At 47.2% G+C, this 57,671-nt stretch carries 48 protein-coding genes and 2 pseudogenes (2 of these 50 cut by a window edge); 41 read left to right on the top strand and 9 right to left on the bottom strand.

What is annotated here, in order from left to right:
* From HP567_RS28660 to HP567_RS28600, 13 genes are all read left to right on the top strand, one after another.
* Positions 1-5,489, top strand: the 3' portion of a protein-coding gene (locus tag HP567_RS28660; protein WP_173611099.1) for a non-ribosomal peptide synthetase. The gene continues 3,274 nt to the left of window position 1, outside the view; only the last 5,489 of its 8,763 coding nucleotides appear in the window; the start codon falls outside the window, past its left edge; it ends in the stop codon at positions 5,487-5,489.
* Between the two features lie 39 nt (positions 5,490-5,528).
* Positions 5,529-6,428: a GHMP family kinase ATP-binding protein gene (locus HP567_RS28655; RefSeq protein ID WP_173611100.1), complete on the top strand. Its 900-nt coding sequence runs from the start codon at positions 5,529-5,531 to the stop codon at positions 6,426-6,428.
* Positions 6,429-6,519: 91 nt separating this feature from the next.
* Entirely contained in the window at positions 6,520-7,791 is a 1,272-nt protein-coding gene (locus HP567_RS28650; protein ID WP_173611101.1) for an MFS transporter, read from the top strand.
* Positions 7,792-7,842: 51 nt separating this feature from the next.
* Positions 7,843-9,369, top strand: a complete 1,527-nt coding sequence (locus HP567_RS28645) for an argininosuccinate lyase (protein ID WP_173611102.1) — start codon at positions 7,843-7,845, stop codon at positions 9,367-9,369.
* Positions 9,359-10,411: a PLP-dependent cysteine synthase family protein gene (locus HP567_RS28640; RefSeq protein ID WP_173611103.1), complete on the top strand. Its 1,053-nt coding sequence runs from the start codon at positions 9,359-9,361 to the stop codon at positions 10,409-10,411. Before HP567_RS28645 ends, HP567_RS28640 begins: the two co-directional genes overlap by 11 nt.
* Positions 10,386-11,642, top strand: a complete 1,257-nt coding sequence (locus HP567_RS28635; RefSeq protein ID WP_173611104.1) for an ATP-grasp domain-containing protein — start codon at positions 10,386-10,388, stop codon at positions 11,640-11,642. Before HP567_RS28640 ends, HP567_RS28635 begins: the two co-directional genes overlap by 26 nt.
* Positions 11,639-12,694, top strand: coding sequence for a low-specificity L-threonine aldolase (ltaE, locus tag HP567_RS28630; RefSeq protein WP_173611105.1), 1,056 nt, complete (start codon positions 11,639-11,641; stop codon positions 12,692-12,694). The genes HP567_RS28635 and ltaE overlap by 4 nt, the downstream gene beginning before the upstream one ends.
* Positions 12,695-12,898: 204 nt before the next feature.
* Complete coding sequence (locus HP567_RS28625; RefSeq protein WP_173611106.1) at positions 12,899-14,644, top strand: peptide-binding protein; 1,746 nt, start codon at positions 12,899-12,901, stop codon at positions 14,642-14,644.
* An 86-nt stretch (positions 14,645-14,730) separates the two neighbouring features.
* Positions 14,731-15,702 (top strand): ABC transporter permease, encoded by a 972-nt coding sequence (locus HP567_RS28620; RefSeq protein ID WP_173611107.1) that lies wholly within the window; start codon positions 14,731-14,733, stop codon positions 15,700-15,702.
* A complete protein-coding gene (locus HP567_RS28615) occupies positions 15,699-16,679 on the top strand; it encodes an ABC transporter permease (RefSeq protein WP_173611108.1) in 981 nt (326 codons plus the stop codon). Before HP567_RS28620 ends, HP567_RS28615 begins: the two co-directional genes overlap by 4 nt.
* A complete protein-coding gene (locus tag HP567_RS28610; RefSeq protein ID WP_173611109.1) occupies positions 16,655-17,701 on the top strand; it encodes an ABC transporter ATP-binding protein in 1,047 nt (348 codons plus the stop codon). Before HP567_RS28615 ends, HP567_RS28610 begins: the two co-directional genes overlap by 25 nt.
* Positions 17,698-18,672 carry an ABC transporter ATP-binding protein gene (locus tag HP567_RS28605; RefSeq protein WP_173611110.1) on the top strand — a complete coding sequence of 325 codons (975 nt, stop codon included), beginning with the start codon at positions 17,698-17,700 and terminating at the stop codon, positions 18,670-18,672. The genes HP567_RS28610 and HP567_RS28605 overlap by 4 nt, the downstream gene beginning before the upstream one ends.
* Before the next feature lie 140 nt (positions 18,673-18,812).
* Positions 18,813-19,391, top strand: coding sequence for a DUF5050 domain-containing protein (locus HP567_RS28600; protein WP_229088176.1), 579 nt, complete (start codon positions 18,813-18,815; stop codon positions 19,389-19,391).
* A 69-nt stretch (positions 19,392-19,460) separates the two neighbouring features.
* Here HP567_RS28600 and HP567_RS28595 read toward each other — a convergent pair.
* Positions 19,461-19,757, bottom strand: a pseudogene (locus tag HP567_RS28595) (hypothetical protein); the annotation flags it as partial.
* A gap of 563 nt (positions 19,758-20,320) precedes the next feature.
* On the opposite strand from HP567_RS28595, the gene HP567_RS28590 reads away from it, so the two are divergent.
* Positions 20,321-21,151, top strand: a complete 831-nt coding sequence (locus HP567_RS28590) for a hypothetical protein (RefSeq protein WP_173611111.1) — start codon at positions 20,321-20,323, stop codon at positions 21,149-21,151.
* 12 nt (positions 21,152-21,163) lie between these two features.
* Entirely contained in the window at positions 21,164-21,346 is a 183-nt protein-coding gene (locus tag HP567_RS28585) for a hypothetical protein (protein ID WP_007723975.1), read from the top strand.
* 75 nt (positions 21,347-21,421) lie between these two features.
* Here the strand turns inward: HP567_RS28585 and HP567_RS28580 are convergent, their stop codons facing one another.
* The gene (locus HP567_RS28580; protein ID WP_173611112.1) at positions 21,422-22,717 is read right to left on the bottom strand and encodes an MFS transporter; all 1,296 of its coding nucleotides are present in this window, start codon (positions 22,715-22,717) and stop codon (positions 21,422-21,424) included.
* 190 nt (positions 22,718-22,907) lie between these two features.
* Positions 22,908-24,022, bottom strand: a pseudogene (hisC, locus tag HP567_RS28575) (histidinol-phosphate transaminase).
* Between the two features lie 229 nt (positions 24,023-24,251).
* Between hisC and HP567_RS28570 the strand changes: the two are divergent.
* The 8 genes from HP567_RS28570 to HP567_RS28535 all read left to right on the top strand — a co-directional run bounded on the left by HP567_RS28570 (position 24,252) and on the right by HP567_RS28535 (position 31,814).
* Positions 24,252-25,709, top strand: a complete 1,458-nt coding sequence (locus HP567_RS28570) for an aminotransferase class I/II-fold pyridoxal phosphate-dependent enzyme (protein ID WP_173611210.1) — start codon at positions 24,252-24,254, stop codon at positions 25,707-25,709.
* Positions 25,710-25,909: 200 nt separating this feature from the next.
* Positions 25,910-26,815, top strand: a complete 906-nt coding sequence (cyoA, locus tag HP567_RS28565) for a ubiquinol oxidase subunit II (protein WP_173611113.1) — start codon at positions 25,910-25,912, stop codon at positions 26,813-26,815.
* A gap of 35 nt (positions 26,816-26,850) precedes the next feature.
* Positions 26,851-28,824, top strand: a complete 1,974-nt coding sequence (locus HP567_RS28560; RefSeq protein WP_173611114.1) for a cbb3-type cytochrome c oxidase subunit I — start codon at positions 26,851-26,853, stop codon at positions 28,822-28,824.
* Complete coding sequence (gene cyoC / locus HP567_RS28555; RefSeq protein ID WP_173611115.1) at positions 28,824-29,420, top strand: cytochrome o ubiquinol oxidase subunit III; 597 nt, start codon at positions 28,824-28,826, stop codon at positions 29,418-29,420. The genes HP567_RS28560 and cyoC overlap by 1 nt, the downstream gene beginning before the upstream one ends.
* A complete protein-coding gene (gene cyoD, locus HP567_RS28550) occupies positions 29,421-29,753 on the top strand; it encodes a cytochrome o ubiquinol oxidase subunit IV (RefSeq protein ID WP_142498141.1) in 333 nt (110 codons plus the stop codon).
* A gap of 122 nt (positions 29,754-29,875) precedes the next feature.
* Positions 29,876-30,202, top strand: coding sequence for a c-type cytochrome (locus HP567_RS28545; RefSeq protein WP_173611116.1), 327 nt, complete (start codon positions 29,876-29,878; stop codon positions 30,200-30,202).
* A 15-nt stretch (positions 30,203-30,217) separates the two neighbouring features.
* Positions 30,218-30,790 carry an SCO family protein gene (locus HP567_RS28540; RefSeq protein ID WP_173611117.1) on the top strand — a complete coding sequence of 191 codons (573 nt, stop codon included), beginning with the start codon at positions 30,218-30,220 and terminating at the stop codon, positions 30,788-30,790.
* Between the two features lie 67 nt (positions 30,791-30,857).
* Entirely contained in the window at positions 30,858-31,814 is a 957-nt protein-coding gene (locus HP567_RS28535) for a carbon-nitrogen hydrolase family protein (RefSeq protein WP_173611118.1), read from the top strand.
* Between the two features lie 208 nt (positions 31,815-32,022).
* On the opposite strand, the gene pdxR is transcribed toward HP567_RS28535, so the two are convergent.
* Positions 32,023-33,486 carry a MocR-like pyridoxine biosynthesis transcription factor PdxR gene (pdxR, locus tag HP567_RS28530; RefSeq protein WP_173611119.1) on the bottom strand — a complete coding sequence of 488 codons (1,464 nt, stop codon included), beginning with the start codon at positions 33,484-33,486 and terminating at the stop codon, positions 32,023-32,025.
* A 265-nt stretch (positions 33,487-33,751) separates the two neighbouring features.
* On the opposite strand from pdxR, the gene HP567_RS28525 reads away from it, so the two are divergent.
* Positions 33,752-34,261 (top strand): DUF2165 family protein, encoded by a 510-nt coding sequence (locus HP567_RS28525; RefSeq protein WP_173611120.1) that lies wholly within the window; start codon positions 33,752-33,754, stop codon positions 34,259-34,261.
* Positions 34,262-34,298: 37 nt separating this feature from the next.
* Here the strand turns inward: HP567_RS28525 and HP567_RS28520 are convergent, their stop codons facing one another.
* Entirely contained in the window at positions 34,299-35,156 is an 858-nt protein-coding gene (locus tag HP567_RS28520) for an SDR family NAD(P)-dependent oxidoreductase (RefSeq protein ID WP_173611121.1), read from the bottom strand.
* Between the two features lie 176 nt (positions 35,157-35,332).
* Between HP567_RS28520 and HP567_RS28515 the strand changes: the two genes are divergently transcribed.
* Entirely contained in the window at positions 35,333-36,100 is a 768-nt protein-coding gene (locus HP567_RS28515; protein ID WP_229088175.1) for a hypothetical protein, read from the top strand.
* 55 nt (positions 36,101-36,155) lie between these two features.
* Here HP567_RS28515 and HP567_RS28510 read toward each other — a convergent pair whose 3' ends face one another.
* Positions 36,156-36,806, bottom strand: a complete 651-nt coding sequence (locus tag HP567_RS28510; RefSeq protein ID WP_173611123.1) for a hypothetical protein — start codon at positions 36,804-36,806, stop codon at positions 36,156-36,158.
* Between the two features lie 200 nt (positions 36,807-37,006).
* Complete coding sequence (locus HP567_RS28505) at positions 37,007-38,323, bottom strand: MBL fold metallo-hydrolase (RefSeq protein WP_173611124.1); 1,317 nt, start codon at positions 38,321-38,323, stop codon at positions 37,007-37,009.
* A gap of 175 nt (positions 38,324-38,498) precedes the next feature.
* Here HP567_RS28505 and HP567_RS28500 point away from each other — a divergent pair, with 175 nt between their 5' ends.
* Positions 38,499-39,698, top strand: coding sequence for a hypothetical protein (locus HP567_RS28500; RefSeq protein WP_173611125.1), 1,200 nt, complete (start codon positions 38,499-38,501; stop codon positions 39,696-39,698).
* Positions 39,699-39,815: 117 nt separating this feature from the next.
* On the opposite strand, the gene HP567_RS28495 is transcribed toward HP567_RS28500, so the two are convergent.
* Entirely contained in the window at positions 39,816-40,478 is a 663-nt protein-coding gene (locus HP567_RS28495; protein WP_173611126.1) for an NAD(P)H-dependent oxidoreductase, read from the bottom strand.
* 174 nt (positions 40,479-40,652) lie between these two features.
* Between HP567_RS28495 and HP567_RS28490 the strand changes: the two genes are divergently transcribed.
* The 3 genes from HP567_RS28490 to HP567_RS28480 all read left to right on the top strand — a co-directional run bounded on the left by HP567_RS28490 (position 40,653) and on the right by HP567_RS28480 (position 44,422).
* Positions 40,653-41,033, top strand: a complete 381-nt coding sequence (locus HP567_RS28490; protein WP_173611127.1) for a winged helix-turn-helix transcriptional regulator — start codon at positions 40,653-40,655, stop codon at positions 41,031-41,033.
* Between the two features lie 108 nt (positions 41,034-41,141).
* On the top strand, positions 41,142-41,786 hold the full coding sequence (locus HP567_RS28485; protein ID WP_173611128.1) for a YcdB/YcdC domain-containing protein: 645 nt from the start codon (positions 41,142-41,144) through the stop codon (positions 41,784-41,786).
* Between the two features lie 668 nt (positions 41,787-42,454).
* Complete coding sequence (locus HP567_RS28480; protein ID WP_173611129.1) at positions 42,455-44,422, top strand: M6 family metalloprotease domain-containing protein; 1,968 nt, start codon at positions 42,455-42,457, stop codon at positions 44,420-44,422.
* A gap of 172 nt (positions 44,423-44,594) precedes the next feature.
* Here the strand turns inward: HP567_RS28480 and HP567_RS28475 are convergent, their stop codons facing one another.
* Positions 44,595-45,698 carry a suppressor of fused domain protein gene (locus HP567_RS28475; protein WP_229088173.1) on the bottom strand — a complete coding sequence of 368 codons (1,104 nt, stop codon included), beginning with the start codon at positions 45,696-45,698 and terminating at the stop codon, positions 44,595-44,597.
* Positions 45,699-45,834: 136 nt separating this feature from the next.
* Between HP567_RS28475 and HP567_RS28470 the strand changes: the two genes are divergently transcribed.
* The 12 genes from HP567_RS28470 to HP567_RS28415 all read left to right on the top strand — a co-directional run.
* The gene (locus HP567_RS28470) at positions 45,835-47,013 is read left to right on the top strand and encodes a DUF4272 domain-containing protein (RefSeq protein ID WP_173611131.1); all 1,179 of its coding nucleotides are present in this window, start codon (positions 45,835-45,837) and stop codon (positions 47,011-47,013) included.
* Positions 46,994-47,716, top strand: coding sequence for an alpha/beta fold hydrolase (locus HP567_RS28465; protein ID WP_173611132.1), 723 nt, complete (start codon positions 46,994-46,996; stop codon positions 47,714-47,716). The genes HP567_RS28470 and HP567_RS28465 overlap by 20 nt, the downstream gene beginning before the upstream one ends.
* Entirely contained in the window at positions 47,713-48,558 is an 846-nt protein-coding gene (locus tag HP567_RS28460) for a DUF2785 domain-containing protein (RefSeq protein WP_173611133.1), read from the top strand. Before HP567_RS28465 ends, HP567_RS28460 begins: the two co-directional genes overlap by 4 nt.
* Before the next feature lie 308 nt (positions 48,559-48,866).
* A complete protein-coding gene (locus tag HP567_RS28455) occupies positions 48,867-49,439 on the top strand; it encodes a TetR/AcrR family transcriptional regulator (protein WP_088909545.1) in 573 nt (190 codons plus the stop codon).
* Positions 49,440-49,498: 59 nt separating this feature from the next.
* Positions 49,499-51,385 carry an alpha/beta fold hydrolase gene (locus HP567_RS28450; protein ID WP_173611134.1) on the top strand — a complete coding sequence of 629 codons (1,887 nt, stop codon included), beginning with the start codon at positions 49,499-49,501 and terminating at the stop codon, positions 51,383-51,385.
* 232 nt (positions 51,386-51,617) lie between these two features.
* Positions 51,618-52,553: a nickel ABC transporter permease gene (nikB, locus tag HP567_RS28445; RefSeq protein ID WP_173611135.1), complete on the top strand. Its 936-nt coding sequence runs from the start codon at positions 51,618-51,620 to the stop codon at positions 52,551-52,553.
* Between the two features lies 1 nt (position 52,554).
* Positions 52,555-53,409 carry an ABC transporter permease gene (locus HP567_RS28440; protein WP_173611136.1) on the top strand — a complete coding sequence of 285 codons (855 nt, stop codon included), beginning with the start codon at positions 52,555-52,557 and terminating at the stop codon, positions 53,407-53,409.
* 37 nt (positions 53,410-53,446) lie between these two features.
* The gene (locus tag HP567_RS28435) at positions 53,447-54,436 is read left to right on the top strand and encodes an ABC transporter ATP-binding protein (RefSeq protein WP_173611137.1); all 990 of its coding nucleotides are present in this window, start codon (positions 53,447-53,449) and stop codon (positions 54,434-54,436) included.
* Positions 54,433-55,395 carry an ABC transporter ATP-binding protein gene (locus HP567_RS28430; RefSeq protein ID WP_173611211.1) on the top strand — a complete coding sequence of 321 codons (963 nt, stop codon included), beginning with the start codon at positions 54,433-54,435 and terminating at the stop codon, positions 55,393-55,395. Before HP567_RS28435 ends, HP567_RS28430 begins: the two co-directional genes overlap by 4 nt.
* A 21-nt stretch (positions 55,396-55,416) precedes the next feature.
* The gene (locus HP567_RS28425; RefSeq protein WP_173611138.1) at positions 55,417-56,523 is read left to right on the top strand and encodes an aminopeptidase; all 1,107 of its coding nucleotides are present in this window, start codon (positions 55,417-55,419) and stop codon (positions 56,521-56,523) included.
* A 17-nt stretch (positions 56,524-56,540) separates the two neighbouring features.
* Positions 56,541-57,545 (top strand): dipeptidase, encoded by a 1,005-nt coding sequence (locus HP567_RS28420; protein ID WP_173611139.1) that lies wholly within the window; start codon positions 56,541-56,543, stop codon positions 57,543-57,545.
* 20 nt (positions 57,546-57,565) lie between these two features.
* Positions 57,566-57,671 carry the 5' portion of an HTH domain-containing protein gene (locus HP567_RS28415; protein WP_173611140.1) on the top strand. 1,208 nt of this gene lie beyond the right edge of the window, so 106 of the gene's 1,314 nt are visible here — the first part of the coding sequence; it begins with the start codon at positions 57,566-57,568; the stop codon falls past the right edge of the window.

Below are 57,671 nucleotides of genomic sequence, written 5' to 3'. Positions count from 1 at the left end.
ATAATATGCCGACGATCTATTATATTACGGGACCGTTAAAGGAGCGTATTCTGCATCAGGCCTTCGGGTTGCTGGTGAAAAGACATGAAGTGTTGCGAACAAAGTTCCTTTTAAAAGACGGGCGTCCCGTACAACAGGTGTTGCCGGGCAATGACTTCACCTATACATTTGTCGATCTTTCCAAGGAGTCCGAAGCGGCGAAGCAAGAAGCGATTGATTTGATTATCCAAAAAGAGACGGAAACCAGCTTTGATTTTGACAGGGATACATTGTTTCGTGTGAAGTTATGCAAGGCTGCGGAAGAAAAATACGTATTGCTAATGAACATGCATCACATGATCAGTGATCAATGGTCATGGGGGATATTGATGAAGGATTTGGGCACCATCTACGAATCCGTGCATCAAGGAATAGAGCCCGTATTGCCGGAATTGAACATCCAGTATAAAGATTACGCAGTCTGGCAAAATCATTCGATTCATCATGGAGAGCTGGGAGAATCAGAAGCATATTGGCTGAAGACGTTCGAAAAAGAGATTCCCGTATTGGACTTGCCGACGGATTTTCAGCGTCAGCCTGTACAAACGTATTTTTCGGCAATAGAATCTTATCCGATTTCGGAAAAAACGTTTAGCCGGATGCGAGAGATTGCGCAGCAGCATGATGCCTCCATGTTTATGGTGATTTTATCAACAATAAGCATTTGGTTGTCCAAGCTGACCAATCAACAGGATATCATCATCGGTACTCCAGAGGCCGGCCGGAATCACATGGATATTGAGCAGGTCATTGGATTTTTTATTAACACACTCCCGTTGAGACTGGAAGTCAATCAGGAGCATACCTTTATCGAGGCGTTGCACGTTTGGAGACAGCAAGCACTGGAGTCTTACATGCATCATGACTATCCATTCGATAAATTGGTCGAAAAAATTAACCCGGAAAGAGATGTCAGCCGCAATCCTATTTTTTCTTTTATGTTCCAATATATAGAGAAGGTAGAAGAGGAAAATATAATAAGCGGTTTGGAAATGACAGCCGTTGAATCCTATAATTCCATGACGAATTTTGATTTATCGCTCGTATGCATGGATCTGGAACATGGCGCTGGTCTGACTGTCGAATATCGCACGGATTTATTTAAGCCAGAAACGGTTCAGCGGATGCTCGGATATTTGGGCAACATCATCGAACAGGTAGCCAATCAACCAGATATTCATTTCAAACATATCGAATTATTGTCAGTGGAAGAAAAACAGGCAATGATTTCAGCTTATAAGGAAGTTCTTTTTACCAATGGGGATGAGCATAAAACGATCATCGAGCTATTCGAAGAACAAGTGGAGAAAAACCCGGATCGAATTGCTCTCGCTTTTGAAGAGCAAGAACTGTCTTATTCAGAACTGAATAAACGGGTGAATCAGCTCGCGAGGACATTGGTAGCTGAGGGCGTCCGTGCAAATCAATTGGTGGGGATCATCGCAGAACGGTCCATGGAGATGATCGTTGGCGTTTTGGCGATTGTGAAAGCGGGTGGAGCCTACGTCCCGATTGACCCTGATTATCCCGAAGAACGCATACGGTACATGCTGGAGCATTCGGGAGCAGACGTTTTGTTACTGCATCAGTCGGTACGCCATAAAGTGAATGCTGACAAAAAAATGATCATGTTTGACGATGAAGAGTCCTATCATCAGGAGAATACGAATCTGGGGTTACCTGTTCAGCTTGATCACCTTGCTTATGTGATTTATACATCAGGAACTACGGGAACGCCAAAGGGAGTCATGATTGAACACCGGCAGCTGCATTCGCTAGCGCAGGCATGGAAACAAGAATACAGGCTGGATGAATTCCCCGTCAGGAGTTTGCAATGGGCAAGTTTTTCTTTTGATGTGTTTACTGGTGATTATATAAGATGTCTGTTAAACGGTGGGAAGCTGGTTATTTGTCCAAAGGATGCGAGAGTGGATTTGGAGCGCCTTTACCACCTGATGGAAAAGCATGAGATTAATCTGTTTGAATCGACCCCTGTCCTGGTGCTTCCTTTCATGGACTATCTCAATGAAAATGGGCTCAACATAGACTTTATGAAAATATTGATTCTTGGTTCGGATCAATGCCCATTACATGCCTTTCACAAGCTTGTCGATCGATACGGAAGCACCATGAGAATCTTGAACAGCTATGGAGTGACGGAGGCTACCATTGATTCCTCCTATTATGAAAGAGTAGACCAGCAAGATTACAAATTATTGCCGATTGGCAAGCCTTTGCCAGGGGTGAAGATGTACATTCTGGACGCCAATCTTCAGGTGCAGCCTGTGGGTGTCCCAGGAGAACTGTATATTGGAGGAGTGGGAGTAGGAAAAGGATATTTCAAGCAGCCAGAGTTGACGAATGAAAGATTCGTTCCCAATCCGTTTTGTATCGGTGAAAACATGTATAAGACAGGGGATATGGCTCGATGGCTCCCCAGTGGAGATATTGAATTTTTAAGCCGATTGGATAATCAGGTGAAAATACGTGGGAATCGAATCGAACTGGAAGAAATCGAAGCGGAATTACGAAAAATGGCCAATATTCGCGACGCGGTCGTTATCGCCAGAGTGGATGAATCCGGTCAAAAAAGGCTGGTTGCATTTTATGTAGCGGCAAATTCGGTGGAATCGAACGTATTGAGAGAATCGTTGCGGAAGTCGTTACCGGCATTTATGGTCCCATCCCATTTTGTTCAGCTAGAGGAAATACCAGTAACGCCGAATGGAAAGATTGATCGAAAAGCGCTAGTGGATATCAACATCGTCTTGCAGAGTGAAATGGAATATGTGGAGCCCAAAACGGACACCGAGAAGATACTGGTAGCTGTGTGGCAAGACGTTTTACATGAGAAAAAGATTGGGACCTTGGATCATTTCTTTGAGCTCGGTGGCGACTCTATCAAATCCATTCAAGTATCCTCGCAATTAGCAGCTTTGGGATACAAGATGGAAATTCGGGATCTTTTCAAATATCCAACGATCGCAGAACTGAGTACAAAACTGAAACCAATGAATCGGAAAATTGACCAGAAGGATATGGAAGGCGTTGTACCACTGACACCGATTCAGCATTGGTTGATGCAAGAACACAGTCAGCATCTCCATCACTATAACCAATCTTTTGTATTGTACCGCAAAGAGCGGTTTGACGAGGGGATGGTTCGCAAAGTCATCGATAAGCTCGTACAGCACCATGATGCACTGCGAATGATTTTCCGCGAGACCAATACCGGCTATGAAGCTTACAATCGAGGCGTCAACACTAGCGGCATGTATAGTCTGGAGATTTGGGACTATCAAAACAAGAACGGGTCTGAGATCGAACAAGCGATGGACTTGAAATGCAGTGAAATTCAATCGAGGCTTCACATTTTTGATGGCCCATTAATGAGGCTGGGGTTATTCCGATGCCCGGATGGCGATCACTTGCTGATTGCTATTCACCATTTAGTCGTAGACGGGGTATCATGGCGCATTTTAATCGATGATTTCAAAACAGCTTATGGGCAGCTCCTTCGTAACGAAGAGATTCGTTTGCCTTTAAAAAGTGATTCCTTCCAATTGTGGGCGCAACAATTGAACGAGTATGCCAATAGCGAAAGACTCGAACAAGAGCGTGAATATTGGAATCGAATCGAGGAGAGGGATGCTCAAACGTTGCCAACGGATTACGATGAGCAAAAACCGCTTCGGAAAACAACCAGGACCAAAACGGTCACGATGGATCAGCAGCAAACTGAGGAGTTGCTAAAACAAGCCAATCGTGCCTATCAGACGGAAATCGATGAACTATTGTTGGCTGCTATTGGAATGGCCTTCAAAAAATGGGCAAATATCGATAGCGTCACCTTGAATATGGAAGGGCATGGCAGGGAATCGATTCTGCCAGATCTGAACATTAACCGCACAGTGGGATGGTTCACGAGTGAATATCCAGTAATGGTAGACGTCGGGAACGAAATGAATCCGTCAGCTATCATTCCGAAAATCAAAAAAGATATACGACGAATACCGCATAAAGGGATTCACTACGGCGTTTTGAAATATTTGTCTGCAAAATTACCAAGTACCACCTTGAATGTAAAACCTGATGTCAGTTTTAATTATTTGGGACAATTTGATATGGATCGGAAAGAAAAGGATGACGACATTCAATTGTCCACATTCTCAGGCGGAGATTCCATGAGTCAGGAGCAGTCTCGGGAATGCAAGATTGACATTGAGTGCATAGTGTTGAATGGAAGCTTTCACTTTATGGTCGCTTACAGTGAGGCACAGTATAAGACGGAAACCATCGAACGACTTACTGCATGCCTCCAGGATAGTCTAAGGGAAGTCATCCAGCACTGCATGCTGAAATTGCGCAACAGTCCTGACCACGAAATTGCTGGAGAATGGGTAGATTTCGAAGCAGTGGTAGACGGATTTTTCGACTCTTCTACGATGAATGATCTTCCTGGTGTAATTGCGGTGGTAGTCCAACACGGTCAAGTAAAAGTAAAGAAAGCTTACGGTTACGCCAATCTATCAGAGAAAGTGCCCATGAGTGCAGATGATACCGTAGTCAGGGTAGGTTCGATTTCCAAACTCGTAACAGTCGCTGCCATTATGAAGCTAGTGGAGCAAGGGCTGATTGGCTGGAACGAGGATGTTCAGCAATACCTCGATATTGAAATACCGAGAAGAGTGGAGGGACCACTAACGGTAGAACATTTACTCAGCTACACAACAGGGTTTGACTCGCCAGATGCGGGAAATGACCAAAGCTATAATTTTGGCGGGCGTGACTCCCTAACGTTACGAGAGTATATTCACCGTTATATGCCAACCGTGGTAGACAAACCTGGCGAACATTTTGGGAACGAGAATTTTGCCTTTATGCTGGCGGGCTATCTTGTGGAAAGAGTTACGGGCGTTTCCTTTGATCGCTATGCGAGTGAGAATTTCTTTGCGCCTCTCGAAATGACAAACAGCAGTTTTCTACTACAACCCGAATTAGAGGCGAAAATGGCAACAGGCTATGATCAGGAAAATCAGGCGGTGCAAAAGTACGATTTTAGCCCTGCAATCTCACCAGACGGCAGCATGCTCTCCACGGGGAATGATATCGCTACATTGATGCTGGCTCTCTTAAGTGGAGGTGCTGATGGCAAAGAAAACATTTTAGAGGCAGCTTCGATAGAAAAAATGTTCTCCAGTAAGTCAGTCCCTCATCCAAAAGGGACGTCTACAGGGTATGGATTTACAGTAAAATTCCATCCGGAATACGTGCATGAGAATGTTTTGGCGAAGGCAGGCGAGGTCATAGGCTTTCACTCATTTATGTGGTTCCTGCCAGAAAAACAAATGGGAGTCTTTGTTAGTACAAATAAAAGTCAATTCAACAAAATTGAATTTTTCGATTACTTCATGAAACGCTATCGTCCTGCGGAAGTGATCATCATGTAAATCAGCACCATATCATATTCGTGTAAACGGGGGGCCGCTATGAGCATGATAAAGACTAGTTCCATTAGTCGTTTTCCTAATACGAATGACGTAGGAATCGGTGTATCTGTCGGTACTTTTGGAGAACTTCTGCAGGGGATTCTCGAAGAAAATAATCGGGATTTTCTGGTTACTTTGCCTATCAAAAATGCATCCTACGCTACTTTTTATTCGATTCCAACCTTGCAGGAGATCGTCGTCGTGCCACGCTCCAAGCAAAAGTCTAAAAGGTTGGTCGAAAAAATCATTCAGCACTATGGATTGCCGGCAGGTGGAATTTTGGAGATCAACTCTGAACTTCCGGTTGGAAAAGGCTTGGCAAGCTCATCAGCAGATTTGGTGGCTGCCTCCCGAGCTGTTGGGAATTGCTTCCATATAAACATCGAGCCTTCCTTACTAGAGTGGTTTTTGTTGAGTATTGAGCCGACGGATGGCGTAATGTATGAGGGTTCCGTTTCTTACTACCATAAAGAAGTCAGATTGCGAGAGTACATCGGGGAACTGCCGGCATTATGCATTCTAAGTATTGATGAGGGAGGAACCATCGATACGGTTGAGTTCAATAAACGAACGAAGCCATATACCGAAGAAGAAAAGATAGAGTACAGCGTGTTGTTACAAAAAATCACGAAAGCGATCAGAGAAAGAGATGTCCACACGATAGGTGCCGTGTCGTCCAGAAGTGCGATCTTGAATCAAAAAATTCTACCCAAGAAACTGTTGCCGGAAGTCATGGAGATCAACGAGAAAATTGGAGGGTTAGGTACGGTTGTGGCGCATAGTGGGACCAGCCTCGGCATTTTATTGTTGAAAGAAGGACCTGACTTCTATCAAAAGCTCGAACTAGGGTATAGATGCTTAAGTGAATTGAATAAAGAAGTGCATTTGTATCACACGTAGAGGAGCAGATTCAAGAGATGGCTTCTGGCATGCACGGAAGTCATCTTCCCCCCAAATTTGATTCTGTTCGTACTGGGAGTGGATTATCGAGATGGAACAGCCAGTAAGCGTTAATGAAAAGGTATCTTTTCGGGCGTTACTGAGCTTGAAAAGTTATCGCTATTTAATCTTTTCGCAATTTGTCTCGAATATGGGAGATGGCGTGTATCGATTAGCGCTTATTTGGCTAATGAAGGTTTTGACGGAAAGTCCTTTGTTAATGTCAGTTTTATTGGCAGCGGAAACCATTCCATTGATCCTATTCGGATTATTCGCGGGCGTTTTTGTTGACCGGGGAAATAAAAAGAGGATCATGGTCGTCTCGCATTTATTGAGAGCTGCGCTCATTTTATGCATCGTCCTGTTGTTTTTGTTTGATAGGCTACATCCTGCTGCACTGATCATCATCGCCGTTTTGCTGACCACAGTCAGTGCCTTCTTTCGGCCAGCACTCACGGTAGCAATACGGACGCTGGTTCCCGAACAACATATGACGCAAGCCCAAAGTTTATCGCAGATGATTCAAACGATTGTCAGCTTAGCGGCTCCTGCATTGGCAGCGGGGTTGATCGCGTTTGGGATGGAGTATGCTTTTATTTTGAATGTCGTCACCTATTTGTTAGGTGCACTGATTATTTTATGGATTAACGAGAGGGAGCTTGTCGTTTCTACTGTCAGTGAGTTTACAGCCAAGATGATCATGACGGATTTGAAGGATGGAATCCATGCGATTACGAAGCATGATTTTTTGCGAAACTGCATGATTTATTTTACCATCCTCAATTTTTTGACGGCTCCAGAAACGATCTTGCTGCCACTGGTTGTAACCAATGTTACCGAATTGGCCATGCTCGAGATCAGCTTTTTTATCGGGATTATGCTTGGGTCGCTATGTATTAATTATTTGAATCGATATGATGCGATTATTTACATTTGCTGTGGCATTAGTCTGTTTAGTATCGGAATCGGAGTGTTTGCGTTTGGCATTCCGCTTGTTTGGCAAGTTATTTGTGTATTTGTGAATGGAATAGGCTCTGCATTTGTGAATATCAAAATGGGCACGTTGATCACCTTGATGGTGCCCAAAGAAGTCTTGGGAAGAGCATCGAGCTTGATTAGTGTAATGGTTCAGTGCGCAATGCCTGTTTCGGTCTTTCTGGTAGGTCTGACTACTGGTCTTGTTTCCATCTTTACGATATTTGGAATTATTGGCGGAGCGGGACTTCTTATTGTGGTTCTCATGTTGATGAATCCACACTTGAGAATGAAAAAAGAACAAAGCTACGAATATGTGGAACAAAAATCAGGAGGAATCTCTCTTTAGTGCAACTCCTGGTTGAATCGTTACTCAGTCGGAAGCGAGGTGTATTTTTGCATGAGTGTAAAATTAACGGGCCGTATAGCTTCGACACCAAGCCGCCTCTTGCATGATGAAGTATTGGAACCACAGTTCAAGTATGAAGTCGATCATTTGCTGCCTGGGTATATTCAAATTGAATTCGCTATGCTGTTGGAATACGTCAGGATGGGCTTGATTACACGACAAGACGCTTTGCCTATCGCACAGGCACTTCAGGCCGCTACACCCGAAACAATCGCTCCTGACCCCGGACAGAACATGTCCGATATCTCTTTTGCCCTCGAGCGTTATATTGAAGGGTTGCTCCCGAGACCGGTACCGTGTTGGCATATGGATCGCAGCCGCAATGATGTCCAAGCGTGCGCACAGGTAATGTTTGGTCGTGCGCAATGGCTGGCGACGACAGGAGAATTGGGACAGCTTATTCAATCGATGGATAAACTGGCTGTTCAATATCGTTCGGTTCCCATGCCAGGATATACCCACTACCAATCCGCACAATTGATTACCCCTGGATTCTATCTTTCCTCTATTAACAACGAATTTTTGCAAGCCATGAATCGATGGATACAAATCTATGACGACATGAATCAGTGCCCACTTGGGGCAGGGGCCATGGCTGGGGTAGAACTGCCGTGGGATCGTCAACGGTTGTCCAAGCTGCTTGGGTTTCGACAGCCTCGAATGAGTGCGTTGTCGGCGGTCGCGTCTCGGGAATGGGTTTTGAGAATGGCAGGAGAGCTGTCCACCTTCTCAGTGTTGATCTCCCGGTTTACAACAGATTTGATTCAATGGGGCAGCAGCGAGATGAACTTCCTCCAATTGCCGGATGAGCTATCAGGCATATCTTCTGCCATGCCACAGAAAAGAAACTTCCCGATCCTGGAGCGTATCCGGGGGAAGAGTGCGCATCTAACCGGATTTTATATGGATATGGTGCTAGCTCAGCGCAATACAGCCTTCACGAATTTGGTAGAGACGTCTAAAGAGGCAGGCACTCATCTTCTGTCGTTGTTTCAACAAACCAAAACGCTCTTGCGCCTGTTAAAAGCGGTGATCGATCATCTGCAATTCAATGAGGATCGTTTGCTCCATATATGTAAACGAGACTTTTTTGGAGGATTTACTCTTGCGAATTTGCTGACCTTGGAGCATGAGATTCCGTACCGAACAGCTCAGGTAATCGCAGGCAGGTACATCGTTCGCGCGCTGGAACACGGTGTATCGCCGGAGCCGGGAGATCCACGGTTACTCTATGAAGCTTGCGCGGAAGCAGGCTTTCAAGTGCCGGATACGGCTTCACTCCTCGCTGCTTCCTTCGATGTGCAGGGGGGCTTGTACGCGAAAAAATCAACGGGCTCCACGAACCCGGAGGAAGTACAGCAGATGCTGACAGCACAGAGGGAGCATGCAGAAAAGCTGCAACGGGAGTGGCAAGATCGACAAGGGCAATTGCAGGCGATCGAAGAAAGGCGGGAGAGGGTAATGAAGAGGCTTCTTTCTGGCAAGCAAGGGAAGGATGTGAGCGTAGATGCGGTATGAACAGCTGGCAGATTCAATCGGGGATACTCCTCTGGTCAAGCTGAGACTTGATGATAGGGCGGTGGGCTCCGTATTTGCAAAGCTTGAGTTAATGAATCCGTTCGGCATGAAGGATCGTGTGGCCAAGCAGTCGATTTTGGCAGCGATAGAGTCAGGAGAACTTCAGGAGGGCATGCCGATTATCGAGAGCTCGTCAGGAACGTTGGCTTGCGGGTTGGCCTTGGTTGGGCGTCAGTTGGGGCACGACGTACACATCGTGACTGATCCGAGAATTGACCCGATTACGTATGCCAAGCTGACCTCGCTTGGCTGCCATGTTCACGTAGTTTCGCAGATGGGAAAACAAGGGTGGCAAAGCGCCAGACTGGAGCGACTCCAAGAGTTAATGAGGGAGTATCCAGGAGCGTTCTGGCCTCGACAATACGATAATCCGGAAAATCCGCGTGCATATGCTGCGCTGGCATCCGAGCTGATGCAGGACCTCAATCGAATTGATGTACTCGTTGGTGCAGTCGGCAGTGGGGGTTCCTTGTCCGGGACCGCCAGAGAACTGAAGCATCATAATAAGGAGCTGCGCGTCGTGGCGGTGGATGCAGCGGGGAGTGTGATATTCGGACAACCCGATCAGCCGACACGTCTGCAAGGTGGCTTGGGAAACAGTTTGATCGCAAAGAACGTAGATTTTTCCATGATCGATGAAGTGCATTGGTTGAACGATGCTGAGGCATTTGCGGCTACACTGCGGTTGGCCCGTAATGAGCATATTTTTGCTGGCAACAGCTCGGGCTCCGTATACGCCGTAGCCAACTGGTTAGCGAGCCAGGTCGGGAGTGAGTGCAATATCGTGGCCATATTGCCGGATCGAGGGGATCGGTATGTCGATACGATCTATAGCCACTCCTACCGGGAGAGCAAGGGTCTGATGCAAACGAACCTGCGAGACACGCCACAATGTGTGGAACCAAAGACAGTCGTGACTAGCTGGTCCTATTCCAAATTGATGGGGATGTATCCGAATGAACAAACACTTTCTGTTCGTTGAAGCGAATACGACGGGGACAGGTATGCTCGCTATTAAAAAAGCGCGCGAATTGGGGTTTACGCCCGTATTTTTCACAGAGAAGCCTGAACGTTACCACGGCTTGAATGAGTTGGAATGTCACGTAGTCGTGACCGACACGAATTCCCAAGCAGAGCTGACTGACAGTGTAGCACAAGTAATTAAGGAAGGCAGAGAGATAGCCGGAATCATGTCGACAAGCGACTATTACCTCGAGGCGGTTGCCAAGCTGGCCCGGAAATTCGGTTGGACAGGCAATTCGCTGGAGGCGATTGAAGCCTGCCGTAATAAAGCGATATTTCGCGAGAAGCTTCAGGGGTATCAAGTGTCTCAGCCTAAATTTTTGGCAATAAACTCTATGGAGGCATTGACGGAAGCACGCTCTTGCATTTCTCTGCCCTGCGTGGTGAAGCCTGCTGACGATAGCGGGTCGAATAACGTGCGCCTGTGCTTTAGCTGGGATGAAGTGGAGCATATGGCAAAGGAAATCCTTGCGATCAAGTACAATGCGCGCGGTCAGCAAACAGCTCGGACAGTGCTTCTCGAGCAGTATGTCGAGGGCCCTGAATTTAGCGTGGAGACGTTCTCGTGGCAAGGGCAATGCTTTGTCATCGGCATTACCCAGAAACGGTTAACGGGATACCCATTTTTCGTGGAAGCAGGACATATTTTCCCTGCACCGTTGTCGGCAGAAGAGAAACAGGAGATCGAGCGAACGGTGGAAAGGGCGTTAGAGGCGGTGAACTACCAGTTCGGTGCTGCCCATACAGAAGTGAAGTGGACATCAGCAGGTTGTGTTGTCATCGAAGTAAACGCAAGGCTTGCTGGTGGAATGATTCCAGAGTTGGTTCGCCGTTCAACAGGGATTGATCTGCTTTTGCAACAAATCAGGTGTGCGGCTGGACTTGCGCCTGAATTATCTCAAACAGTCGAAGAACGACAATATGCAGGCATTCATTTTCTCGTGTCTGAGCGTCAGGGAACCTATGGCGGGATACAGGGAATGGATACCGTTCGCAACCTGCCGGGGATTGCTGAAGTGGCGATTCATGCGAAAATCGGACAAAACGTCCAGCCTCCGCAAAATTTCTCGCATCGTCTCGGCTATGTCATCGTGGAAGGCAAGCATTACAGTGAGACCGCTGAGTTGATCGAGCAGGTGAAAGACTGCCTGAGTGTACAAGTAGGTCAGCAATTGGAGAGTGGGGTATGAAACCGTTGATAGAATTGAGAAGCGATACATTCACTTTGCCGACAAATCAGATGATGGAAGCCATTCAAGAGGCGGTACTCGGTGACGATGTCTACGGAGAAGATCCTACGGTTCGCCAATTGGAGCAAGAAGCGGCCCGGAAGCTGGGTAAAGAGGCAGCCATTCTCATGCCGAGTGGAACAATGGCCAATCTGGCATCCTTAATGGCGCATTGTCCTCGCGGTTCCAAAGTAATCGTAGGCAATGAGACGGATATTTACATCTATGAAGCGGGTGGCGCGGCTGTGTGCGGTGGCATTATGTACGAGCCGATTCCGACACAGCCAGATGGAAGGTTGAACATCGCGGATATGGCGCGGGTATTTCCGTTGGAGCCAGAAGATCCACAATTCGCATTGCCTTCCTTGATCTGCCTGGAAAACCCGCATAACCGGATGGGGGGACGTGTCCTTCCGCTGTCTTATTTGGAAGAGGTTCGCGCATTTGCAAACGAAAAGGCTGTGCCCGTTCATATGGACGGTGCACGCTTGTTCAATGCCGCCGTTGCTCTTGACGTGGATGCGGCAGAGATTGCGCGTTATGCCGATTCCGTGCAAATATGTCTGTCGAAAGGGTTGTCAGCACCGATTGGTTCCCTTGTCGTCGGAACAGAAGACTTTATTCAGAAAGTGTATCGTCTGCGCAAAATGCTGGGTGGCGGTATGCGTCAGGCAGGGATTATTGCAGCGCCAGGTTTGGTTGCCTTGCAGCAAATGACGGATCGATTGGCAGTTGATCACGCAAACGCTCTTCGTTTAGCACGTGGTCTGGCGGAGATTCCAGGAATCGTGACTCATGTGGAAGATGTAGAGACCAATATTGTGTTCTTCCGGATTGAACACCCAGTCCATACGTGGCAGACCTTCATAGAAGCAGCGCAAGCACATGGGGTGCGCGTAGCGGAGCTCGGTCACGGCAGAATTCGAGCGGTCACTCATTCCGGTATTGAGACAGCGGATATCGACAAGGCGCTAAGCATCATACGTGAACTGTTGCAGTTCCAAACAGTATAGGGCAGACTCGCTCCCCCTTCAGTGGAAGGGGGATTTATTATTAAGGTTTATAAAGGAATATAAAATGATCTGATTTTTTCAAATCTTTTAAAGGGAAAATATTTTCAAATAACAGAAAATTATTTAATATTAAAAAGACAGGCCTTGGGATGTATTGCCCATTATGGAAAAGGCTTGAAAACATGTGAAAGAGGGGGAAATGATTTGAAAAAAGGGAAAGGTTGGTTGAAGCCGTTGGCGTTGCTCTCTTTAACCGGCGCGCTGTTGGTCGGTTGCTCAAGCGGGAACAACGCTTCGCCAGGAACTACAACACCAGCACCAGCAAAAAAACCGGTGGAGCAGGTAGCTCCTCAGGCGACCAGTACGGATGATGAGAAACCAATAGACGGTGGAACGTTCACGCATTCTACCACGTCTGACATCGTCACGATCAATCCGATTTTCGGAAATGACACGGCATCCGGCGACGTTATGGAGTACACCCAAGCGTATTTGTACAATCGGAACCCGTCTTTTGATTTAGCGGTTTACCCTTGGTCCCTTGCAGCTGAGCTGCCAAAAGTAAGCGAAGATGGATTAACCTACACAATCAAGATGAAAAATAATGCGAAATGGTCGGATGGAACGCCAATCACGGCTGATGACTTGATTTATACCATTAATGCAATCAAAGCTCCTGAGACAGGCGCACCAGGAATAACGAAATACGATAAAGTCAAAGAAATGAAAAAACTGGATGATTACACTGTAGAAATCAAATTGACTCAATTGTACGCTCCATTTGCTTTTGGATTAATGCAACAGTTGGCACCAGCCCACGTGTTGAAAGACGTACCGTTTAAAGAATTGCAAGCACATTCTTACGGAAAAGATCCAGCCAAGACACCAACTTCCGGGCCGTTCAAATGGTCAGAGTGGAAACAAAAGGAATTCCATGTGCTAGATGCTAACCCAGATTACTGGGGGGAAAAGAAGCCGCATATCCAAAAGGTTGTGTACAAAATCTATGCGGATCAAAACACACAAGTACAGGCTCTTATGAAAGGCGACGTTGACCTGGTAGATTCCATTCCTGTCACGCAGCTCGAAGCGGTGAAGGCGAAAGGAACGATCAACATTTCGACGGAGCCAGGTCCTAGCTATGAATACTTTGCCTTCAACTTCGACAAGAAGAACTTCCCGAACAACTACGGGTTGTTTGAAGGTCAAAAAACGCGTCAGGCCATTGCCCACGCAATCAATCGTCAAGGTATTATCGATAATATCTTGAAAGGAACCGGAAAAATTATGGATGCACCGTTCCTGCCAGGTACATGGGCAGACCCGGGCGATGCAGCAGTCCATTACGAATATAGTGCAGAGAAAGCAAAACAATTGCTGAAAGAAGACGGATGGGTAGCCGGGGCAGATGGAATTCTTGCCAAAGACGGCAATCGTTTCTCCTTTGAATTCATTTTCAACTCGGGGAACAGTCGTCGTGAACAGGCAGCAGTCGTTATTCAACAAAACCTGAAAGAGGTCGGAATTGAAGCGAAGCCAAAAGCATTAGACTTCTCGGCTCTTGTCGATCAGTATGCCAACCCTGGTAAATTCCAGGTTCTGTTACTCGGATGGCAATTGTCTGATCCAGACCCGGATGGCATTTCTACTTTCGGGAAAAAGGCATTCCCTCCTGGCAACAACGCTGGCTGGTACGACAATCCGAAGCTGGATGCGCTCTGGGAAAAAGCTGTATCCACAGTTAAACAAGAGGAGCGCGCAGCGATCTATAAAGAAGTCGGAAAAGAAATCTCGACGAACCTGCCATACGTATTCATGTATCAGTACGGAACGCCACGAGGCATGACTTCTCGCGTCAAGTATAAGGATGAGTTTAAACCAGTATCCATGATTCCATATGGGGAGACCTTTGGCTTCCTGAACTGGTGGATCGACGATACCAAAAAATAAGCTCGGCTGGTAGCGGTTAGCAATAGGAAAAGGGGGAAGGGCAGCCTTGTTGTCCCTTCCCCTTTCAAACGAAAGGAGGATGCTGATTGGCTGAATATTTAGTACGCCGCGTACTACAAGCCGTGCTTGTTTTATTTTTGATCACAGTGGTTTCGTTCGGACTCATGCATGCAGCACCCGGAGGACCGCTAAAAGTTATGCTCTCACCGGGAATGTCTCCTGAATCACAGCTCATCCAGATGAAAAATATGGGGTTGGATCAGCCAGTCTATATTCAATACATGAAATGGGTCGGTAATTTGCTGCAAGGAGATTTGGGCCATACCTTTAAAAATAACGTTCCTGTTGGTGATATTTTGTGGCCGACGGTCTGGAATACGTTTGTGCTCATGTCTGTAGCGTGGGGGCTTTCCATGCTGATCGCCATCCCGTGGGGAATCTACAACAGCACAAAGCAATACGGTCTGTCTGACCAGATCGCCTCCATCGTTGCCTATCTCGGATTCGCGATGCCGACCTTCTGGTTTGGGATTATGCTACAACAGTATTTCGCGATGCAGTTGAATCTCCTTCCACTATCTGACATGTACACGATGGGGAAAGAGGGACAGGTAAGCGACCTCATTTTGCACTTGATTCTACCTGTTACAGTGTTAACACTGGTGAACATCGCAGCCTATGTCAAATATACGCGCGCCAGTATGCTGGAGGTTTTGGAGCAGGACTATATTCGGACGGCGCGTGCCAAAGGAATGAAGGAAAGACGCGTGATTTTCCGCCATGCTCTGCGGAACGCATTGATCCCTGTCGTGACGATCATCGGATTGGATTTGCCGACTCTGGTAGCAGGCGCAGCATTGACAGAGAGTGTATTTAACTGGCCAGGCATGGGCCGTCTGTTTGTCGAAATGGCTGTAGCCCGTGAGTATTCTGTGCTGATGTCGATCACGTTGCTGATTTCACTGATGGTGATTATCGGAAACCTGCTAGCCGATTTAATCTACGCACTGGTTGATCCACGAGTGCAGCTTGGACGCAAAGGAGGCAGGGCAGCATGAGTCAAGTACAGCTTCAAGATGACACTGTTGTTGAAACGAATCGACCGGGTGGACAGCTTCCAACAAACCCTGCTGGCGAAAAGCCTCCTGGGCTATGGACAACTGCGGGCAGAAAATTCATGCGCAATCCGTATGCTGTTAGTGGCTTGATCGTGCTCCTGTTTTTTATTGGGATTGCTGTGTTTGCCGATTGGGTTGCACCGCATGATCCGGCAAAGGTTGACTTTATGATTACCAACCTGCCTCCTGGAACAGAAGGGCATGTGCTCGGAACGGACGAGCTCGGTCGTGATATTTTGTCCCGCCTCATTCATAGCAGCCGGGTGTCTATGCTGGTCGGCTTCAGCGTTGCTTTTGCTGCGGTCGTCATCGGGACGCTGATTGGAGCGATTTCTGGTTATTTTGGCGGCTGGATTGATACCTGCTTCATGCGTCTCGTGGACGTGATGAATTCCATTCCGAGTCTGTTTTTTAACATTCTGGTTTTGGCTCTCTTCGGAGCGGAATTTGTCTATATGATCCTGATTTTGTCGCTGACGAGCTGGACAAGTGTGGCACGCCTAGTGCGCGGGCAGTTCTTGCAGCTACGGGAAATGCAGTATGTGGAAGCGGCGAGAGCGATCGGCGTATCACACTGGGGCATTATTACGCGTCACCTGGTACGCAATGCAATGGCCCCGATTATTGTGTACGCGACTCTCATGGTTGGTTCGGCCATTCTGTCAGAGTCCGGTCTCTCTTATTTAGGCTTGGGAATTCAACCGCCAGAAACAAGCTGGGGATTAATGTTGAGCAAGGCACAGGAATTCATGCTGGTCGATCCTTTGCAAGCACTTTATCCCGGTCTTTGTATTTTGCTCGTAGTGCTAGCGGTTAACTTCGTCGGAGACGGCATCCGCGATGCATTTGACCCAAGGAAGAAAAAGAAGAACCCGAAAAGGAGGCTGAACAAGTGGAACGCAACATCCTCGAAATAAAAAATTTGACCACTTGCTTCTTTACGGATGACGGCACGGTCAAGGCCACGGATCGAGTGAGCATCAACGTTGGCAAAGGACAGACGGTGTGCTTGGTAGGGGAATCCGGCAGTGGAAAGAGTGTGACGTCACTTGCAGTCATGCGACTGATTGATTATGCGGGCGGATTTATTCAGAGTGGGAATGTCATGTTTCACGGACAGGATCTGGCGGCAAAGGATTTGGATGAAATGATGAACATTCGCGGAAACAAAATTGCGATGATCTTCCAAGACCCGATGTCGGCTCTCAATCCGGTATTTACGGTAGGCGATCAAATTGCGGAGAGCTTGATGCTGCATCAAAACATGAACCAGACAGATGCATTCAAAAAAGCGATCGAGATGCTTCGTCTGGTTGGTATTCCGGCGCCAGAAGTACGAGTGAAACAGTACCCGCACGAAATGTCTGGAGGGATGTGCCAGCGTGTTGTCATCGCGATGGCCTTGGCCTGCAACCCGGAAATGCTGATAGCAGACGAGCCAACTACTGCTCTTGATGTAACGGTTCAGGCGCAAATTTTGGATTTGCTCAGACGGCTGCAAAAGGAATTGGGTATGTCGATTTTGCTGATCACCCATGACATGGGGGTAGCAGCAGAGATGGCGGATCGTATCGCGGTGATGTATGCGGGAACGATTGTGGAGGAGGGAACGGTCGAACGGATATTTGACGAGCCCCGGCATCCTTACACGATTGGCTTGCTGCAGTCCATTCCCGGATTTGAAGGGGAGCGCGGCGGAGAATTGTACACCATCCAAGGCACTATCCCGAGCATTACCCAATTGCCGACGGGCTGCCGTTTTCACCCGCGTTGTCCGCATGCGATTGACAAATGCCGAAAAGAGGAGCCAATTTTGCGCGAGGTTGTTACGGGACAACAAGTGGCTTGCTGGTTGAACGAAGATGTCAGCAATCACTTCAGAATAAATCAGCGTGCAAATTCAGTCGCTGGAAGCAAAGCAGAGGTGAACCGCCAATGAACCGGGAATATTTGATCGAAGCCAAACATATCAAAAAGTATTTTCCAATTAAGGCGGGCTTGTTGAGCCGTGTCGTTGGTCATGTAAAAGCCGTAGATGATGTGTCTTTCGGAATTAGGGCAGGGGAGACATTTGGGCTCGTAGGAGAATCCGGTTGCGGGAAGTCGACACTAGGGCGTGTCGTGTTGAATTTGCAAAGGGCGACGAGCGGAGAAGTGCTGTTTGACGGAACCAATATCCATCAGGTGAACAGACAAGAGAATTTGAAGCTGAGACGGGATATGCAGATTATTTTTCAAGACCCGTTTGGTTCGTTGAATCCACGATTTTTGGTAAGCGATATTATTGGAGAGCCGTTGCGGGTTCATCTGCGCGCATCTGCAAAGGAAATGGATGAACGGGTAGTCGAGCTGATGAGTCTGGTGGGCCTCGATCCTTCGAGACGGAATCGGTATCCGCATGAGTTTTCCGGCGGACAGCGGCAACGGATCGGGATTGCGCGGTCGATTGCACTCTCACCACGGTTTATTGTGGCGGACGAAGCTGTTTCTGCGCTCGACGTGTCCGTACAGTCACAGGTTTTGAACCTGATGATGAAATTACAAAAAGAGATGGGGCTGACCTATCTATTTATCGCGCATGGTCTGAATGTGGTACGCCATATTTCTGATCGGGTAGGCGTGATGTACTTGGGGAAAATGGTGGAGATTGCACGAACGGATGACTTGTTTGCACAGCCACTGCATCCGTATACAGCGGCATTGTTGTCGGCGATTCCGAAGCCTACTCCGCATCGGCGACAAGAGCGGATCGTCCTGCAAGGGGATGTACCATCTCCGGCCAATCCGCCGTCAGGTTGTCGTTTTCATCCTCGTTGTCCAATGGCGCAGGAGAGATGCAGCAAGGAGATTCCCGAGCTGATAGAGGTTGGGCAGGATCGGCAGGTCGCGTGTCATTTCCCTTTAGCATAGAGAGAAAGAGCCACCTATGACGGGTGGCTTCTTAGTTTTTCTAGATAATCCAAATTAAGACAGACAAAACGAATTCGTTTTGGTACATATAAATCAGTGTTGCCGGATGTACTTTATTAGGCCATGAACGGGAGCGATGCATGATGCAACATAAAGGGAAATGGATGATTTCCATTGTGATGACAGTATGCCTGATTGTAGTTCTTGGCTTTGGTAATCAGCAAACAATGGAGACTGCGCCCACAAAAAAACCAGTGATAAACGTTTTTGGCAGCGATCCTGTCAATATCAATTCACACCGAAGCTTTGTCGCCGTTCAAGGAGAGTGGATTTTTTATAACAACGATGGCTTATACAAAATCAAAAAGGATGGAAGCTCTCTTCAAAAGTTGAGCAGTGATTGGGCCCATAATCTGAATGTTGTAGGTGACTGGATTTACTATACGCGCAATAAGCCCTTGAAAGAAATCTATCAGCTTGAGATGCCCAATTACGAGATCAGTTATACGTATGAAGATACGATGGAGCTCTTTAAAATAAAGACAGATGGCAGTTCGAAAACAGTTATCAAAAGTGGTAGTCTTACTGAAGGGGACCCCAATAACGTACACCGATTGTACGTGGTGGAAGATTTCATCTTTTTTTACGATGAACAAGATATATTCAAAGTGAAGATAGGCGAAAACAAAGTGGAAAAGGTAACCCCAAAGGCGAAGTAAGGATAAAAAAGCCACCCCTGGCGGGTGGCTTTAATGTTATGGGCTAATTCTCGGGGGACTTTTTCTCTCCCGCTTTTTGTATAGAGGCTTGTGAAGAGATTCATAGACAACGACGAGAATGGGAATAGCTACTAACTGTGGGTAATCAGCATCCAACATAAACCAATCCATGCGAAAGTCACAATCAAGAACACGAGCATATACTGATACGGTATCTTCACTTTCTTCTCCAGGCCGCCATTCAGTTTGAAGGCGAGAACGCCAAGCATGAAAAAACCATTCAACCGCATTCGTGACCAGAGGTAATAAGCCAGTGGCATGGGATGGTTCGAGGTAGGGCAAGTCTACTTGATCTATCGAAAATCCGCGCGATGGCAATGATGTAGGAAAGAATGGTTTCATTCTTCGCTCTTATTGAATTCATTCTGACTAACTCCTTTTCGCTTGGATTATCCTTTATTATGGCAACGATTGTGGATGTCAATTGTGCCAATGGGAGCAACATTGTCTGTAACAAAACCGTCACTAACAGTGGAAAAGCAGCACCCAGAAGAGGGGTCTAAACAAAATCAGAACGGCATAATGTATGGGGTATTACCAAGACGGATGAAGGCCATGATGAGCATTTCGTGTTTGATAGAGGTGAAAAATGGGCAGACCAATAAAGGAACGTTCTGCTACGAAGTACACCCAGTATACCGATAGGGGGAATATGCAATTGTTGAGTTCATTTAAACCGTTAAAGAGAATCGAAGAAAACAGCAAGATTGTACAGCAGACGATACAGTACATAGGTAATCAAAAAGTCAGTACGATTACGATAGAAACGCCTAAAAAACTACCTAAATGTAGGTAGTTTTTTCCTATTTGTAGAATCTGAATAAAATGTTAAAATAATGTAAAACTTTACCAGAAGGAGAGGTTTACAGGTGCTAAAGAATCTCGTGCAGAGCCATGTAAAGATCGTGTTTTCTGTTCTTGGCATCTTGTTCGTTCTGGTCTCATGGCTCGTATTTGAATTGTTGAAAGGTTTGCTGCCAGATTTGATAGCAGTCATACATAAGTGGATGTTTCAACCGATCGAATGGCTGTTTATCCTAGCACCGCCACATGAGGAAAACAAACTAGCTTCGTTAGGCTCTGTTCTAGGCTTGTCTATCTTGTATTCCGCTATTTTGGCGGGAATGATATTCATCGTTTTGTTCATCTGCAACAAGGTTAGAGGAAACGAGATCGAGTTCCAGATGGAAGTGAAGTATTGTGAGAAAGAATTGGCCAATGCGATTTACAGCTTGGATGGAAGTGGTCAGTCATCAGCTATTATTAATGCGAATGCGATCACTTTTATGAAGGCATTTGAAATGGAAGTAAAGACGATTTATGGATTGAAACCGGACGAGCTATGCTGCTATTGGATCGTCCCTACGAATAATGACAAGCAGTTTGAAGTGTTTTACTTAACCGAGTTGAAAGATTTTGACACCGTACGTACGCTACTACTGTCTTCCATGCTTCAAGAGGATTGCAGAATTGCCGATAAACAAGTAAAGGGACGTATTCAAAACACGGACATTGAACAATTTGCCATTGTAAAAAATTTTGGCAAGTTCAGGCTTGGATTTGCGGTCGCTGTTTACAAGAATGACACATTTACTCCCGAAAATATGCAGGAGTTCGAGCGGTTGACTACGTATATGTTATTATTAGGATTTGTTACCAAGTTTGTGAACAAGGTCAAAACCTTAAAGAGAGCTAGTTAGGAGTGGGATACGATGAAATTAGCTGAGTTCTTCGCGAAAAGAGGCAACGAAACTGCTGTTTACTCGAAAAATCTCTCTTCCAAGAAGAAGATTCCCAACAGCAAATTTACTCCTGGCTTCGCTAGCTTAAAACAGATTGTAGATGAGCATAGTCCAAATGAGCGACATGATAATAAAGTGGTTGGAGGAAAATGACACTGCCTGTGAGCAGTGTTATTTTTTGTTTTGAGGTACTTGGAATAGAGAAAAAGCCACCTGATGAGGGTGGCTTTAGTTTTGGGAGATCTCTACACGGTGTTTGCTCTTTCTGTGGGACCATATCAGGACAGGGACTAGCAACAGCGATAATGCGCCTCCAGCAAGGGAAAGCGTTGCGAAGCTGGCATTGGCGACGACCATACCGGACAGGGCACCACCGGATGCGCCAGCCAAGGCAATCAAGACATCAACTGTTCCCTGCGTTTTCGCACGAGTGGCGGGCTGCGTTGCATCCACGATGAGCGCTGTGCCGCTAATTAGTCCAAAATTCCATCCCAGTCCGAGCAGCACAAGAGCGGTGATGAGTAGCGGCATCGAATCGACTGGCGCAAAAGCTGCAGTCAGGCTGGCTGCAAGCAGTATGACACCAGAAGCATAGGCCATGGTGGAGCGACCGATCTTGTCAACGAGAACACCTGTCAAGAGCGAAGGGAGGTACATCGCACCGATATGAAAACCGATGACGATGCCTACTTCAGAGAGACCATGTCCGTGATGCTTCATATGTACAGGTGTCATTGTCATAATGGCGACCATGACGATCTGCGTCAAAATCATGACGGTGGCTCCCACGATGATTCCCCGGTTGTTGCTTGCAAGCTGGTTCTCATTCAGATAGGATGGGGAGCTCTGATCCACCTGTTTCGCTTCGGCGATTGCTTTCGAAACGATGAACGGGTCCGGACGAAGCAGTACCCAAAATACGAGACCTGCGAGGATGAAGGCAGCGGCACCCAAGATGAAAGGACCAGCAAGTGCGGGGACACCGATGGAAGTAGCGAATCGTCCCATGACTTCCACCAGGTTTGGTCCTGCAACAGCCCCGAATGTAGTGGAGACCATGGCAATACTCACGGCAGTCGCGCGCTGTTTAGGCTTTGCCAAGTCTGTGCCTGCATAGCGGGCCTGCAGGTTAGTAGCGGTGCCAGCCCCATACAGAATTAAGGAAGCAAACAGAAGGACAATACTGTTTGCGACAGCTGCGATAACCACCCCAATTGCGCCAATCCCTCCGGCTAAGAAGCCGCTAGCGAGCCCCAAACGGCGTCCAAAGCGTTGAGAGAGCCGACCCACCAGCAATGCAGCCACAGCAGAGCCAAGCGTGAGCAATGCGGAAGGGATGCCCGCGAGACTTTCCGAACCCAGCATATCCTGGGCGAGGAGAGCCCCTACGGTGACACCTGCCGCAAGTCCTGCACCGCCGAAAATTTGTGAGATGACGACAATCCAGAGCGTTCGTTTGTATAGTCGTTGCTGTTTATCTGGGGAGTCGATGTAGCTTTGTAAATTTTCAGGTTTGAGTGACATCTGATCCACCTTTCTATTGAATGCAAGCTTTCGTGAAGTTATGAAATTTCAGTCATTCCTGCCGGTGGAAATGACTGGGGAATTTGCATTCAGTATAGTATTGGCGACGGGTAAACACAAGGGGAATTCAGCTTCATAAACACTTTGCAAAAGAAAAAACACCGGACATTTTCTAGCCGGTGTTTTTTGTTCATTTTCCTGCGATAGGCAATAGCTCACGGAGGTTTTGGATGAGAATTTGATTTTCTTCCAGCGTACCTACACTGATTCGAATATGCTCCGGTAACCCCCAGGTCTCTCCGTACCGCAAAATGATTCCTCTTTCCAGCAACTCTTGATAAATCCTACCCGCATTTGGCCCGAATTTTGCCAAGATAAAATTAGACATACTCACGGTGTAAGGAATATTCATTTCATCGAATGCATCGTAGAGCTGCTTGCGGCCTTTGGTGTTTTCTGTGAGGGATTTTTCAAAATGCTCTACGTCTCCAAGAGCGGTAATGGCGGCTATTTGTGCCAAGGAATTGACGTTAAACGGTTCTTTTACTTTCAGGATTTTTTGGATCACCGAGGGGTGAGCGACACCAAATCCGATGCGAATACCTGCAAGCGCGTAAATTTTCGAGAAGGTTTGCAAGACGAGAACAGGGTATCCTTGGCGGACAAATTCAATACCTGTTGTGTAATCGTCAGCCGTTGCATAGTGACTGTAAGCAGCGTCGAGTACAATAAGCACCTCATCTGGCAATTGGTCTAGCAATGCCGTCAAGTCCTGATGAGTCAAATAGGTGCCTGTCGGGTTATTTGGGGAACAAAGGTAGACAAGCTTTGTTCGATCTGTGATCGCTGCCAAAATTGCTGAGACGTTGAATGCGTAATCGGTATCAAGCGGAACCGTTTTGATGACAGCTCCCATGAGATGCGCGCCGAATTCATATTCAGAAAAGGTCGGCGAAGGCACGACGATTTCGTCCTCGGGCTCCAGATAGGTCTCGGAGATGAGCTTGATCAGTTCGTCGCCGCCATTCGTGATGATTAAATGCTCCGGACTTAACTCAAGATGATCTGCCAAATGCTCTTTCAGCGTCGTTGCATGGGCATCCGGGTAACGATGCAGCTCCGGGAGCGCACCGAGAATGGCGCGGATGATCTTGGGGGATGGGCCGAGTGGATTTTCATTTGAGGCTAATTTCATGATAGAAGAGAGTCCGTACATTTTTTTATCTCCCAAATCGGCATTCCAGGTTGATAGGATTGTATCTTTTCTAGTGTTTTGCGTGATGGGATCGTGGGCAGCTGTTTCATCTATATGGCCTCCAAAACTTCATGGTAGCAACACTGTAAGTGAAATCTCCAGCACTGTAACCAGCCAATTTACGAAAGATGAAACAGACCAATTGCGAGGAAGGACACAAATTGGATGGTTCATAAAAGTCAAGATTGGATCATGAAGGAAGGAGCCGCTTCCTTTATAATCAGCCCAGAAACATCACTCATTCAAACAACACGGAAGGATAGTGAGGTGGGAAAAATGTTGATTCAAGGGCAAACGCCGCTCTTTAACGGGCTGAGAAAGCATGCCCAGAAGAATCCAATCCAATTCCATATACCAGGTCATAAAAAAGGGAAAGGGATGGATCCTGAATTTCGATGGTTCATGGGAAAAAATGCACTTTCCATCGATTTGATTAACATTGAACCATTGGACGATTTGCATCAACCAAAAGGGATTATCAAACAAGCGCAGGAGTTGGCTGCTGAAGCCTTTGGCGCTGATCACACCATATTTTCTGTTCAAGGTACGAGCGGAGTCATCATGACCATGATTATGGCGGTTTGTAATCCCGGCGATAAGATCATCGTGCCACGGAATGTACACAAATCTATCATGAGCGGAATTGTTTTATCCGGTGCGACTCCTATCTTTTTACATCCAGAAATAGACCCTGTCTTCGGGATCTCACATGGAATTACACCACAAGCTGTGGAAAAAGCATTGGAACAACATCCTGATGCAAAGGCAGTTCTCGTCATCAACCCGACCTATTTCGGAATTGCTGGTGACTTGAAGGGCATCGTTCAAGTTGCGCATGCCAGAGGGGTGCCTGTACTCGTAGATGAAGCGCATGGCTCACATGTTCACTTCCATCCCAAGCTCCCACTATCGGCGATGCAAGCTGGTGCAGATATGGCAGCAAGCAGTATGCATAAATTAGGAGGCTCCCTAACGCAAAGTTCGTTGTTGAACATTCAGGGAAATCTCGTTTCGATTCAGCGTGTACAAGCTATCTATAGCATGCTCACGACGACATCCACTTCCTATTTACTGCTTGCTTCGCTCGATGTGGCGAGAAAGCGGTTGGTTACATCGGGGAAAACGCTATTGGATCAAACGATTCAATTGGCAAATGAAGCACGGGCACAAATCAATAAAATTAATCATTTGTACTGCATTGGGAGAGAAATTATCGGGACAAATGGAGCGTTTGCTCATGATCCGACCAAGCTGGTCATCTCGGTAAAAGACCTCGGCATTACGGGATATGAAGCTGAAAAATGGCTCCGCGATCGCTATAACATAGAGGTAGAGCTATCTGACCTGTACAACATCGTGTGCATTATCACACCAAGTGATACGAAAGAAGATTTGCAAATCCTTGTCTATGCCTTGGAGGAGCTGGCTGCCGGGTCCGAGGATCAAGGAAACAGAAAAGCTCGCCCGAAAATGCAGCTTCCCAAAATACCGGTACTCGCTGTCACCCCACGCGATGCATTTTACGCACCGACAGAGATGATTCCCGTCGAACAATCCGTGGGAAGAATTATCGCGGAGTTTGTCATGGTATATCCACCAGGTATTCCGATCTTTATCCCGGGGGAAATCATTTCGGAAGAGAACCTCATCTATACGAAGAAAAACATCGAGGCAGGTTTGCCTGTTCAGGGCTTCGAAGACCCCACGCTACAGACCATACGTGTCATCAAGGAATAACCAAATAATAGGAGGAAGGGCCGCCTTGGGGTGGTCTTTTTCTTTTTATGTCTAAAAAGTGTCCAAAATGCAGCGGATTCTTGAACATGGCTGGTTGATCCACTTTGTCATTGGCTGGTGACACTCCATCGGTCCGGCTTTAGAGTAAGACTTGTTTCAATAGTACCCCGTGCATGGTGATAGGAGATGAGGACAAGGACATGAAGACGTCCAAGACAGTACGCTGTATGTCATTTTTGTTCATGTTCATCCTGCTGTTCTTGACGACCGGTTGCGCTGATAACTATATCGTGCTCGATCCGAAAGGACCCATTGGTGAACAGCAAAAGGACTTAATGATTTTATCCACGCTTTTAACGCTAATCGTGATTGTTCCTGTACTAATTCTTACTTTTGTCATTGTATGGCGATACCGTGACAGAAAAGGAAGAAAGGCGAAGTACACGCCTGATTGGGAACACAGTACGAAACTGGAAATCATTTGGTGGGGCATTCCCATCATCATTATTACGTTAATTGGGATCGTGACAGTTCGGTACACCTATTCGTTGGAGCCATCCAAGCCGTTGGAATCCGAAAAGAAACCGATCACGATTCAAGTGACGAATTTGGATTGGAAGTGGCTGTTCCAATATCCTGAACAAGGCATTGCCACTGTGAACTATGTGCAGTTCCCAGAGGATGTGCCGGTACGTTTCGAAGTGACATCTGACGCTCCGATGAATTCATTCTGGATTCCACAGCTAGGCGGTCAGATTTATGCCATGTCTGGCATGTCTATGACTCTCTACCTGCAAGCAGATGAACAGGGTGAATACATGGGATCAGGTGCGAACTTTACCGGAAAAGAATTTGCGAAGATGTTTTTCACGGCGAATGCGACTTCCCAAGAAGACTTTGATCAATGGGTGAATCAGGTGAAACATACTTCCCCTGAGCTGACGTTGGATGGTTACAAAGAGCTGACTAAACAAGGAACATCGGATGTGCGTTATTTCTCCGCTTTCCCTGAAGGGTTGTACGAGATGACTGTGACCAAGTACGCTGCTTCACACAATCACGGCTTATCTACGAGAGTGCAACCGCCAGCGAGGGTGAAAGAATAGTCGGTTGAATTGGAAGAGGGAGGAGAGAAACAACGATGTGGGAGAGTGTGAAAGAATTCGCCTCTGAATTTTTCGTAACAGGCGATCCACTTATTTACGGTGCGGACGTCAGCATTGTGCTCAGTATCATCGCAATCGTATCAGTGCTGACTTACTTTAAAAAATGGGGATGGCTCTGGCGCGAATGGCTGACAACTGTCGATCACAAAAAGATCGGTATTATGTACATTCTCGCTTCCGTTCTCATGCTGTTTCGAGGAGGGGTAGATGCTCTCCTGATGCGGGCACAGCTCGTCATGCCTGAGATGCAGTTTTTGAGTGGGGATCACTACAACCAGATTTTTACGACGCATGGCGTCATTATGATTCTGTTTATGGCGATGCCGCTTATGTTTGGATTGTTCAATGTTATCGTGCCGCTGCAACTCGGTGCACGTGACGTAGCCTTTCCGTTTTTGAATGCGCTCAGCTTCTGGCTGTTTTTCTCAGGGGCGATGCTGTTTAACTTGTCCTTCGTCATTGGGGGTTCTCCTGATGCAGGTTGGCTGGCTTATCCGCCGTATTCGGAGCTAGCCTTTAACCCGGGACCAGGTCAGGATTTCTACATTTGGGGGATTCAGATCTCAGGTATTGGTAGTTTGATGACCGGGATTAACTTTATCGTCACGATCTTGAAAGTGCGTGCTCCAGGTATGACTTTGATGAAAATGCCGATGTTTTCCTGGTCAGTTTTGTCGAGTTGTATCGCAATCGTTTTCGCATTCCCAATCTTGACGGTAACATTGGCACTGCTGTTTATCGACCGCTATTTGGGTGGGCACTTCTTCACCTTGGATGGCGGCGGTAATCCGATGATGTACATTAACTTGATTTGGATGTGGGGTCACCCGGAGGTTTATATTATCGTTTTGCCAGCGTTCGGGATTTTCTCCGAGATCGTTGCGACGTTCTCACGCAAAAAGCTGTTTGGCTACAAATCCATGGTGTTCGCCATGATCATCATTAGCGTTCTTTCGTTCCTCGTATGGGCGCATCATTTCTTCACAATGGGCTCCGGTGCGGACGTCAATGCGTTCTTCGCCGTCACGACGATGTTGATTGCGATTCCGACTGGTGTGAAAGTGTTTAACTGGCTGTTTACGATGTTTCGAGGAAAAATTACGTTCGAGACGCCGATGCTGTGGACGGTCGGGATTATCCCGAACTTCGTCATTGGTGGGATGACGGGTGTACTTCTCTCAGTGGCACCTGCTGACTTCCAATATCACAACAGCTACTTCCTCATTGCACACTTCCACCAAGTAATTATTGCGGGTGTCGTGTTTGGATTCTTCGCTGGCTTGTACTACTGGTGGCCGAAAATTTTTGGCTTCAAGCTGAATGAGCGGATTGGCCGTTGGGCTTTCTGGCTGTGGAACATCGGGTTCTACCTGTGCTTCATGCCGCAATACGCATTGGGCTTGATGGGGATGACACGTCGTCTTTACACGTACGGCTGGGACAAAGGCTGGTTCGAAATGAACCTGGTATCGACGATTGGTGCCGTAATCATGGGTGCTGCATTCCTTGTCCAAATTTGGGATATTGCACACAGCATCAAACACATGAAGAGAGATACAACAGGCGACCCGTGGAATGCTCGTACATTGGAGTGGTCGATTCCTTCTCCCGCTCCGTTCTATAACTTTGCCGTCATGCCGCAGGTAACGTCTCAAGATGATTGGCATGAAAGAAAGCTGCGCATCGAGCAAGGCTTGGAAAAGCCGGCGAAAGTAGAACTGGAACCGATTCATATGCCGAAAAACTCCGGTATTCCGATTGTGATGTCCATGTTCTGGTTCTTTGTGGGATTCGGTTTGATTTTTGATTGGTTATGGATGGCTGTACCAGGGTTTATTGGTGTGATTGCATGTATGGTTGTTCACTCGTTTAACTACGACACGGACTACTACGTCACGGTGGAAGAGATTAAACGTACAGAGGCGGAAGCAGGGAGGGTGATTACGTAATGGCTAATGTGAATGCTGGACATCATGATCATCATCCAGACCAAGAGGAATTGCGCACGTTTGCCTTTTGGATCTACCTCATGACGGATGTCATCTTGTTCGCTACCTTGTTTGCGACTTATATCGTACTGCAAGGGAGCACGGATGGTGGTCCAGGTCCAAAAGATCTGTTCCAGATGAATGGGATTTACGCGAGTACGTTTATTTTGCTGACCAGTAGCTTTACGAGCGGTCTTGCGATTCTCGCTATGAATAAGGGAAATCGTCTTGCTTTGATGAACTGGCTGGGAGTTACCATATTTTTGGGAGCATCCTTCTTGTTCCTGGAAATCAACGAGTTCATTCATATGGTTAGTGAAGGGGCAACGATTGGAACGAGCGCATTCCTGACTGCCTTTTACACATTGGTAGGAACGCATGGTTTGCACGTGACGCTCGGTATGGGGTGGATGATCATCGTCATCATGCAAATCGCGAAGCACGGGATTACACCCGTAACGAAACGAAAAGTTAACATCATCAGCTTGTTCTGGCATTTCCTTGATGTGGTCTGGATTTTCGTCTTCACCATCGTGTATGTGATGGGGGTGAATTAATTGAGCAAGCAATCTGTGCATGGCACGACAGAACAACACGGCGGTCATGGTTCTTTGAAATCGTATGTGATTGGTTTCGTCTTGTCGCTTGTATTCACAATCATTCCTATTCTGGCACTAGAAAACGGTTGGCTGGATAGTGATAAGCGACTCATCATCTATTTAGGAGCGGCTCTGTTCCAGTTTATTGTCCAGTTATTCTTCTTCATGCACCTGAAAGAAGAGGATAAACCACGCTACAACTTGATGTCGCTCTTACTCGGGTTGTTTATCGTATTCCTCATCGTGATCGGCTCTATCTGGATCATGATGTACAACATGGTCGCGCTATAATCATGAGCGAATTTAATCGGGGGCGTACTGCTGTACGCCCTGATTCTCGGTCTAGCGGATACAGCAGGCCGTCCCTTTTTGTAAGGTAACGGTATTCCCGTAGGAAAGGTAGGGGGGGTTCTGTGAAAGCCATCAAGTATCTCTTCATTGGTTCGCTGTTCCTGGTTGCATCTGCATGCAGCAATGGCGCGACGGAAGGGCAAACAGAAGTTGCAGATGCAGATAAAAGTGCGATGAAGCTATACAAAAATAATTGCATGAGCTGCCACGGTAACGATTTATCCGGTAGGGTGGGTCCAAGCTTGCAGCAAGTTGGCTCGAAAATGACGGAGGAAAAACTCGTTGAAATCATTACGGCCGGCGCAAATGGCATGCCTGGTTATGAAAATGTACTCAGCCCAGAAGAAATCGGCCAGTTAGCGAAGTGGCTTTCTGAGAAAAAAGAATAGGAGAGGGGCGGTACAATGAAAAAAACAGCTTGGTTGATCATGCTCAGTATCCTGATGGTTTTGGTAACTGCGTGTGGTCCAGCAAGATATGATTACAACTATCCGGTCAATGAATTTGCTTATACGGATCAGGAAGGGAAGCCTTTTTCATCAAAAGATCTGGAAAATAAGGTATGGGTTGCTAACTTTGTCTTTACGTATTGCGGAACCGTTTGTCCTACGATGACAGCAAACATGGCTGAATTGCAGAAAAAAGCAAAAGAAGCTGGTGTGGATGTGGAGTTTGTTTCTTTCTCGGTTGATCCAGAAAGAGATACGCCAGAGGCATTGAAGTCCTATCTGGGTAAATTCAATGCGGATTTCTCCAATTGGCATGCATTGACTGGCTATGGATTTGAAGAGATCAAAACATTTATTCTCAAATCATTCAAGACTCCGATAGAAAAGGACCCTAATTCCGATCAAATCATCCACGACACGTTTTTATACTTGGTCGATCAAAAGGGAACAGTGGTTAACCGTTATGAAGGAATGACGGACGTGCCTTACAATCAAATTATCGAGGATATAAAAGCGTTGCAGGAGTAGGGGAGCCAGTCGGGTACGCCGAATAATAGGAAAGCAAGGCAGATGCTCTATTTGGGAGGGATGTAACATGTCAATTCAGCAACATAACGTACGAGTAGCCGTTGTTCAAGCTGCTTCGGTCATAATGGATCGAGAGGGAAGTACGGAGAAGGCAGTTTCACTGACATTGGAAGCAGGCGAAAAAGGAGCGAAAATCGTCGTTTTTCCCGAAGCTTTTATCCCTGCGTATCCGAGAGGCCTTGCTTTTGGATCAAAAGTAGGCAGTCGTTCCGCTGAGGGGCGTAAAGACTGGTTTCGTTATTGGGACAATTCGATTGTCGTCCCGAGTGAAGAGACAGACAGGCTTGGGGAGGCAGCGCGCAAAGCTGGCGTGTATCTCATCATTGGTGTGATCGAGAGAGACAATGAAAATAGCGGCGGCACCTTATATTGTTCCGTCTTATTTTTCGGACCAGATGGTGAGTTGCTCGGCGTGCATCGCAAGCTGAAGCCGACTGCATCCGAACGGTTGATTTGGGGCGAAGGGGACGGAAGTACTTTGCCGGTATTTGATACTCCTTACGGTAAGATCGGGGCCCTGATTTGTTGGGAAAATTATATGCCGCTAGCGCGAGCAGCGATGTATGCAAAAGGCGTTCAAATCTACATCGCACCTACAGCAGACGCGAGGGATGCGTGGCAAGCTACCATCCGGCATATCGCATTGGAGGGCAGATGCTTTGTTTTATCGAGCAATCAGTACGTAACAAAAGATATGTATCCGACTGATTTGGCCTGCTACGACGATCTGATCTCTTCACCAGACGAGATGAGCAGAGGTGGAAGTGCGATTGTAGGGCCATTGGGTGACTATATCGTCGAGCCTGTTTTTGGTCGGGAGGAGATTCTCTACGCTGATCTGGACATGCGCGATATCGCTTATAGCCAATTCGATTTTGATGTCGTTGGACATTACTCGCGACCGGATGTTTTTACATTGTTGGTAAATGAAGAGAAAAAAGAGAATGTGAAATGGATGAAGTAAGTCCTTTTGTAAAATGCAGACGACCTCCATTGCTTGATAAAAGCCGTGGAGGTCGTCTTTTATAAGTTGCTGTGGTGGGGGAAGAAGCGCATTTTCAGTCTACGCTTCGGCCTACGCCCCGAAAGGGGGAATGCGCTTCTTCCTACGCAGCTATTTAATAATTAGCCGAATGTAACCCCCGACCACAATCGTTCGTGGACAACCATCTTTATGACAAAACAGCCTTCAAGGCATCCGCAAATTTAGCGACACCAAGCGTAATTTCCTCTTCTTTTGGTCGCGCAAAGGTAAAGCGAATGTAGCCGGAGTCTGAACCATACACACTCCCCGGCACAAAAACCACGCCTCTGCGAAGGGCTTCTTCAAATAATTGGTTGTCGTTTACATCCAGGTTAATTTTACACCACAAGTGTAATCCGCCTTGGGGAATGGTGAATGAAAGCTCATTGGGCAACTCTTTTTGCAGTGCCTCCACAAGCAAATCTCTTCTGTACTGTAAATGCATACGTAACCGCTCTAAATGCGGCAGGAAGTTATCAGAATGCAAAAACTGGGCCGCGATTTTTTGTGGCACCACGCTCAGGCCAAAATCCATCTGCTGGCGGGCATCTGCCAAACGCTCGACAACGGAATGAGGGGCCACCATCCAACCGACTCGTAAGCCGGATGCAGCAATTTTGGAAAAGGAACCGATGTAGAGAACGGAGCCAAGCTGATCCAATGATTTGAGTGGCAGTGGAGGCTTGCCGTCATAGGAAGTGAGACTGAAAGGATCGTCCTCTACAATCGGAAGACCGAGCTCGCTTGCTACATCCAACAGCTGCGCGCGTCGTGCGGGATCAAGACAAACCCCTGTAGGGTTTTGAAAAGTAGGATTGATAAAGATCATCTTGATCCGATGCTTTTTATACAAAACGCGAATATCTTCTGGGTTCATTCCGTTAGTGCTGACGGGAAGGCGGAACAGACGAAGACCAGCAGATTGAAACATAGGCAACGAATAACAATAAGAGGGATCTTCGATGGCAACTGCATCGCCGGGTGCAAGCAGACACTGGGTGATCAAATACAAAGATTGTTGAGAACCCGACGTGATCAGAATGGAAGAGTCCGTTGTCTGCACATTGCGGTATCGTGACAAATACGAGACCAGCTCTTCACGCAATGGTGTAAAGCCTTGCGGATTGTCGTAACCCAAATATTCGGTGAAGGGGTTTTCCTTCATCTGGGTACTGATCTCCTTGCTTGGTGAGAGCTGGGAAGACAATTCTCCACTCGCAAAATCGATGAGGCTGCTGTCTTTTTGCAAGGCCTCTCTGATCCGACGCAGATAAGACAAATTCGGGAGGAATTGACCACCTTCTACATATCGATGCCAGTTCGGTGTATGCTTCGGAGTTGCCTCCCATTTATTTTTACACACACGAGTACCGCTTCCTGTTCTGCTCTCAATGATGCCTAATGCCCGAAGTTCCTCGTACGCCAGAATAACAGTGCTTCGGTTTACTCCTAATTGCTCAGCCAGTTTTCTCTCAGAAGGGAGCAGGCTCCCAGGGGGGAACTCTCCATATGAAATTCTGCGTTCAATCTCATCGGCTATTTGGTGGTATAAAGTTTGACTGCTCGACCGATCAGGCTTCCAAATGATAATCACAACCTTGCACATATTCATTGTTTGTTATATGGGGGAGTCCATTTCATCATAACATTGTTAAGAAAAATACATGTGACAAAACCGTTCCAAACTGTTGAACATGGATGGGGTAAAAATCATGAATGGGTAAGTTCCATTTCCGAATGAGTATGATTAGGTTTCCATCTAATGGATATGAATACTCGTGATAAAAATAGATAGATTTTTCTTACAAAGAGAAAGGGGGAGTCAATCCGATCGAGAATGAGTAAAGACAGTATAGGGAAAAGAGGTGTGAGCATCATTGAGTAATTTGACGTTACGATATGTAAAGGTTTTGGTTGTAGCATTATCCGCAGCATTTGGAACATCCATTTTCTTAGGGAATCTTATGGACTATCAATCCAACTATCAATTTGTTCAACATGTTCTGTCCATGGATACCACGTTTGAGGGGAACGCACTTATGTGGCGAGCGATTACTGATCCTACTGCTCACACCATAGCGTATATCGGAATTATCATTGCGGAAGGATTATTCTCACTTTTTGGTTGGGTCGCTACAGGAAATATGCTGCGTCATGTAAAAAAGGATGCGAAAACGTTCAATAACTCGAAAACATTCGCGTACATCGCTTACATGGTTGCCTTTTGCATCTGGTTTTTCGGATTTGCCATTGTAGGTGCAGAGTGGTTCGCTATGTGGCAATCACAAGTATGGAATGGTCAGCAGGTAGCGTTTAACATTACAGAGGTGATGATTGGATTCGTTATTTTGGTTTCCTTGCGAGATCGAGAATTAACAGATAGCTAATACAAGAGCCACGTTCCTTTGAGAGCGTGGCTTTTTGTTAAATATGCGAGGGAATTACGAACGTCGGGTTATGCTGGTTCAAAATATCTTCCATTCGCTGGCGCAACGTTTCTTTATAAGAGGGATCCGGCAGAATGTAAAAGCGATTGCTCTTGATCGCCAGGAAGGTGTGGTCAGCTACCTCTTTTGGAGAAATTCCTTGCTCGACACCTGAACGAATGAACTGGTCAATGGCGGTAGTCATTGGTGAGGGCTCTACGATATCTCCTGGTTTGCTGTACTCGGCTGGCCGATTGCGATGGGCGTCACATATTTGCGTCTGAACAAAGCCGGGGCATAAAACGGAAACACCGATTTTGGATTGGATCATTTTCAATTCGTGGTAGAGGGTTTCCGACAGACTGACTAACGCATGCTTACTTACACGATAAATGCTATTCCCAGGTCCAGTATCAAGGCCAGCCAGAGAGGCGGTGTTCACGATGTGGCATTCAGTCCCTTGTTTTAACATCGTGGGAACGAAAATTTTTGTAGCGTGAATGGCCCCCCACAAGTTCACATTCATGACCCATTGCCAATCAGCGAGGGTGCTTTGCCAGATTGTCGAGCCTCCACCAACCCCTGCATTGTTGAACAATAGATGGACAGAACCAAACGAGTCTAGCGTTTTTTGTGCGAGCGTCTGGATATCTGTTTCTTTGCTAACGTCCGTTACAACGGCGAGGACAGTTGCTCCTGCTGTCTTTAACTCCTGCTCCACTCTTTGGAGTGCTGCTACTTCCACATCGGCAAGAACAACCTTCATCTGCTCGTCAGCACAGCGCATTGCCAATGCACGACCGATACCGCTGGCCGCTCCGGTAATGACCGCTACTTTGTTTTCAAACTGATTCATGATAGGCCTCCTTCAAATGTAATGCAAACGTATCGAAATGATGTTTTGATTATAATAGACATTTAGTTATAGTGTCTATTAAATTTTCGCACAAGTGCAATTGAGGATACTGCGAGCATGTGGTGAAAAAAGGAGCATATATTTTTGTTGAGACTTGAAAGATGGGTGAGACCAATATGAAGCGAATCGGAACGCAGCATTGGAGCGCCATAAACAGCTTGATCCCTCCTACGTCAGAACTAGTGGTCATGCCAAAGCCGCACGATCAACCAGCGGTTATCGTCGCTGATCTCGATGGAGATAATCATCAGGAGATTGCCTGTGTTTATCGCAACAAGGGCGAAATGTACGTCATGGTCGCCAAGCAGGATGAGGATCGCTGGCACCCAATCGGCAATTTCAAAGGACAAGGCTATACGGTTTCCGAATTAGTGGCTGCTCCGATTGTCAACGCCCACATGAATAGCTTATTGATTGGGTGGCAGATAGGCGGGGTATGGTCAAACATAGACATTTTGCAGTGGTCAGCGAATGGATTTATGCACATGCTCCATCAAGAGACACGAACAAGCAGGGTTGAGGTGGAGGACATGTCAGGGGTTAATGGAATGGATGGCTACGCAGAGCTTGCGCTGTGGCTACATGATAGCGGAAAAGCGTTTCAAGTAGAGGTGTATAGGTGGGACGCAGGAAATCTGGTAATCGCAGACGATGTCTATCCCTATTATTTTCAGAAGATGGTTGCCTACTATGAGTCTGTCCTCGAAGAGAGCGATTTGGCGAAGTATTGGTACTACTTGGGAGACGCGCAAAGAAAAGCAGGGATGCATGCTCAAGCTTTTCAATCTATTGAGCAAGCATTGCAGTTTCCCAATCCGTATCCTTCTCGGGAGGCTTTGCTTCGTTGGAAAAAGGAGTTGGATGGAGCAAACAGGAAAAGCTAAAAAAGCACCCATTGGCGGGTGCTTTTACTCTGTATGAGAGGGAATCGTTGTTTCCTTATTGCACTTTATAAGACATCAAAATTTCTTGTGCGAGTGGCTTCCACTCTTCCATTTGTGCCTCGGTGCAATTGAAAGTGGTCATCAGCATTTTGCCGTCGAGCTCTGTAAAGAAAATGAGGTTGTAAATTTTCGTATCAGCAGCAGGAGTCAGCAGTTCGAACACACCAACGTTTTTCCCGTTGATTTGGATTACTTCATCGCGATACCAGGTCGCATCTTTGTACATATTGGAAAACGCTTGTTTCATCGGGTCCTTCAGGTCTTTGATGAGGCTGTCCTCCTGAATAGGAGTTTCTGTATGACTAAACGCAATGTTAATGGAACCTTTTTCATCGGTATAAATCAGGGTAGGACGATTTTCCATCGGGTATTTTGTTTTTGCCATCTCTTCGGACATGACAGTAAAGCCTTTTGGAATCAAGATTTCCACTTTGTCATTCAGAACCTTTTTTGCTTCCAGCTTGTCGTTTGTTGTTGCAGTTGGAGCTGGTGTAGCAGAATCTGTTTTTGGAGCTTCAGTTGTTTTAGCAGCTTCTGTGGTTTGTGCTGCATTTTGCTCAGCTGGCTTTGTATCAGCTGGTTTGTTCGAACAAGCAGAAACAGCCAACATGGAGAGCAGCAAAGCTACGGATACTAGTTTTTTCATCTGAATTGATCCACCTTTTTATACATAATTGGAAATGTGCGGAATTTCCTTTCCGATTCTATCATGAGGTGTATAATATTGGGAATACGGGAGGTTGATTGCGAATATTCGAATAATACCACCCTCTCTTACATACCCAAGGGAACTAGGATAAAATACACCTATTTAAACTGTAGTAAAATGAGTAAAATTACCTATTTTCATATATTTTTTGTCGTAATATAACGGTTGCGAACCTTCTCTCTCAAATAATTTAACGCAAAACGCAAAAATGCCCCGTTCCACCCCATATAAATTCCGAAATTGTTTAGCTGTGCAACATGACCGAGCATGACAAAGCGCTTGAAACGGGCATTCCGACCTTTTGGCGCTTGCAGTCTGCCATTGATGCGTAGCGTACTCCATCCCCACAAATGGGTGAAGCAATAATGTAGAGCCTCAGATGACAGCTCCACATCACAATCGAGTGGATCGCATGGGGATTCGATCAACCCATCTGCTAGGGAAAAGCGAAATGTCTTTTGATAGTCTGACAAATAAAAGGTAACGGGCCTAACGATAGAGAGAAACAGCGAATGATTATTTTTTCGAATCTGTTCCTTGAAGTCCAAGCCTGCCTCGAGTAGCATGTCCCATTCGATTTTAACCGAAGAAAGAAGAGTAGGAGAGGAAGCCATCTTCTCATAGTCGCGTGCGTAGAGGGCGAGCGACTTCGCAGGATCATGCGCTTCATGTGGCGTCCACGTATCCCTGGGGTACAAAATAATTGGTTCGGCATCCGTTTCCTCCCGCAATAGGCGGTACACACTGTCTACTTTATTGATCGCATCATTCATGTAATAGTTTTCGTCGTGACAAAACCAGGCGAAGCTGGCGAAGGGAATCACGTAGAGAGGTTGAAGGACTTCCACCTGTTTTTTCACCCGGGCGAGCTTTTCCATAGCACGTTTTTTGCGGAGCAGGAAGTCTTCCTTGTTCCCAGCCCATCCCGCATACGAGAATTGCGTCCATACTAGATCGATGTCACCAACACGGTTCAGGATATCCTTGGCTTCTTGTGTGGTGCTGACCTCGCAATCGTTCAGGTTCAGGATTGTCATATCAGCTGTCTTGATGCACAGCCAGGAATCGCCGACAGGAAACGGCCGACATAAAACAGAGATATCGTCGGACAAGGAGTACCATTTGTCCGGGGAGAGCTCAATGACTTGCTGAAAGCCAAAGGCACGGCACCAATCGATCACTTTTTTATCGGTTGACTGCTGGTAGAGGATCGTAATTCGCTTGCGATACTCCTCGGGTATGGTTCGCAGGCTCTGTGGATGAAAATGATCTGGATGCTCATGAGAAAACCATATATGCGTAATCTCGGCAAAATCCTCAGATGTGAAGCGGGTTTTGGCTAATAAGCCCCAGCCGTTATCAAAGGCAGTTCCCGTAAACCAAGGATCGGTCAATAATTTGATGGAATCGTGTTCCCATAGAAACGAAGCGTGGTTGATCATTTGAAATTTCATGTGGTTTGTCTCCCTATGTATACTAGCGATTTGCTAAAAGGGATGATCCTGCCGGGGAGGAAAACGTTACAGGAATTTGAAAAATATATTTTTTCTGGGGGATGTGTCACAAGCTGTGCATGAGGAGGATCGTAACAAGTGAACAGCAATCAACGAGTCGAAAGGATGAACTGACATGAAAAAGCAAGCACTTGTTACCGTTAGCATGGTAGCACTCCTTCTCTCAGCAGTATCCCCATTCGGGATCGCACAGGCACAAACCAACATGGTAGCCGCTGCTAATAAAGCACAAGCGATCACTTTTGATCAGCTCGTCAAAGAAATGGATAAAAAACAGCCTGTCTCCATGTACATCGAATCCACGCACACATCGAAAGTGAAGCAGGGCACCCAGACCCAAAAGGCAAAAACATGGGATAACACGATCAAAGGAGAATGGAGAGAGGAAATCTCAGATGGGAAAAGGGTTCAGCATGCCGTAGGGAAGGCGGGACAGGTGGCAGCGTATCAAGAAGGCGGCAGAGGATTTATCCACTCCGCAACGATTGGCACATACGATAATGAAATCAACAGGACGAAGCGAGAGCTAAGTCGATTGAAAGTGGCGCTGCCAGATTCGAAGGTAGCGATCACCGTGAAGGAAGCACAACTGTTGAATCGAGCTGTGTATCACGTCGCGAAAAAAGAAGAGGCGAAAATCATTGGCAAGCCTCATCATTACCAGGATGACCTGTGGATCGACAAAGAAACAGGGCTGCTTCTCAAACGCACCTTCTCTCACAATCAAGCACAAGCATTTTCGTACACCGTAGACAAGGTGGATTTCCAACCCGTTTTTGATGAGAAAACATTCGAAGTGAGCATTCCAGCAGGTGTGGAGCAGAGCAAGTTTTCCCCTGAGGTGGAAAAGGGAGTAGCCGAGGTGACGAAGCTTTTCCCGGACACGGCACAGTTTTCCGATTATGATGATTACGGCATCGAAGGTAACTGGCAACTCTTGAAAATGCTTGAAGCACAAAAACGAGTGTACAGTCCGACCCCTCGCGCAGAAGCTTACGTTATCATGGATGCCCGTACAAACGAATTGGGCAAAGTCATGATCCAAAATCCAGATTGGGTTTCGAAAAAGCTCCCTGCCGAGAAGGTGGCAAAAGAGAAAGCAGCCGCTTTCCTGAAACAGCTGGTGGGCGATCAAGCAAGCCAGTATAAAGTAGAGGCAAAGGTGCAGCGGGGCGGTGGCGGTGTCAGTTTTGAAGACTATGACTATAGCTTTGTGACAGCAGACGTGACGTTCCGTCCAGCCACAGGTAAGGGAATCACGATCTCCGTGGATGAAGCAGGGCGCATCGTAGGTTTTCAGTATACGGATAAGTAAGGAAATCGGTAGGGAAGAGAGTCGCTTGCTTTTGCGGGCGACTACTTTTTTTGTCAAGATGAACGCCAAAAAGCATTCGGAATACGAATGCTTTTTACGTGTAACCAATCCTGAATTTTACCCGATAAAACGAATAATCTCTTCTTTCGCTTGTCGGGTTTTCACACGAGGTTCATTTTTCCGGTAGCCAAAAGCCACCATGCAAGCGACGCCGAAGCGCTCTCTGTCGAGGAGCCCCTCCGCCGCAAGGATATCCTCGACCTTTTCTTTTGCAAAGCCTTCAATAGGGCAGGAATCAATGCCGATCATCGCAGCAGACGTCATCATATTGCCAAGCGCGATGTAGGTCTGTCTGGATGCCCATTCGAACATGACTCGCTCGTCTTCAAACAGGGTGAAATCGTTTTTCAGGAAGTGATCGTAAGCAGCGCCTTTTTGTTGTACGACGTTTTCCGGCAAGTCCTGCGTGTCTTTCATCATATGCTGGATATATTCGGAATCCGCGGCCATTTCTTGTTTGGTCCGCGCCAGTACGATGACGAAATGGCTTGCGGTCGGCAGTTGCTTTTGCGCACCCCATGTTACCGGTAACAGCTTCTCTCTAAGAGTCGGATCTTGCAGCACGAGGAAGTTCCATGGTTCAAAACCAAAGGAGCTGGGCGACAGGCGAGCTGTCTCCATAATAAAGTCAAAGTCTTCAGCCGTAATTTTTTTAGCTGCATCAAACTCCTTGCAGGCATGTCTGAATTGATAAGCTTCTATAATTTGATCTTTACGCATGATGTCAGTCCTTCTTTCGCATAAGTTTATGAAACCGTTGATAGAAAATGGGTGATTTCCTCAACGAGGTCTCTCCCTTAAAAGTGTTTTACAAAACTGAGCATACCGAATACACTAAAGAAAAGTAAGTACGCACTTTTTCGGTTAATACTTACGAAAAGGGAAGTGAGTGGGATGAAGAAGAAACCAGCGATGAGGTACCTATTAAATGGCAAGGAATATCCTTGCCCGATCGAGCTTGCCGTCTCGGTTTTTGCGGGAAGATGGAAGGTATCAATCATTTGTCAGCTGTTCAAAGGGAAAAAAAGGTACGGAGAGTTAAAGAAAAATATAATTGGTGTGAATCATAAAATGCTGGCAGAGCAATTGCGAGAGTTGGAGGAAGCAGGGATCGTCAAGCGTGAAGTGTATCCGGTCGTTCCGCCAAAAGTAGAGTACGAGTTGACCGAGCTGGGCCAAGGCTTGGGGCCTGTCATTGAGTATTTGCGAGAATGGGGAGAACATTTTCATACAGAGGCACCAGATGAGTCTCTATCTACTGCTCACGGGTCATGAAAATCGCCACCTGAAAGGGTGGTTTTTTTATTTGTAACCTCCCGGTGGTTTTTCCGACTATTACATAGGACAAAAAACAAACACAAAATTCCTTGGGAGGGAACAATTGTGAAACATACAAAGAAATTGGCAAGCACGTTATTAATGGCAAGCCTGTTGGCGACAACTCCGTTATGGCTACAACACCCGAAGATGACCGTACAAGCTGCGGACAATCACTACTCAAACAACGGGGTAATTACAGGTTTTCAGGTGCGTCGTGGTACAGAGACGGCCAGATCTACACAGCATCAGAACAATCCAGTAAATGCTCAGCTTAGCTATGAGGAGGCCAAGGAAAAAGCCGTTCAGTTTTTGCAGCCTTATCTGGACAGCCGTGTGAAGGAGTTGAAGACCGACGAAACCGAGATGTCGATGCCTTCTGCAACGGCGTACAGCTTCACCTTTTACGTCCTTCATAATGGGGTGATTGTTGCTGATCAGCAATACCTCGTCAATGTGGATGGGCAAACTGGGGAGATCGTCAATTTCATGGACTATTTCACGAGTCCGACTGAATCCTTCCCGGAATTGGATACAGTCATATCGAGGAAAGAAGCAGCCAAGCAATTTTTGCAGAGCCATCCGGTTGAATTGGGGTATGTGCTACCGATAGCAGATGGGAAGCCGCAACAAAAGCCGCTTCTGGTTTATACGGTGGACACGATTTCTGGCTTTAGGCTGGATGCAGTAACAGGAAAGGAATTCAAATAAGCATAGGTGATCCCGCTTCTCATCAAGAGGGGCGGGGTTTTTAGTGGCTCGGGGGAAGTAAAATAGCAATCCGTATTTACCCAAGAGCTAAGGGATTATATGAAAAAATAGAATAATATGTAACGTAAATAATTTCCCTCCGTCTTACCATTGGTAAGGTCAAACAAATTGACCTGGGGCTGGTCTACGTGTGGGAGCAGTATGATGGTCAAAGAGCTCCCGAACCGCAACTAGTCTATCAACGCAAATGGAAGAATGGTTATAGCTTTATCGATGCTTCGACAGGGAAGCTCGTCAAAGTGTCCCGCCAATAAATGACATAACTAACAGCCGATTTGCTCTCGGAGCAATATCGGCTTTTTTAGTGCGCCTAGCATGGGCGTCGTCTCTAGGGTGAAAGTCCCGAACGGGGGCGTTTATTAGTTAATGATAAAAAAAAATCCCCGATTTATAGAAAAAGTTAACATGTTACCAAAAATTTCCAATAATGTAGGTAAGGGCATTCTGGTAGTTCTGTATAGATGATCTGTCGATTCATTCTACGTATGAATCAGGTCCATTTATCAACGGAATATTCAGCATGCCATTAAAAAGGGGGGCGATCTTCATGAATCTATAGAGGAAACCATTCCAACAGGATAACAACTTCTAAATCGGGAGGAACATTTATGCAAAGAAGTTTTAAAGGCCTGTTCACGTCTGTTTTTTCTTTGATTTGTGTTTTGTACTTTCAAACGGATGTTTTTGCCGCACCCGCATACGATGGAGTTGTCAAAATGAAGCAACCCTCTGGTGAATCGTTTCAAGCCGTGATGCATGGGGATGAATGGTTCCATTGGGCAAGTACAAAGGATGGTGATGTACTTTTACAAGATCAGGAGGGATATTGGAATTACGCTGAACTCACATCAGATGATCTGCAATCGACGGGGATAAAATATAAAATTGACGAAAAGCCTTCAGAAGCGGTAAATGAGAAAAATTTGATGGAATGGATAAATGAGTACGACCCTCAAGCAACTAAAAAACAGGAGTTCATGAATGAGCTTCAACAAGAATTTTCGGGATCGCCAGAAAAAAATATTGACGGAAGTATCACGCCAGTTTCAGGAACCCAAAAATTGCTTGTTTTGTTAATTGGATTTACAGATGTTGATATCGCATATAACGACAACGATTGGAGCAACAAATTCTTTTCTGTAAATCAAAAGTCGGTAAAGAATTACTATAATGAAGTGAGTAATGGAAAAGCACAGATCACCCCAGCATCCGAAATATATGGTACGCAAAATGATGGAGTTGTGAAAGTAAGATTAGATTACGCTCATCCGGATACATCGGGAAAAGACATTAGGACGGTTATAACAGATGCACTGGATAAAGCGGATCCTGTGGTGAACTTTGCTAGTTTTGATACCAATAATGATCAAGTCATCGACTCTAAAGATAGCTTCTACATTGTAACTGTTCTTGCTGGTAATGAAGAGGCTAGTGGTGGTGCAGCGCCAAATATTTGGGCACATCAGTGGTATGCTCCCAACACCAATCATGATGGTGTTACAGTATCAGGTATGTATACGACGCAGGGTGAAAAGCAATTTGGTCATATGGCAACGATGGGTATCACTGCTCATGAATTGGGTCATTCCTTGGGCCTTCCGGATCTCTATGGTGCTAATAATCATGTGGGTGGTCTAAGTATAATGGCAAATGGAACCTGGAATAATCTCCAAGGAGAAGAACCTGGAACGACACCCACTCATATGGATGCCTGGTCAAAAGCAAAATTAGGATTTGTAACACCAACTGTAGTAAATGCCACAAACAATTTTACGTTACAAGCCATCCCGAATAATTATAATGTTTTAAAGGTTCCTTTAAAGGATAATACGTATTTTTTAGTTGAGAATCGTGAAAAAGTTGGATATGATGCTAGCTTGCAAACAGTTTCTGGAGGCATCGCGGTTTGGCACATTGATGAATCCATGAGTAATAGCACGAATGATCCTCATCCTTTCATTGACATAGAGCAATCCGTGAGTGAATACCAAGACCCATTCTATTACACGAATAATAATCATGCTGCTACTTTTAGTCCAGACACCAATCCGAACAGCAATACCTACACGGGAGAAAAATCGGGAGTAACGATTACGACGACAAGCACAAGTAATTCTGCCATGAATGTGGCAGTCACAGCAGGAGAAGCCGGTCAGATTCCGAAAACGAATTGGACGCTAAAATACGTAGACAGCGATGAATTGTACAATGAAGCTCCGAAAGCCTTTGATGGAAACAACAGCACGTTTTGGCACACGAAATGGAGCCCTGTAGCTCCAATGCCCCACGAGATTCAAATTGACTTGGGTGCAACGTATAGCATTTCCAAATTTAGTTACCTGCCCAGACAAGATGGTCAAGTGAACGGAACGATCAAGAACTATGAGTTCTACGTCAGCAGTGATGGAGTGAATTGGGGAACAGCTGTAGCCACAGGTACCTTTGCAAATGATACCACGTTGAAAGAAGTCAGCTTTGCAGCCAAGACAGGTCGCTACATTAAACTGCGTGCCTTAAGCGAGGTAAACAATAACCCATGGACAAGTGCTGCTGAACTCAATGTATTTGGGCAATAATGTATTGTGAGGGTAGCTATCGCAATCAGGGATACGCTACCCAAAAAGGTTATCATCTGCTGAAAGTTTCATTCGGCATTTGATAACCTTTTTATTCGATACCAATCCACAGTGTCGAGACAACAAAAAACAGTCCCCGCAGAATGTATTCCGCAGAAACTGTTTTCACACTTCATGCTTCCTTCATAAACTTCGCTACCCCGTTAAAAATCCAACTTGCACCATCTCCCGCAGAGTGCTGAAGCAATTGTTCAGACCCATGCATTTCTGCATACTGCTGTTCCTCTGCGGTAATCGGAATCATCCATAACAGATTTACAGAATCGCCAGCCATGAGCGGAAACGGAATGGTCGGTGCATCCTCAGGTTTTGCCAGCAGCATAGAGGAGAAGCGGCTATTAATCTGACTGATTTCCTGGCATGGAATGGTGTGACCTTGTGCGAGGAAGGTCATATACGACCACGGCAGAGAGGTTTGGCCGCTGATGTAGGCCAGCAATTGTTGTTCGTTTTGGGCGAGCCATTTGGTTTCGCAGGCAAAGGCCAGCTCGAATCGTCGCAACTGCTCCGGTTCTTCTGTATACTGCTCGACTTTTGGCTGACGCAAAATAGATACGCCGAGGGTCATCGCATAGGTAACGTCGCCTTTTTCGATGGTCACCAATGCTTTCGGGGGCCAGTGTCCGCCGTCGATGCCGTAATACTGTTTAATTGGGCCAAGAGTCGAGGTAATCGCGTCCATGAACTGGTGCTGGATGTCAGGCCAAGGGTTGCCATCCCAGCTCGCCCAAAAATGCTGGGCAGCCTCGATGCGGGCAAACATGGCGTTCGTTTCTGGTGTTCCCAGCGGAAAGCATAAATCAGATTCTCCGGTGCAATCTCGCGCATACGAAGGATAGTGCGAGCCGTCCGGGGAAGGACCAGCCCAGCCGGGAATTACACACAGCACCTCATCCTCATACAAAAGTGCCGCTGCATCGCCTTCCTCCAGCCAAACGATTGAGAGCTGCTCCGGGTCCAGTCTGTCTGCTCCATCCGGATGAGCGCAGCAATCGCGTGGAAGCATGGGAGCTTGACCATCCTCCATGGCAGCGAAATCGATCGAGTCCGGTGCAGGTCCGTAATTTCTTACCCAACAAGAGCGAATGCTGGCATGCTCCTCACCGGGATAATCCCACAAATAAAAAAAGACGCCGTTCTCATCCTCTTCCACAATAGCTTGAATCGGACAAATGGGGGAAAACTCCTCTAATAGGATGTTTTTCAAAGGTTTCACCTTCAATCGTCGTGATAGATTTGCCGATAACTAAAAAGATTTGTGCTTGATTAAACAGGGTTAGGATACCATAATTGACTATTGATTACAAAATTCAGCACTTTAGAAATGTTTGCCCAGCAAAGGAGGTTGCCAGATGAATCAATGCACCATCTATGTCTCCATCCAACAATGCGAGAAAGTTGTCGATGCCATTGTCGAGGCTTTTCGTGATCAATTGGTAGAGGTATCCGCAGACGAGCGGGCCGTGACCGTGACCGATAAAAAATGGTTTAGCAAGAGCAAGATTACTTTCAATCTTATGCGCGAGGACGATGACCAAGAAGAGTTTCTCCAGATGAAAAAAGGGATGTACGGCTACTTCGCACAGATTGAAACGACCCACGAGAAGGTCCAGCAAAAGCTGTTGTACCAAATCACAGCGCTTAATGTGGCGGTAGGAATCGTGGCGAGCAAGGAAATCGATCAGAAGACGTTTGCGTCCATTATGGCGATTGCCGAAGAAGTACATGGGATCGTCTTTCTCCCTACCGGAGATATGCTCGATAAACAAGGAAGGCTGATTCTCAATACGGCAGGAGAATCCGAAGTGGACGATTTTCTGGTGACGGTCAGCGTAGACCTGATCGATGGACATGTTCAGCCATCCCAGTCAGGAGAAGCGCGCAAGGAGCGGAGCATCAAGCTATTGCAGGAGCAAGGCATTCCGTACATCCCGCATCTTCCTGTCATCGTAGGGGATGAGGACGCTGTCATCAGGAGCAAGGATGAGATTGTTCAGCGAGCGATTGCCCTGTGCTTGATTGCGGTATATGCCGGCGGGATTGCCGAAAACGGACAACTCAAGGAAGAGCGGGAGTTCATCGAGGGCATTATTGAGCAGTTTGGCGCTGCTGAATTCTTTACGGAAAAAGAGAGAGACTTCTTGAATGATCCACAGCCAGACCGAACCGATATGATTCAGATGGTTTGGATGTACGAATGCTACTGGGTACTGCTGTGGGCACTCGGCTATGTGGACGAGCTCCATTTCCCGGATGAGATTTGTGATGTGAATACGGCGATTGACGCTCTCAGAAGCGCAGGTGACTATGACACCTTCTACAGCAATGCGGTTGTGAGGAGCAAGCAAGAGATTCTCGACCAGGCAGATTTAATCTACCGCTATGACTGGGCATGTGTGGATGCGCGTATCAACAATCGTGTGGTTGCAGGCGGTTTGAATGACGAAGTAGTTGTGGAAAGACACAGAGCATTGAATTGGCTGGTTCGTTACATGGAGGACGACTGGGATCATGTCTCGATGGATACATAGGCTGTATTCGCGAAAAAGTGGGACACCTAGTGTGATCTTCCTAGCAGGAATGGGCGATAGCGGTGAGACATGGAAGATCGTTCAAGACCGCATCTCGCAGGAAGCGTCTACCTTATCCTATGATCGGGCGGGGATTGGCAGGAGTCCAGCGCCAGAAGTCGTATCCCGGACATGCCGTGATCTGGTCGAGGAGCTGTATGACTTGCTGCAAGAGATAAAGGTGGAGACGCCTTGTATTTTGGTCGGACATTCTTTTGGCGGTTTGGTTGCCAGATTGTTTGCGAGCCTGTATCCGCAGCTTGTTTCGGGGCTGGTTTTGGTGGACGCTGCTCCTGAATATAAGGAGCTCGCCTATGAAAAGGTTTTACCTGACAACCTGATCGCAGCCAATCGAGACTATTACGAGAATCCGATGCGAAACAGCGAGAAGATCGATAAAATACGGAGCTATCAAGAGATTGTTGACTATTTTCGGCAAAGCGACATACCTGTCACGATTATTACGAGAGGCTTACCGGACGTGTGGGACGAGGAATGGCCGAACGAGGAAATCTTAGCAATCGATCAACGTCTGCAGGCCAATTTCACTACAACTTCAAGCAAGCAAAGAATAGCTACTCGCAGCGGGCACTATATTCATCACGATGAACCGGAAATGGTGATTGAGGAAATTTTGATTATGGTAAGGGGGATGAACACATGACCGATACAAGAACCCAGCTTGTGCTGGATCTGCAAAGATTGGAACAGGAACAATACCAGCTGCGTGAAGGGGAACAACTGGAGGATTTCGTCGGACGATTGTTGCAATACATTGGGGACCCTGACCCGGAATTGCGGGATAATCTCATCTACCCGGCATTTTATTATTGGATTCTCGATGAAGACAAGCTAACAGAGGCGCAATTGCGCAGCCTCCTGCGAGAGCTGACCGACGAAAAGCATTTGTTCTATCAGATCGGCAGCGAGGGTGATCCATCTGTATTTACGAGGACATTCTCTGCATTGCCGATTGCCTTGATTTTACGCCGTCACAGGCAGAAGCCATTTATGGAGCTTGCCGATTTCCAGCACGTCAAAAATGCTATGCTCCGCTATTTTGAAGAGGAACAGGATTTGCGTGGCTATTTGTCCGAGGGAGGCTGGGCTCACAGTACTGCGCACGGTGCAGACGTATTCGTAGAGCTGGTGCAGTGCCCAGAGAGCGATGAAGCCGTACAGCGAGACGTTCTTCAAGCGATCCAGGGCGTGCTGCATAACGGAAAGCACATTTTCAATGACGAAGAGGACGAACGTCTCGCGAGCATCGTAGATACGATGATGGAGAAAGACTTGCTTCCAGAACAGGAACTCATTGACTGGATCAATAGTCTAGCAAGCTGTGCCGAGCTGCCAAAAAGTCGTACTCAAGTTATCGCTCGGGTGAACAGCAAGAACTTTTTGCGCTGTCTCTATTTCAGAAGGGCAAGAGATAGCCGTGAAAACGAGCTGGTGATTGCCATGCTTGCTGCCGTAACGAAATGTAACAGGTTTGCGATCAGTTAATGAATGAAGGTTGATACCGTATTAGACGGCATCAACCTTTTCTTTTTTATACGAGGTTTTAAAAGGTAGCGATTGAACCAACAAAGCTGCCTACCCAGTCGGAACTTCAAAAAGGGGACCGCGCTTGTCGAACACTTCTTCTTCGAGAACCTTCCGCCCGTAGGGTGGCTTTGGCTCGACGGTCCCCTTTTTGAAGTGGAGACGGACAGTCAATCTTCCTTGCCGGCGTGTCAGAGTCGAAGAGAACTGCGCTTTTTCTTCTCCTCCACTGATTGACAATCCCTTACTAGTACTATATAGTACTAATTATGAAACGAACCTCAAACCGTGACCATGTTATCGCCACTGCATCCAATTTGTTTTTGCAAAAAGGACTCATGAATACCAGCATGGATGACGTCGTAGCACAGAGCAAAGTCTCCAAGTCCAACATTTACTACCACTTCAAAAGCAAGGAGGAGCTCGTCGTAGCTGTACTCGGCTACAGAATCAACGTCCTGAGAGGAGCACTGGAAGCCATCTTGCAACGGACAGACCTGTCTGTTTCCGCACGAGTAGGGCTGATTTTTACCACCATCGCAGAAGAACTGGAGGGCCGCTCCTGTGTAGGAGGCTGTCCTATCCTTTCCTTGCTGTCGGCACAAATACCAGAGGTCAAAGCGCGAATCAACGAGTTCCTGATCGAATGGCAGAACCTAGCGGAAAAGCTGCTCGTGGAGGGAATCGCCCGTGGAGAATTCAAGGAAAATATCTCGATTCAGCAAACGGCAGTCTTGTTCGTGACCATTATGGAGGGAGCGATGCTCATGGCTGAATCGCAGGGTCATGCACAGGTACTCGTAGGCGCAGGTCAGACACTTCTACACTTGATTCAAGTGTAGGATTTTTTTGAAGTGAATTAGTACTGACTAGTTCTATAAATATAAAGGAGGCAGAAACAATGGCTGTCGTTTTTGTAACAGGTGCGACTGGATTTATCGGCAAGGAGGTAACAAAGCAGCTGGCCCGGTCCGGTCATACCGTACTGGCGCTGGTTCGTTCGCCCGAGAAGTGGGATGAATTGCTGATGCAGATGACACCTACAGAGAGGTCTAATTGCAAGGCCGTGCGGGGTGATTTGCGAAAGGAGGGCTTGGGATTATCAGCGAGCGATTACGAGCAGGTATTGCGCGCAACTATTATCATCCATGCAGGTGCCCCGATGGATATTTCGCTGGATGAAACGGTGGCGAGGGAATTGATTTTACAAGGAGCAAGTCACCTTGCAGCACTAGCGAACGAATTGCATAAACAACAGCGTCTACAAAAGCTGATTCATATCGTTGGCTACATGAGTCCGTTTGACGATGAGAGTGGAAAGCTGGCGACAGATGTTTTTGCGCCAACCGATTTTTATCGAGAGGCAGGGGGCTACGAGAAATACAAGTTTCTGGCAGATCTATACCTCAGACAAGAGGCGTATCAAAAAGGAATGCCGCTGGTCGTGGTAAATCCGTGTACGATCATAGGCCCGCGAAGCACCGGGAACACAGAACAAACAGATGGATTCGGGCTCGTGATCAGCTCCATGCGGCGTGGTAAGATCCCTGTTCTTCCCGGTGGTAAGGAGTGGTGGCTGCCCTTGCTTTCCGTCGACGATTTTGCCCAGGTCATTGTGGGGATTGTAGAGACAAATCACATCGAGCATCAAACGTATTACGCCTTAAATGAGCGGAGTGCCACGCCAGCTTTTTCAGAGCTGATTTCGTTGATGGCTAAAGAATTACGGATGAAGCCACCAACCATTCCTTTCCCGGTATCGGTCTTGAAAAAAATTCTCCATAACGGCGGCAGCCGCTTGCTCGGGGTACCTGCCAATTCGATGGATTTTCTCGTAAAGAAAGACTTCCCGCTCGCTCCCTTTCAGCAAATGAAAGCGAAAAAAAGCATCGATGCATACGACGTAGCGGCGTATCTTCCCAGTGTGATTGCCGATCTCGACTACCGTTTGTCGGTCAAGGATCAGAAAGTACCTCCTTGCTTTCACCGAGAGCAAATCGCAGGCATGGCCGCGTACAAGAAAGAAGGCTCGGGTACTCCGTGGCTGCTCGTGCACGGGCTTTTCAGTGAGATGAGCGATTTACTCCCGCTCGCTGAACAGCTGGGTGAACAGGAAGTATGGTTACTGGATTTGCCCGGATTTGGCAGATCGCCCTATCACCATCACGAAAAACCGCTCGAGGGCTTTATCGAGGCAGTGGCCGAGGCATTGCGACAGCTGCCATCTCCGGTTCATCTTGCAGGACATTCATTTGGCGGGTTTTTGGCATGGGAGGCAGCAAAGCGAGTACCGGAAAAAATCGAGAAGCTATACCTTTTGCAGCCACCCCTGCATGCCCCGAAGTATTCTCGGCTACAGGCGGGATTGGGGAAGAGTCCAGCCCTCCTTCAGCTTTTTTTGCAAAAGCAGTTAACGTCAGCCAAATTGGAAAAAGCAATGCTTGAGCAAGGGGTATTTCAGTCTACGTATGAAATGCCAAAAGGCTATGTAGAAAAGGCAGGGAAGCTCCTGCAATCCCCGCGCATCAGCAAGACGCATACAGACGTTCTGCGCTACTTTATGAACGAATTCCGGCAAATGGCGGTAGCGACACAGCCTCTCCCTTTTCCAGTCAAGATCGTATGGGGGACACAGGATAAAACGTATCAGCTGACAAAAGGAACAGAGGGTGCATTCAGGGGAGCAAATATAGAGATCGAAAGGCTCTCCGTCGCGCATCATTTTCCGCTCAGCCATCCACAGCTAACGGCAAACGTATTGCTACAGATGAGGCACGGCAAGGAATGACGACGGAACGATTCTTCAGAAGGGCATGGTAGAAAGGGACCATGCTCTTTTTGAATGAAGTAAGAAAAAAACGAGTTGAACTTTCTGTAAATTTGGAATAGACTATTTTTAACTAATAACGACACTATAACGACAAGTGTCGTTAGTGGAGAAAGAGGGAGGAGAGCAAAGTGCAGGAACACAACAAGAAGAAGCAAGTTCATACCGTTTCTTACATCTGGGTGAAGACCTCATGAAGCAGTACATCGTGAAGCGCCTATTGTCGGGCATCATTGTCCTGTTTGGACTCTCCGTTTTTACGTTTCTGCTCATTCATCTCATCCCTGGTGACCCTGTGCGGATCATGCTGGGGCAGCGGGCGACTGTCGAACAAATCGAGTCGCTTCGCGGAGAGCTGGGCTTGAACAAACCATTAGTCGTTCAGTATCTCGACTATGCTTCCGGCGTTTTAAAAGGGGATCTCGGTACTTCCCTGAAAACGGGCCGACCTGTCAGCACAGAAATTGCGGATCGTTTTCCCGCGACAGCAAAAATGGCAGTAGCCAGCCTTGTAGTAGCAGTTGTGATCGGTATCGGGTTGGGTGTCCTAGCGGCGAAATACAAGGATACACCCATCGACGGAGCGATTATGACCTTTTCCACCTTTGGGATGTCCATACCCGGCTTTTGGTTGGGTTTACTCGTCATACTTGTATTCTCCGTTCATTTGGGCTGGTTTCCGATAGCGGGAGGGACGGGGCTAAAAGACATGGTTCTTCCAGCGTTTACCTTGGGGACATTGCTGGCGACGGCACTCAGCCGACTCACTCGTGCTGGTATGGTAGAGGTTTTGTCCAATGACTATATCCGAACAGCACGTGCAAAAGGGATGAATGAACGAGTTGTGCTGCTACGGCACGCTTTTCGCAATGTGATGATTCCAATTGTGGCTGTCATTGGTCTAGAACTGGCTGGCTTGCTTGGCGGGGCTGTGATTATCGAGCAGGTTTTTGGCTGGCCGGGAGTGGGGACTTTGGCGATTCAAGCGATTAGCTCGCGGGATTTTCCGATGATTCAAGGAACGACGCTGTTTATCGGAGCTGTGTATGTCCTCGTTGTCATTTTAATTGATGTCCTGTACGCGCTTCTCGATCCCCGCATTGACTATGCCGCGAAGGAGGGGGTGTAGCATGTTCTGGAGCAGACAATGGTCCATGCCTCGTTTGGAATTATGGCAGAAGATCATGCAGCAAAAGAAAGCGAAATACAGCTTCCTAATGATGCTCTGCATTGTTTTGCTGGGAATCATCGGGCCGTGGATTGCTCCGCATGACCCTACGAAAGCGTACTACGAAGCGTTTATGCAAGGCCCGTCGAAAGACTTTTGGCTAGGGACAGATGCGATTGGCCGCGATATTTTATCCCGGATGCTGTACGGAACTAGAGTGACGCTGACCGTAGCTGTGCTGGCGTCTGTCATGACGTTTGTAGCAGGAACGCTGATTGGTGTGACATGTGCTTACCTCGGAGGAATCGTCGACAATCTGATCATGAGAATCATGGATATCATGCTGGCGTTGCCCGGCATTGTACTGGCTCTCGCCATTGTAGCTGTACTCGGACCGAGTCAGGAAAATGCGATGATCGCGATTGGAATATCATCGATTCCGGCCTTTTCGATTCTGATCCGTGGTGCGGCACTCTCGATCAAGCAATCCGGCTATGTGGAAGCAAGCCGCTCCATCGGCAGCTCGAATTGGTGGATCATTACGCGCCAGCTCATTCCGAACATCTCCAATGTGCTGATCGTCTATACGACCATGTTTATAGGTAGTGCGATTTTGGGGACCTCGGCACTGGGCTTTATCGGTTTGGGTGCGCAGCCTCCTACACCGGAGTGGGGAACGATGCTGAATGAAGGGAAAAATTACTTGCGAGAGGCTTGGTGGCTCGCTACTTTTCCCGGTCTTGCGATTACGGCGGTCGTTTTTACGGTGTATCTGCTCGGGGATGCATTGCGCGATATCTTTGATCCCAAAGCATAGTTGACGAGCTTCCGTTCCCGAAAAAGGAGTGAGTAACGTGACAAATATGTTGGAAGTGACAGGATTGACTACCACGTTTTCAAAAAATGAAAAGGTTTTCAAAGTAGTGGACAATCTTTGTTTGCAGGTCAAAAAAGGTGAATCGGTCGGGATCGTCGGAGAATCAGGTTGTGGAAAAAGCGTTGCCTCCCTATCCATGATGCGCTTGCTCAGTAAAAACGGAAGCATTGAAGGCCGTATTCAACTGGACGGAGCCGATCTCTTGCGCTATAGCGAAAAAGAGATGCAGAAGATCAGAGGAAAAGAGATCGCCATGATTTTTCAGGAGCCGATGACTTCATTGAATCCGGTACTGACCATCGGCAAGCAATTGAGCGAAGGGCTGGAAAAGCACGAGGGAATGAACCGAGTCCAATCGAGACAAAGAGTGCTCGAGCTGTTGACGCAGGTAGGCATTTCACGTGCCGATGAAATTTATCACGAGTACCCGCATCGTCTGTCAGGGGGGATGCGGCAGCGTGTGATGATTGCGATGGCGATTGCCTGTCATCCAAAGCTGTTGATAGCGGACGAACCGACGACGGCGCTAGACGTAACGATCCAGGCGCAAATATTGGATGTCATGAAAACAATCCAAAAAGAGTTGGGCATGTCGCTCATCATGATCACGCATGATTTGGGCGTCGTCGCCGAGACATGTGACCGGGTACTGGTGATGTATGCGGGGCAGGTCATTGAAGCGGCTGATGTTCGCACACTGCTGCGTAGCCCCAAGCATCCGTACACCATGGGCTTGATCAAATCAACGCCGCATAATGCCAAAGGTCAGAAGAGATTGCACAGTATCGCGGGAAGTGTGCCGACCCCCGATCGTTATCCGCAGGGATGCCGCTTTGCTCCGCGATGCGAGAAGGTGATGGCTGTCTGTTTAGAAAAAAATCCCCCGTTGCTGGATGTGGATCAACAGTCGGAGTGCCGTTGTTGGCTGTATCGAGAGAACAGGGAAAGTCCGGCGGTGAATGGATGAAGACGCCTCTTTTACAAGTGAAGAACCTGAATAAGAAGTTCCTTGTCCGCAAAGGGTGGTTTCAGCAGCCGAGTTACGTGCATGCCGTCCATGGAGTGAACATAACTGTCAACGCAGGTGAAACGTTGGGGATCGTAGGAGAGTCAGGCTGTGGCAAGTCAACACTGGGCAGATGTATTTTGCGCTTGGTCGAGCCGACAGACGGCGAGATCGTGTTCGAGGGTCAAAATATCCGCGGCTTACAGAAGGCAGACATGCAAAAGCTGCGGCGTGATATGCAAATGGTGTTTCAAAATCCATTTGATACGCTCAATCCAAAGCTGACGATCCAGCACATTTTGTCAGAGCCGTTGATTGCCCATGGTATCCCAAAGCGCGAGCGAGCAGCCATGGTCGAAGAGACGCTAGAGATCGTCGGTTTGAACAATAGTCATTTGTCGCGATACGCACATGAGTTTTCCGGGGGACAAAGGCAAAGAATCGGGATCGCTCGCGCCTTGATGCTCAGGCCAAAGCTCATCATAGCTGACGAGCCTGTGTCTGCTCTCGATGTATCGATCCAATCGCAAATTCTCAATTTGATTCAGGATTTGCAGGAGCAGTTTTCGCTCACGTATCTTTTTATCTCGCATGACTTGAGTGTCGTCGAGCATATCGCCGATCGAGTAGCAGTGATGTACTTGGGAGAAGTGATTGAGCTGGCGAAAAAAGAAGAGCTGTTTCAACGTCCGATGCATCCCTACACACAGTCGCTTCTCTCCGCCATTCCTATCACGGATCCTGACGAGAAAAAAGAGCGGATCATGTTAACAGGAGATCTGCCGTCTCCATCCAATCCACCGAAGGGCTGCAAGTTTCATCCGCGCTGTTGGGCGTGCATGGACGTGTGCAAGACAGAAGCCCCTCTATTAACAGAAGCAGACGGCAGACTGGTTGCGTGTCATCTCTATGAAAAATAAGGGAACAGGAGTGATAGATAGATGTTGGACCCACGCCTTACGAAGCTGGCGAATGTGCTGGTAAATTACTCGACGAATGTGCAGCCGGGAGATAATGTGCTGATCGATGCGATGGAGGTGGACGCTGCTCTGATAAAGGAGCTAATCAAAGCAGTTTCGCGAGCAGGCGGGCATTCTTTTGTGAACCTGCGTGAATCCTCGATTAGTCGTCAGTTATTGCTAGCGGGAACAGAGGAGCATTTCCGTTTAGGGGCAGAGATGGACAAAGAACGAATGGAAAAAATGCAGGCGTGCATCATCATCGAGGGTGGGCTGAACATCAATGAAGTGTCTGATGTCCCTGATGAGCAAATGAAGCTGGCTACATCCTTTTTCAAAGAAGTAAGTATCGTGCGTCTCAAAAAGAAATGGGTCTATCTCCGTTATCCGACGCCTTCCATGGCACAGCTGGCGAATAAGAGTACAGAAGCGTTCGAACAGTTTTACTTCGATGTCTGCACAATGGATTACGCCAAAATGGCAAAAGCCATGCAGCCGCTCAAGGAGCTGATGGAGCGAACTGACCGCGTGAAAATCACGGGACCTGGCACAGAGCTGACCTTCTCCATCAAAGGCATTCCAGCCATTCCGTGTCCGGGGCACTACAACATACCAGACGGTGAAGTATTTACGGCCCCTGTTCGCGATTCGGTGAACGGTGTCCTATCGTTTAACACGCCCTCGCCTTATCAAGGCTTTACCTTTGAAAAAGTACGGCTGGAGTTTGTGGACGGAAAGATCGTTCACGCCACAGCCAATGATACGGAGCGCTTGAACAACATTTTGGATACAGATGAAGGTGCCCGGTACATTGGGGAGTTTGCTTTGGGAGTGCACCCGTTCATTCGGGAGCCCATGCAGGATATTTTATTCGATGAAAAAATCGACGGCAGCTTCCACTTTACCCCGGGACGATGCTATGACGAGGCATCCAATGGCAACAAGTCGAACATCCATTGGGACATGGTCATGATTCAACGCCCGGAGTACGGTGGCGGTGAGATTTGGTTCGATGACCACTTGATTCGCAGAGACGGACGCTTTCTTTTACCGGAGCTTGCACCACTTAACCCGGAAAACCTGAAGTAACTGGAGGAGCATGAGGCATGACACATGGAATCGACGCGCATTTTGACCTTTTGCTGGATGTCGCTATTCAACGCGAGCATGGCAGGCGAAAAGTTATTGAAACGGATTACTTGCCCGATTTCGTGGCGGGCGGGGTGGATACGGTTGTCGCAGCGATTTTTATTGACAACAAATTCCTGCCGGAGATGGGCTTGAGAAAAGCACTGCAACAAATCAGCGCGTTGCACGCAGAGGCAGATGAATCGCCTGATAAAATCATGGTTTGCAAAAGTGTGAGCGATATCGAGACCGCGAAGCGACAGGGGAAAATTGGTTTTGTGCTCTCTCTGGAAGGCGCGGAACCGTTATATAATGATCTGAGTATGCTCCGTGTTTTTTACGAGCTGGGCGTGCGCCTTATGGGTCTCGTGTGGAGCAGGCGGAATTTCGTTGGAGATGGCAGTCATTTTAGTCCGGTACGGGAAGGACGCAAGGGCGGGCTCACCGAGTTCGGCATCCGCGTCGTCGAAGAGGCAGAAGCAATGGGGATCATCATTGATGTCAGCCATCTGAATGACGAAGGGTTCTGGGATCTGATCGAGGTAGCGCGTAAGCCCATCATCGCTTCTCATTCCAATTGCCGGACATTAGCGAGCTCCATGCGCAATCTGACAGATGAGCAAATCAGGGCGATCGCATTCACCAATGGCGTTATTGGCATCAATGGCGTCAATCTGTTCGTAGGGGACACAGACGACCAGGCTGATATTGAGCACATGATCAACCACGTCGATCACATCGTGAAGCTGGTTGGTGTTGAACACGTCGGACTGGGTCTGGACATTATCGAGCCATTTATGAAATACGATTCTCCGGGCGTGTTTATCCAAGCAGGACGCAAAGATTTTGATGTCGTAAAAGGACATACCAAGGTTCTGGAGCTTGTGCGTGCTCTTGCCAAAAGAGGATACAAGGATGAAGCGATTGAGCGTATTTTGGGAAAAAACTTCATCCGCGTGTTCAAGGATGTGTGGAAATCATAGAGAGATGAGGGAGTGGAACATTGACCATTACGATAGCGGTAATCTCTTCGGAAGAATTTTTGCCAAGGATCTTGAAGCATACCCAATCCATCGATTACATTCAACTGACCTCGTATACATACCAGA

The sequence above is a fragment of the Brevibacillus sp. M2.1A genome (assembly GCF_013284355.2).
Classification (GTDB): Bacteria; Bacillota; Bacilli; order Brevibacillales; family Brevibacillaceae; genus Brevibacillus.
The sequence above is the reverse complement of the archived record's forward strand: the minus strand, read 5'-3'. Positions and strand labels throughout refer to the sequence as shown.

Bases quoted from the DNA above. Each gene is read 5' to 3' on its own strand.
- HP567_RS28480 (WP_173611129.1), top strand. From the start codon at position 42,455: ATGCAAAGAAGTTTTAAAGGCCTGTTCACGTCTGTTTTTTCTTTGATT.
- HP567_RS28615 (WP_173611108.1), top strand. From the start codon at position 15,699: ATGAGTCAAGTACAGCTTCAAGATGACACTGTTGTTGAAACGAATCGA.
- HP567_RS28495 (WP_173611126.1), bottom strand. From the start codon at position 40,478: ATGCGTAAAGATCAAATTATAGAAGCTTATCAATTCAGACATGCCTGC.
- HP567_RS28420 (WP_173611139.1), top strand. From the start codon at position 56,541: ATGACACATGGAATCGACGCGCATTTTGACCTTTTGCTGGATGTCGCT.
- HP567_RS28510 (WP_173611123.1), bottom strand. From the start codon at position 36,806: ATGAAAAAACTAGTATCCGTAGCTTTGCTGCTCTCCATGTTGGCTGTT.
- cyoC (WP_173611115.1), top strand. From the start codon at position 28,824: ATGGCTAATGTGAATGCTGGACATCATGATCATCATCCAGACCAAGAG.
- HP567_RS28605 (WP_173611110.1), top strand. From the start codon at position 17,698: ATGAACCGGGAATATTTGATCGAAGCCAAACATATCAAAAAGTATTTT.
- HP567_RS28505 (WP_173611124.1), bottom strand. From the start codon at position 38,323: ATGAAATTTCAAATGATCAACCACGCTTCGTTTCTATGGGAACACGAT.
- HP567_RS28515 (WP_229088175.1), top strand. From the start codon at position 35,333: ATGAAGCGAATCGGAACGCAGCATTGGAGCGCCATAAACAGCTTGATC.
- HP567_RS28635 (WP_173611104.1), top strand. From the start codon at position 10,386: ATGAACAAACACTTTCTGTTCGTTGAAGCGAATACGACGGGGACAGGT.
- HP567_RS28465 (WP_173611132.1), top strand. From the start codon at position 46,994: ATGTCTCGATGGATACATAGGCTGTATTCGCGAAAAAGTGGGACACCT.
- HP567_RS28500 (WP_173611125.1), top strand. From the start codon at position 38,499: ATGAAAAAGCAAGCACTTGTTACCGTTAGCATGGTAGCACTCCTTCTC.
- HP567_RS28455 (WP_088909545.1), top strand. From the start codon at position 48,867: ATGAAACGAACCTCAAACCGTGACCATGTTATCGCCACTGCATCCAAT.
- HP567_RS28650 (WP_173611101.1), top strand. From the start codon at position 6,520: ATGGAACAGCCAGTAAGCGTTAATGAAAAGGTATCTTTTCGGGCGTTA.
- HP567_RS28460 (WP_173611133.1), top strand. From the start codon at position 47,713: ATGACCGATACAAGAACCCAGCTTGTGCTGGATCTGCAAAGATTGGAA.
- HP567_RS28645 (WP_173611102.1), top strand. From the start codon at position 7,843: ATGAGTGTAAAATTAACGGGCCGTATAGCTTCGACACCAAGCCGCCTC.
- HP567_RS28490 (WP_173611127.1), top strand. From the start codon at position 40,653: ATGAAGAAGAAACCAGCGATGAGGTACCTATTAAATGGCAAGGAATAT.
- nikB (WP_173611135.1), top strand. From the start codon at position 51,618: ATGAAGCAGTACATCGTGAAGCGCCTATTGTCGGGCATCATTGTCCTG.
- HP567_RS28655 (WP_173611100.1), top strand. From the start codon at position 5,529: ATGAGCATGATAAAGACTAGTTCCATTAGTCGTTTTCCTAATACGAAT.
- ltaE (WP_173611105.1), top strand. From the start codon at position 11,639: ATGAAACCGTTGATAGAATTGAGAAGCGATACATTCACTTTGCCGACA.
- HP567_RS28425 (WP_173611138.1), top strand. From the start codon at position 55,417: ATGTTGGACCCACGCCTTACGAAGCTGGCGAATGTGCTGGTAAATTAC.
- HP567_RS28520 (WP_173611121.1), bottom strand. From the start codon at position 35,156: ATGAATCAGTTTGAAAACAAAGTAGCGGTCATTACCGGAGCGGCCAGC.
- HP567_RS28640 (WP_173611103.1), top strand. From the start codon at position 9,359: ATGCGGTATGAACAGCTGGCAGATTCAATCGGGGATACTCCTCTGGTC.
- cyoA (WP_173611113.1), top strand. From the start codon at position 25,910: ATGAAGACGTCCAAGACAGTACGCTGTATGTCATTTTTGTTCATGTTC.
- HP567_RS28450 (WP_173611134.1), top strand. From the start codon at position 49,499: ATGGCTGTCGTTTTTGTAACAGGTGCGACTGGATTTATCGGCAAGGAG.
- HP567_RS28560 (WP_173611114.1), top strand. From the start codon at position 26,851: ATGTGGGAGAGTGTGAAAGAATTCGCCTCTGAATTTTTCGTAACAGGC.
- HP567_RS28430 (WP_173611211.1), top strand. From the start codon at position 54,433: ATGAAGACGCCTCTTTTACAAGTGAAGAACCTGAATAAGAAGTTCCTT.
- HP567_RS28600 (WP_229088176.1), top strand. From the start codon at position 18,813: ATGATGCAACATAAAGGGAAATGGATGATTTCCATTGTGATGACAGTA.
- pdxR (WP_173611119.1), bottom strand. From the start codon at position 33,486: ATGAATATGTGCAAGGTTGTGATTATCATTTGGAAGCCTGATCGGTCG.
- HP567_RS28540 (WP_173611117.1), top strand. From the start codon at position 30,218: ATGAAAAAAACAGCTTGGTTGATCATGCTCAGTATCCTGATGGTTTTG.
- HP567_RS28580 (WP_173611112.1), bottom strand. From the start codon at position 22,717: ATGTCACTCAAACCTGAAAATTTACAAAGCTACATCGACTCCCCAGAT.
- HP567_RS28535 (WP_173611118.1), top strand. From the start codon at position 30,858: ATGTCAATTCAGCAACATAACGTACGAGTAGCCGTTGTTCAAGCTGCT.
- HP567_RS28470 (WP_173611131.1), top strand. From the start codon at position 45,835: ATGAATCAATGCACCATCTATGTCTCCATCCAACAATGCGAGAAAGTT.
- HP567_RS28440 (WP_173611136.1), top strand. From the start codon at position 52,555: ATGTTCTGGAGCAGACAATGGTCCATGCCTCGTTTGGAATTATGGCAG.
- HP567_RS28585 (WP_007723975.1), top strand. From the start codon at position 21,164: ATGAAATTAGCTGAGTTCTTCGCGAAAAGAGGCAACGAAACTGCTGTT.